56 protein-coding genes (1 of these 56 only partly in view) are annotated in these 55,794 nt (G+C 59.5%); 21 read left to right on the top strand and 35 right to left on the bottom strand.

Annotated features, from left to right (window positions below):
• Window positions 1-10 precede the first annotated feature (10 nt).
• The 5 genes from CUJ86_RS09355 to CUJ86_RS09335 all read right to left on the bottom strand — a co-directional run bounded on the left by CUJ86_RS09355 (window position 11) and on the right by CUJ86_RS09335 (window position 5,013).
• Window positions 11-532, bottom strand: a complete 522-nt coding sequence (locus CUJ86_RS09355; protein ID WP_130647297.1) for a hypothetical protein — start codon at window positions 530-532, stop codon at window positions 11-13.
• A 221-nt stretch (window positions 533-753) separates the two neighbouring features.
• Complete coding sequence (locus CUJ86_RS09350; RefSeq protein ID WP_130647296.1) at window positions 754-2,289, bottom strand: beta-ribofuranosylaminobenzene 5'-phosphate synthase; 1,536 nt, start codon at window positions 2,287-2,289, stop codon at window positions 754-756.
• 141 nt (window positions 2,290-2,430) lie between these two features.
• Window positions 2,431-3,603, bottom strand: a complete 1,173-nt coding sequence (locus CUJ86_RS09345; RefSeq protein ID WP_130647295.1) for a cofactor-independent phosphoglycerate mutase — start codon at window positions 3,601-3,603, stop codon at window positions 2,431-2,433.
• A complete protein-coding gene (locus CUJ86_RS09340) occupies window positions 3,600-4,079 on the bottom strand; it encodes a COG2426 family protein (protein WP_130647294.1) in 480 nt (159 codons plus the stop codon). The genes CUJ86_RS09345 and CUJ86_RS09340 overlap by 4 nt, the downstream gene beginning before the upstream one ends.
• A 1-nt stretch (window position 4,080) precedes the next feature.
• On the bottom strand, window positions 4,081-5,013 hold the full coding sequence (locus tag CUJ86_RS09335) for an NAD-dependent epimerase/dehydratase family protein (protein ID WP_130647371.1): 933 nt from the start codon (window positions 5,011-5,013) through the stop codon (window positions 4,081-4,083).
• Window positions 5,014-5,052: 39 nt separating this feature from the next.
• Between CUJ86_RS09335 and CUJ86_RS09330 the strand changes: the two genes are divergently transcribed.
• The 5 genes from CUJ86_RS09330 (at window position 5,053) to CUJ86_RS09310 (ending at window position 8,948) form a co-directional block, all read left to right on the top strand.
• Entirely contained in the window at window positions 5,053-5,925 is an 873-nt protein-coding gene (locus tag CUJ86_RS09330) for a methanogenesis marker 12 protein (RefSeq protein WP_130647293.1), read from the top strand.
• A 164-nt stretch (window positions 5,926-6,089) separates the two neighbouring features.
• The gene (locus tag CUJ86_RS09325; RefSeq protein WP_130647292.1) at window positions 6,090-6,632 is read left to right on the top strand and encodes a pyruvate ferredoxin oxidoreductase subunit gamma; all 543 of its coding nucleotides are present in this window, start codon (window positions 6,090-6,092) and stop codon (window positions 6,630-6,632) included.
• A complete protein-coding gene (locus CUJ86_RS09320; protein ID WP_130647291.1) occupies window positions 6,633-6,893 on the top strand; it encodes a 4Fe-4S binding protein in 261 nt (86 codons plus the stop codon). It abuts the gene before it with no gap.
• 2 nt (window positions 6,894-6,895) lie between these two features.
• Window positions 6,896-8,050, top strand: coding sequence for a pyruvate ferredoxin oxidoreductase (gene porA / locus CUJ86_RS09315; RefSeq protein ID WP_130647290.1), 1,155 nt, complete (start codon window positions 6,896-6,898; stop codon window positions 8,048-8,050).
• Window position 8,051: 1 nt separating this feature from the next.
• Window positions 8,052-8,948 carry a thiamine pyrophosphate-dependent enzyme gene (locus CUJ86_RS09310; RefSeq protein WP_130647289.1) on the top strand — a complete coding sequence of 299 codons (897 nt, stop codon included), beginning with the start codon at window positions 8,052-8,054 and terminating at the stop codon, window positions 8,946-8,948.
• 57 nt (window positions 8,949-9,005) lie between these two features.
• Here CUJ86_RS09310 and CUJ86_RS09305 read toward each other — a convergent pair whose 3' ends face one another.
• The 6 genes from CUJ86_RS09305 to CUJ86_RS09280 all read right to left on the bottom strand — a co-directional run bounded on the left by CUJ86_RS09305 (window position 9,006) and on the right by CUJ86_RS09280 (window position 15,055).
• Window positions 9,006-10,766 (bottom strand): sensor histidine kinase, encoded by a 1,761-nt coding sequence (locus CUJ86_RS09305; RefSeq protein WP_165394852.1) that lies wholly within the window; start codon window positions 10,764-10,766, stop codon window positions 9,006-9,008.
• Window positions 10,767-11,150: 384 nt separating this feature from the next.
• The gene (locus CUJ86_RS09300) at window positions 11,151-11,765 is read right to left on the bottom strand and encodes a DUF5803 family protein (RefSeq protein WP_130647287.1); all 615 of its coding nucleotides are present in this window, start codon (window positions 11,763-11,765) and stop codon (window positions 11,151-11,153) included.
• On the bottom strand, window positions 11,696-12,907 hold the full coding sequence (gene thrC, locus CUJ86_RS09295; protein ID WP_130647286.1) for a threonine synthase: 1,212 nt from the start codon (window positions 12,905-12,907) through the stop codon (window positions 11,696-11,698). The genes CUJ86_RS09300 and thrC overlap by 70 nt, the downstream gene beginning before the upstream one ends.
• A gap of 41 nt (window positions 12,908-12,948) precedes the next feature.
• Window positions 12,949-13,665, bottom strand: coding sequence for a metal-dependent hydrolase (locus CUJ86_RS09290; protein WP_130647285.1), 717 nt, complete (start codon window positions 13,663-13,665; stop codon window positions 12,949-12,951).
• Complete coding sequence (locus CUJ86_RS09285; protein WP_235855630.1) at window positions 13,662-14,402, bottom strand: carbon-nitrogen hydrolase family protein; 741 nt, start codon at window positions 14,400-14,402, stop codon at window positions 13,662-13,664. The genes CUJ86_RS09290 and CUJ86_RS09285 overlap by 4 nt, the downstream gene beginning before the upstream one ends.
• Entirely contained in the window at window positions 14,399-15,055 is a 657-nt protein-coding gene (locus CUJ86_RS09280) for a MarC family protein (RefSeq protein WP_130647284.1), read from the bottom strand. Before CUJ86_RS09280 ends, CUJ86_RS09285 begins: the two co-directional genes overlap by 4 nt.
• 95 nt (window positions 15,056-15,150) lie before the next feature.
• Here CUJ86_RS09280 and CUJ86_RS09275 point away from each other — a divergent pair, with 95 nt between their 5' ends.
• A complete protein-coding gene (locus CUJ86_RS09275; RefSeq protein ID WP_130647283.1) occupies window positions 15,151-16,854 on the top strand; it encodes a uracil-xanthine permease family protein in 1,704 nt (567 codons plus the stop codon).
• Between the two features lie 92 nt (window positions 16,855-16,946).
• On the opposite strand, the gene ndk is transcribed toward CUJ86_RS09275, so the two are convergent.
• The 8 genes from ndk to CUJ86_RS09235 form a co-directional block, all read right to left on the bottom strand.
• Entirely contained in the window at window positions 16,947-17,396 is a 450-nt protein-coding gene (gene ndk, locus CUJ86_RS09270) for a nucleoside-diphosphate kinase (RefSeq protein ID WP_130647282.1), read from the bottom strand.
• Window positions 17,397-17,401: 5 nt separating this feature from the next.
• The gene (locus CUJ86_RS09265) at window positions 17,402-17,593 is read right to left on the bottom strand and encodes a 50S ribosomal protein L24e (protein WP_130647281.1); all 192 of its coding nucleotides are present in this window, start codon (window positions 17,591-17,593) and stop codon (window positions 17,402-17,404) included.
• A gap of 5 nt (window positions 17,594-17,598) precedes the next feature.
• Entirely contained in the window at window positions 17,599-17,805 is a 207-nt protein-coding gene (locus CUJ86_RS09260) for a 30S ribosomal protein S28e (protein WP_130647280.1), read from the bottom strand.
• Window positions 17,806-17,819: 14 nt separating this feature from the next.
• Entirely contained in the window at window positions 17,820-18,188 is a 369-nt protein-coding gene (gene rpl7ae, locus CUJ86_RS09255; RefSeq protein ID WP_130647279.1) for a 50S ribosomal protein L7Ae, read from the bottom strand.
• Window positions 18,189-18,284: 96 nt separating this feature from the next.
• Complete coding sequence (locus CUJ86_RS09250; RefSeq protein ID WP_130647278.1) at window positions 18,285-20,261, bottom strand: DUF2298 domain-containing protein; 1,977 nt, start codon at window positions 20,259-20,261, stop codon at window positions 18,285-18,287.
• The gene (locus CUJ86_RS09245) at window positions 20,251-21,222 is read right to left on the bottom strand and encodes a lysylphosphatidylglycerol synthase transmembrane domain-containing protein (RefSeq protein WP_130647277.1); all 972 of its coding nucleotides are present in this window, start codon (window positions 21,220-21,222) and stop codon (window positions 20,251-20,253) included. The genes CUJ86_RS09250 and CUJ86_RS09245 overlap by 11 nt, the downstream gene beginning before the upstream one ends.
• Window positions 21,206-21,922, bottom strand: a complete 717-nt coding sequence (locus CUJ86_RS09240) for a dolichyl-phosphate beta-glucosyltransferase (RefSeq protein WP_130647276.1) — start codon at window positions 21,920-21,922, stop codon at window positions 21,206-21,208. The genes CUJ86_RS09245 and CUJ86_RS09240 overlap by 17 nt, the downstream gene beginning before the upstream one ends.
• A complete protein-coding gene (locus tag CUJ86_RS09235) occupies window positions 21,915-23,147 on the bottom strand; it encodes an NAD(P)/FAD-dependent oxidoreductase (RefSeq protein WP_130647275.1) in 1,233 nt (410 codons plus the stop codon). Before CUJ86_RS09235 ends, CUJ86_RS09240 begins: the two co-directional genes overlap by 8 nt.
• Before the next feature lie 138 nt (window positions 23,148-23,285).
• Here CUJ86_RS09235 and CUJ86_RS09230 point away from each other — a divergent pair, with 138 nt between their 5' ends.
• Both CUJ86_RS09230 and CUJ86_RS09225 read left to right on the top strand, forming a co-directional pair.
• Window positions 23,286-24,464, top strand: a complete 1,179-nt coding sequence (locus tag CUJ86_RS09230) for a tubulin/FtsZ family protein (protein ID WP_130647274.1) — start codon at window positions 23,286-23,288, stop codon at window positions 24,462-24,464.
• A 4-nt stretch (window positions 24,465-24,468) separates the two neighbouring features.
• Complete coding sequence (locus CUJ86_RS09225) at window positions 24,469-25,596, top strand: hypothetical protein (RefSeq protein ID WP_130647273.1); 1,128 nt, start codon at window positions 24,469-24,471, stop codon at window positions 25,594-25,596.
• 551 nt (window positions 25,597-26,147) lie between these two features.
• Here the strand turns inward: CUJ86_RS09225 and CUJ86_RS09220 are convergent.
• The 3 genes from CUJ86_RS09220 to tuf are packed head-to-tail and all read right to left on the bottom strand — an operon-like array spanning window position 26,148 to window position 29,364.
• Window positions 26,148-27,749, bottom strand: a complete 1,602-nt coding sequence (locus tag CUJ86_RS09220) for a flippase activity-associated protein Agl23 (protein ID WP_130647272.1) — start codon at window positions 27,747-27,749, stop codon at window positions 26,148-26,150.
• A gap of 4 nt (window positions 27,750-27,753) precedes the next feature.
• Window positions 27,754-28,062: a 30S ribosomal protein S10 gene (rpsJ, locus tag CUJ86_RS09215; RefSeq protein ID WP_130647271.1), complete on the bottom strand. Its 309-nt coding sequence runs from the start codon at window positions 28,060-28,062 to the stop codon at window positions 27,754-27,756.
• 24 nt (window positions 28,063-28,086) lie between these two features.
• A complete protein-coding gene (gene tuf / locus CUJ86_RS09210; protein WP_130647270.1) occupies window positions 28,087-29,364 on the bottom strand; it encodes a translation elongation factor EF-1 subunit alpha in 1,278 nt (425 codons plus the stop codon).
• A 251-nt stretch (window positions 29,365-29,615) separates the two neighbouring features.
• On the opposite strand from tuf, the gene CUJ86_RS09205 reads away from it, so the two are divergent.
• The gene (locus tag CUJ86_RS09205; protein WP_235855629.1) at window positions 29,616-29,855 is read left to right on the top strand and encodes a hypothetical protein; all 240 of its coding nucleotides are present in this window, start codon (window positions 29,616-29,618) and stop codon (window positions 29,853-29,855) included.
• Here CUJ86_RS09205 and CUJ86_RS09200 read toward each other — a convergent pair.
• From CUJ86_RS09200 to CUJ86_RS09190, 3 genes are read right to left on the bottom strand one after another with little or no spacing between them, the layout of a single operon-like run.
• Window positions 29,827-30,699 (bottom strand): 4Fe-4S binding protein, encoded by an 873-nt coding sequence (locus CUJ86_RS09200; protein WP_130647268.1) that lies wholly within the window; start codon window positions 30,697-30,699, stop codon window positions 29,827-29,829. The two genes, CUJ86_RS09205 and CUJ86_RS09200, sit on opposite strands and share 29 nt — an antisense overlap.
• Before the next feature lie 36 nt (window positions 30,700-30,735).
• Window positions 30,736-31,449, bottom strand: a complete 714-nt coding sequence (cobS, locus tag CUJ86_RS09195) for an adenosylcobinamide-GDP ribazoletransferase (RefSeq protein ID WP_130647267.1) — start codon at window positions 31,447-31,449, stop codon at window positions 30,736-30,738.
• Entirely contained in the window at window positions 31,431-31,874 is a 444-nt protein-coding gene (locus tag CUJ86_RS09190) for a phosphatidylglycerophosphatase A (protein WP_130647266.1), read from the bottom strand. The genes cobS and CUJ86_RS09190 overlap by 19 nt, the downstream gene beginning before the upstream one ends.
• Window positions 31,875-31,912: 38 nt before the next feature.
• Between CUJ86_RS09190 and cobT the strand changes: the two genes are divergently transcribed.
• The 5 genes from cobT (at window position 31,913) to CUJ86_RS09165 (ending at window position 35,864) form a co-directional block, all read left to right on the top strand.
• Window positions 31,913-32,923: a nicotinate mononucleotide-dependent phosphoribosyltransferase CobT gene (cobT, locus tag CUJ86_RS09185; protein ID WP_130647265.1), complete on the top strand. Its 1,011-nt coding sequence runs from the start codon at window positions 31,913-31,915 to the stop codon at window positions 32,921-32,923.
• A gap of 36 nt (window positions 32,924-32,959) precedes the next feature.
• A complete protein-coding gene (locus tag CUJ86_RS09180) occupies window positions 32,960-33,514 on the top strand; it encodes a GMP synthase subunit A (RefSeq protein ID WP_130647264.1) in 555 nt (184 codons plus the stop codon).
• A complete protein-coding gene (locus CUJ86_RS09175; RefSeq protein ID WP_130647263.1) occupies window positions 33,502-34,044 on the top strand; it encodes a YkgJ family cysteine cluster protein in 543 nt (180 codons plus the stop codon). Before CUJ86_RS09180 ends, CUJ86_RS09175 begins: the two co-directional genes overlap by 13 nt.
• Window positions 34,037-35,239: a TraB/GumN family protein gene (locus CUJ86_RS09170; RefSeq protein ID WP_130647262.1), complete on the top strand. Its 1,203-nt coding sequence runs from the start codon at window positions 34,037-34,039 to the stop codon at window positions 35,237-35,239. Before CUJ86_RS09175 ends, CUJ86_RS09170 begins: the two co-directional genes overlap by 8 nt.
• Window positions 35,240-35,345: 106 nt before the next feature.
• Window positions 35,346-35,864, top strand: coding sequence for a nitroreductase family protein (locus CUJ86_RS09165; protein WP_130647261.1), 519 nt, complete (start codon window positions 35,346-35,348; stop codon window positions 35,862-35,864).
• Window positions 35,865-35,871: 7 nt separating this feature from the next.
• Here CUJ86_RS09165 and CUJ86_RS09160 read toward each other — a convergent pair whose 3' ends face one another.
• The gene (locus CUJ86_RS09160) at window positions 35,872-36,699 is read right to left on the bottom strand and encodes a helix-turn-helix transcriptional regulator (RefSeq protein ID WP_130647260.1); all 828 of its coding nucleotides are present in this window, start codon (window positions 36,697-36,699) and stop codon (window positions 35,872-35,874) included.
• Window positions 36,700-37,039: 340 nt separating this feature from the next.
• Between CUJ86_RS09160 and CUJ86_RS09155 the strand changes: the two genes are divergently transcribed.
• Together CUJ86_RS09155 and CUJ86_RS09150 are read left to right on the top strand one after the other, a co-directional pair.
• Window positions 37,040-37,258 carry a hypothetical protein gene (locus tag CUJ86_RS09155; protein ID WP_130647259.1) on the top strand — a complete coding sequence of 73 codons (219 nt, stop codon included), beginning with the start codon at window positions 37,040-37,042 and terminating at the stop codon, window positions 37,256-37,258.
• Window position 37,259: 1 nt separating this feature from the next.
• Window positions 37,260-38,210 carry a nucleoside recognition domain-containing protein gene (locus CUJ86_RS09150; protein WP_130647258.1) on the top strand — a complete coding sequence of 317 codons (951 nt, stop codon included), beginning with the start codon at window positions 37,260-37,262 and terminating at the stop codon, window positions 38,208-38,210.
• A 146-nt stretch (window positions 38,211-38,356) separates the two neighbouring features.
• On the opposite strand, the gene gpmA is transcribed toward CUJ86_RS09150, so the two are convergent.
• Entirely contained in the window at window positions 38,357-39,106 is a 750-nt protein-coding gene (gpmA, locus tag CUJ86_RS09145; protein WP_130647257.1) for a 2,3-diphosphoglycerate-dependent phosphoglycerate mutase, read from the bottom strand.
• 86 nt (window positions 39,107-39,192) lie between these two features.
• On the opposite strand from gpmA, the gene hxlA reads away from it, so the two are divergent.
• Complete coding sequence (hxlA, locus tag CUJ86_RS09140) at window positions 39,193-40,479, top strand: 3-hexulose-6-phosphate synthase (RefSeq protein WP_130647256.1); 1,287 nt, start codon at window positions 39,193-39,195, stop codon at window positions 40,477-40,479.
• A gap of 471 nt (window positions 40,480-40,950) precedes the next feature.
• Here hxlA and CUJ86_RS09135 read toward each other — a convergent pair whose 3' ends face one another.
• From CUJ86_RS09135 to CUJ86_RS09115, 5 genes are all read right to left on the bottom strand, one after another.
• Window positions 40,951-41,385, bottom strand: coding sequence for an ACT domain-containing protein (locus CUJ86_RS09135; protein ID WP_130647255.1), 435 nt, complete (start codon window positions 41,383-41,385; stop codon window positions 40,951-40,953).
• A 1-nt stretch (window position 41,386) separates the two neighbouring features.
• The gene (locus CUJ86_RS09130; protein ID WP_165394859.1) at window positions 41,387-42,688 is read right to left on the bottom strand and encodes a phenylacetate--CoA ligase family protein; all 1,302 of its coding nucleotides are present in this window, start codon (window positions 42,686-42,688) and stop codon (window positions 41,387-41,389) included.
• On the bottom strand, window positions 42,688-43,980 hold the full coding sequence (locus CUJ86_RS09125; protein ID WP_130647254.1) for a phenylacetate--CoA ligase family protein: 1,293 nt from the start codon (window positions 43,978-43,980) through the stop codon (window positions 42,688-42,690). Before CUJ86_RS09125 ends, CUJ86_RS09130 begins: the two co-directional genes overlap by 1 nt.
• Before the next feature lie 111 nt (window positions 43,981-44,091).
• The gene (uvsE, locus tag CUJ86_RS09120; protein WP_130647253.1) at window positions 44,092-44,988 is read right to left on the bottom strand and encodes a UV DNA damage repair endonuclease UvsE; all 897 of its coding nucleotides are present in this window, start codon (window positions 44,986-44,988) and stop codon (window positions 44,092-44,094) included.
• Complete coding sequence (locus CUJ86_RS09115) at window positions 44,988-45,848, bottom strand: apurinic/apyrimidinic endonuclease family protein (protein ID WP_165394851.1); 861 nt, start codon at window positions 45,846-45,848, stop codon at window positions 44,988-44,990. The genes uvsE and CUJ86_RS09115 overlap by 1 nt, the downstream gene beginning before the upstream one ends.
• A gap of 297 nt (window positions 45,849-46,145) precedes the next feature.
• On the opposite strand from CUJ86_RS09115, the gene lysS reads away from it, so the two are divergent.
• The 3 genes from lysS (at window position 46,146) to arcC (ending at window position 51,148) form a co-directional block, all read left to right on the top strand.
• Window positions 46,146-47,654, top strand: a complete 1,509-nt coding sequence (gene lysS, locus CUJ86_RS09110; protein ID WP_130647251.1) for a lysine--tRNA ligase — start codon at window positions 46,146-46,148, stop codon at window positions 47,652-47,654.
• Window positions 47,655-47,871: 217 nt separating this feature from the next.
• Complete coding sequence (locus CUJ86_RS09105; RefSeq protein WP_130647250.1) at window positions 47,872-50,208, top strand: Orn/Lys/Arg family decarboxylase; 2,337 nt, start codon at window positions 47,872-47,874, stop codon at window positions 50,206-50,208.
• Window positions 50,209-50,212: 4 nt separating this feature from the next.
• On the top strand, window positions 50,213-51,148 hold the full coding sequence (arcC, locus tag CUJ86_RS09100) for a carbamate kinase (protein ID WP_130647249.1): 936 nt from the start codon (window positions 50,213-50,215) through the stop codon (window positions 51,146-51,148).
• Here arcC and CUJ86_RS09095 read toward each other — a convergent pair.
• Window positions 51,135-52,355 carry an arginine deiminase family protein gene (locus CUJ86_RS09095; protein WP_130647248.1) on the bottom strand — a complete coding sequence of 407 codons (1,221 nt, stop codon included), beginning with the start codon at window positions 52,353-52,355 and terminating at the stop codon, window positions 51,135-51,137. The genes arcC and CUJ86_RS09095 overlap by 14 nt on opposite strands.
• Window positions 52,356-52,490: 135 nt before the next feature.
• Between CUJ86_RS09095 and cas1 the strand changes: the two genes are divergently transcribed.
• Window positions 52,491-53,429, top strand: coding sequence for a CRISPR-associated endonuclease Cas1 (gene cas1 / locus CUJ86_RS09090; protein ID WP_130647247.1), 939 nt, complete (start codon window positions 52,491-52,493; stop codon window positions 53,427-53,429).
• Here the strand turns inward: cas1 and CUJ86_RS09085 are convergent.
• Together CUJ86_RS09085 and CUJ86_RS09080 are read right to left on the bottom strand one after the other, a co-directional pair.
• Window positions 53,423-53,701, bottom strand: coding sequence for an acylphosphatase (locus tag CUJ86_RS09085; protein ID WP_130647246.1), 279 nt, complete (start codon window positions 53,699-53,701; stop codon window positions 53,423-53,425). The two genes, cas1 and CUJ86_RS09085, sit on opposite strands and share 7 nt — an antisense overlap.
• Window positions 53,698-55,794, bottom strand: partial view of a hypothetical protein gene (locus CUJ86_RS09080; protein ID WP_130647245.1) — the 3' portion only. 1,434 nt of this gene lie beyond the right edge of the window; only the last 2,097 of its 3,531 coding nucleotides appear in the window; the start codon falls outside the window, past its right edge; the stop codon is at window positions 53,698-53,700. The genes CUJ86_RS09085 and CUJ86_RS09080 overlap by 4 nt, the downstream gene beginning before the upstream one ends.

Below are 55,794 nucleotides of genomic sequence, written 5' to 3'. Positions count from 1 at the left end.
TGCCCTGCATTCAGTGCGGATGGGTCATCCTGTCCATGCACGCCTTGCAGAGCGTCCGGTTCAGGAAGAGTCTGCTCATCTGTTTCTGGGTTTTCGGGACCTCGACACCGCACTCTTCACAGCAGTCTTCTGCTACGGGAGCGGGTTTCGGGGCCGCTGGCGCCTCCGCAGGGGCGGATGCCGGAGCAGGGATCACCGCCGGTTCGGCGGGCTGAACGGGGGGTTCGGGAGCGGGTGCCTCTGCGGGTTCGGCTGTGATTTCTGGCTGTATCTCCTCCAGGACCATCTGGGTTCCGGTTCCGCCGCCCATTTTTGCAGGTTTTGTGGAAAATACCCGTCTCCGGTAGGAGTCCACCCGTTCGGCCGTGGCATCGTCGCCCCGTCCGAGACGGGACAGGATGGTGTCGAGGAAACCGGCGAGTTCCTCCGCCTCCTCCGGTGTCTCGACATCCCCGCTGACCTCAAGCCGGATGTTCTCGTAGTTTTCCAGATTGACGGTGATACCGAGGGTGAGTGACTTTTTTTCGGCCATTGCTTCTCACAGTAGAGTTGGTGCCGTATCTATATCAGTTTATATATCGGTGCGGATTCGGGGGTGATCCTGTTCCCATGGGGCGAACACTCAATATCCCCTGATGCCCAACACTACACCTGATAATCGATCCGTCATGCGGCAGATGATGAGAGTTACCCCCACTGATCGGTGATGATGCACGGGATCTGATGCCGCTTTTCGGATCGGATACGCTTTTCTCAGGTGGACGCCCTGATCTCCGCCCCGCGGTTTCTTGCCCGCGTGATGAATGCCGTCCCGCCAGTCTCTGCAATACTCTCCTCTGCCGCCCTGAGGGCGTCCTGCATGCCGGTGTCGCCGATCGCATAGACCGTCGGCCCGAAGGAGCTCAGGCCCACGCCGGCGGCGTCGGTGGTCCGGAGGGTGGCAATCAGGTCGCGGATGATGGAGGGCTGAAGGCGATGCTCCACCCCCTTGAGCCCGAGGGCCTGGATCGAGTTCACCGCCGTCCCGAAGAGGTCAAGGTCTTTTTCGATGATGCCGGGGAGCATTTGCATCAGCACGGCATGGCAGAAGGCCTGCACCTCGCCGATGGGTACCGGGCAGTGCCGTCTGAAGATGTCGATCTCCTCGGCCCCGCTTGCTCCTTCGGGGATGTCGGGGGTGGCGATCAGGACCTGCCAGTCCTCGGGGAAGGGGTGCCTGAAGAGCACGGGGGCGGGGTTCACCTCCGGTGAGGCCGCGGATGGCCTGAAGTCGGACTTCACACCCGAAGGCCCGAAACGATGCCCGCCGTCCAGGATGAAGCCACCTGATTCGAATGCCGCGGTGCCGATCCCCGACGTCCCGCCCCTCCCGGTGATCGCCGCCATCTCCCTGACGGCCATGGGGCGGTAGAGCTCGCAGAGGGCGCGGGCGGTGGCCAGGGAGAGCTGGGTGCCGCTGCCAAGCCCGATGTGGGCGGAATAGGTGCGGTGCAGCGTGATCTCTGCCCCTCCCCGGATCCCGAGGGCGGCGAGCACCTGCTCGGCGGTCCTCTGCACCCGCTCGGTGCTTCCCGGTTCGCCCCTGATTGAGAGTTCGCTGCTGCGTTTCGCCTCGACCACGATCGCCGGGTCCTCGACCGAGAGTCCAATCCCGCCATCCACACGCCCGGAAGATCCGTTCATGTCGATGAGCCCCATATGGATCCGCGATGGCGTCTCCACGATCACCCGCGCCTCGTCGGTGAAGTTGCAGTAGGGGAAGGTCTCCCTGATGCTGATCAGGGGTTGTCCGCCGGTGATGATCCGGTAGCGGCGGGAGAGCAGGGGTTCATGCCGGAAGATGCCGAAGACGCCGCTGATGCCGGTGCCTGCCCGGCACATCCGCACGTCGTCGAGTTCACGCCGCCCCTCGATCCGGTGCATCTGCATGATCCGCCCGATCGGGATGTCGGCGCGCATCAGGTCGTCCCTGAACGAGGGGTTCAGCCGTGAGAGCGGGCTGTCTGATACGGCGTAGAGGAGCGTCTTCCCGCTCTCGCTCTCGTTCAGGGTCACGATCCGGTGGTTGACCGCCTCTCCAGCATGGATCCCGAGGGATGCCGCCACGCCCTCGTCGGCCGGCACCACCTGCTGGGAGATGGTGTGCACCGTCACCTCGCAGCCGAGTGCGTTCTCGAGCAGGGTGGTCACCGAACCGTCGGTGCCGAGCAGGATCCGTTGCATCGGCGAGAGGGTGCCGACCTCCTTCTCCAGTTCCCGGAGTTTTCCGGTGATTTTAAACGATGTCATGGGTCTTCGTCAATCGTCTGTCCCGGCGTTCAGGGCCGGGATGTTCTGGAGATGTTCTATTCCGGGATAATTATACCGCAGGCTCCTGCTGTATGACGCTGAAGGGAGGTGCCAGAAGCGTTCGTGAAAAAAGGGTATTGGTTATTGCCGTACCGCAGGTTCCCGACCGAAGAGGAGGGAAAGAAACGCCGGACCTTCCAGGAGGCCGAAAGCGCCCTTTGCCGCCTCCTGTTCGGAATATACAACGGTGTTGTCCCGAATCCCGCCGCGGATGGCAAAGGGGACGGGATCGCGGGTATGCGTCTTCAGATGGATCGGGGTCGGGTGGTCGGGGAGGATTGCCACCGTTCCGTCGAAATGATCGAGGATGGTGCCGACGACACCGTCGACCCCTTCGATTGCCCGCACCTTCTCCGTCGCGCTCCCCATGTGTCCGGCCTCGTCCGGTGCCTCGATGTGCACATACACAAAGTCGAGGCGTTCGATCGCCTCGAGGGCCGAGCGTGCCTTTGCTGCATAGTCGGTGTCCAGGAAACCGGTGGCGCCGGCGACAGAGATCACCTCCATGCCGGCATAGCGGGCGATGCCGTTGAGCAGGTCGACCGCCGAGATCATCCCGCCCGACAGCCCCCAGCGCTCCCTGAAGAGGGGGAGGGACGGGCGTTTGCCGCCGCTCCACGGCCAGATCGTCGTGGCCGGGAGTTTGCCGGCGGCAAGCCGTGCCCGGTTCACCGGGTGATCGGCGAACGCCGCCTCGGCCGCCGCCATGCACTGCCGCAGGAGGGGGGCGTCCGGGCCGGTGGGGAGATGGGGGTCTGCCGTCTGCCCGGTGATGTCGTGGGGGGGCGTGGTCTCCGCTCCCCTCCCCCCCTTCACGACCATCAGGTTCCGGTACGAGATGCCGGGGTGGAACTCGACTCCCTCGACGCTGCCCTCGAGGGACCTGATGAGGGCGGCGCCCTCCTCGCTTGTGATATGACCGGCATTGAAGTCCTCGAGCACCCCGCCTCTGAGGGTGACCAGGTTGAAGCGGTAGGCGACGTCCTCAGGACCCATGTCGATCCCCATGCTGGCCGCCTCGAGGGGGCCCCGTCCGGTATAGCAGGTGCCGGGATCGTATCCCAGCACCGAGAGGTTGGCCACGTCGCTGCCTGGATCGTATTCGTCCCTGACGGTCCTGAGCATGCCGCATGCACCCTCGCGTGCGACCCGGTCCATATTCGGTGTATCCGCATATTCGAGGGGGGTCAGGCCGCCGAGTTCGTCGAGGGGTTCGTCGGCCATGCCGTCCCCGAGCACCACGATATACTTCATGGATTTCCTCCGAACATTCCTGATACAGATGTGATCCCGAGCATGGTAATGGTAGTGATGGCGATCGCAACGATCATGCCGGCTGCAATCGTCGGCAGGGCGTAACGGAACCGGATCCCGAAGACGAACGCCGCCGCGCAGGCCGTCCAGGACCCGGTCACCGGCAGCGGCACGGCAACAAAGGGGATGAGGGCGAGCGCCCCCCAGCGTTCGAAACGCTCAGTGTGCCGTCGCGTTCGTGCAAACAGCCACTCGAAGAACCGGGCGAAGATCCGGGAATGCGCCATCAGGAACTCGGAGACCGGTTCGAGGAGGAGGAGGAGCACGATGACCACGGCAAGGTTGCTCCCGAAACCGACCACAAAGGCGGCAAGGGGAGGATACCCTCCCTGTATGGCGAGAGGTATCGCATACCGCGACTCCCAGAGGGGGAGGGCGCTCTGGAGGGCGAGCAGGATCGTGGCGGTCAGGTCCATTTCATCCCTGCAGTATGGCGCGGACAGTCGTTCGCACGCTCTCCTCTGAACCGAGCGCCGGCGTCCACCCGAGGCCCTTCATCGCATCGACGGAGAGCTGCATCCGCGGCACGTCCCCCACCCAGCCGCGCGCCCCGCCGGTGAAGCGGTAGGCGACGTCTGAGAGCCCCATCTCCTCGACGATGATGTCGGCGATGGATACGACGTCGATCCAGTCCTCCGAACCGATATTAAAGGTGTTGACCGTCTCATCAGCATGGGCGACGGCGTACTCGAAACCGCCGACACACTCGCGGACGTCGAGGTAGGACTTCGTCTGCCGTCCGTCCCCCAGGATCTCCAGTTCTTTCGGGTTCTCCCGGAGTTTCCTGATGAAATCGGTGATCACCCCATGACCGCTCCGTTCGCCGATGATGTTGGCGAACCTGAAGATCCACGCCTGCATCGAGAATGAGTGGGCATAGGCGGAGATCAGGGCCTCGCAGGCGAGTTTGGACGCCCCATAGACTGAGATGGGGTACATGGGGGTGTAGTGCTCAGGGGTCGGGATCGTTTTCGCCTCGCCATAGACGGTGGAGGTGGAGGTAAAGACGAGTTCCGGGACGCTGTGCTCTCGCATGGCGTCCAGCACCCGCTGGGTCGCCACGATATTGTTCTGCACCTGTCCGCCCGGCGCCTGTGCGCTCCCCCGGACGTCCGGGTCGGCGGCGATGTGATAGACACGGTCGGCACCGTCAAGGATCGCCTGCCATCCGTCATCGAGCAAATCGGCCTGGACCAGCCGTACTGTCCCTGATTTCAGGTGTTCTGCGATATTGTCGGTCGATCCCGCACTCAGGTTGTCGATGACCACGACCTCGTCGCCGCGCCCTGCCAGGACGTCGACGGTGTGCGACCCGATGAAACCGGCACCGCCGGTGACTATGCTGAACATTACCATTGAATAGCCCTCCAATGCTATAGGAGTACTGGTATGTTCATCGGGATCGATCATGGCACGACGGCCATGCGTTTTGCGTCTGAGGGCGATCACTTCAAGATATCGCGGGAAGAGGCCCGTAGTTTCTCGTTCACCGACCTGTCACGACTCTGCCCGCTCGACCGGATCGACGGGGTTGCGGTCTGCTACTCGATGGGGGACGGCATTGCGGCGATCACGGATATCCGCCGGGTCGAGAATCGCGGCGTCATCTCGCGGGAGGGTGCGGGCAAGCACATCGGCGGGGGCACCCGCGTCTTTGACGAGATTGAAAGGAGCGGTCTTCCGGCCGTGGTGATCCCGGGGATTCACCGGGGTTCGCCGACCGATCCCAGGTTCAAGGCATACTCCCACCAGACCAGTCCGGAGAAGATAGGCATCGCCTATGAGGTCTGCCATGACCTGGGTCCGGACGTGGTGGTCTGCGACACCTCCTCGAACACGGTGACGACCCTGGTCACTGATGGAAAAATCGTCGGCGCCTTCGACGCCTGCATCTTTGCCCCCGGCACCCGGCACGGGGCGCTGGACGTGGATGCGATCCGCCGGATCGATGCCGGGATCGAAACGGCAAACGACGCCTTTCTCCATGCCGGCGTCGCCCACACCCTCCCGCCTGCGGAGCAGGACAGGACGATCGCGATGTTTGCGGCGATGGAGTGCGCCGCCATGCTCCTGCTGAATCCCGATGCCAGGATCGCACTTGCTGGATCGAAGGCGCCGGTTGTCGCCGGAGAGGTGACAGACCTCCTCGGGCGGGAGGTTGCCGTGTATGACGAGTGGTGTGCGGCACAGGGGCTTGCCCGGATCGCACGGGACGTGTTTACAACTGGTTCACCTGTTCTTGGTCTTCCTATTGACCTCTGACACCCACAACACTAAAGATAGATCAGGGCAATTTAGAGGATCGGCAATCCTGTTTCCAGCGTAATTGGGGTTTAAAATCCGTTTTATTCATGGAATCTCGAAGGATTGTTTCCGGCACAACTTTCTTAACGATTCATCATGATAAATTAAGTGGGGTATTCTGATTGAGAGAGTTACGCATCCATGGCAGGGGTGGACAGGGTTCTGTCACTGCTGCCGAACTGATTGCCGTCGCGGCATTTGAGGGCGGCGTCTATTCGCAGGCTTTTCCTGCATTTGGAGTCGAACGGCGCGGTGCCCCTGTGCAGGCGTTCGTCCGGTTCAGCGACGAGAAGATCCGCCTGCGGAGTCAGGTCTACGAACCCGATTACATCATCGTCCAGGACAGCACCCTGATCAAGGATGTCGATGTCTTTGGCGGGATGAAGGAGGGTGGCATCGCCATTGTCAATACCGAACACGACCTCCCCGGCAATGTTCCCGCGGGGGTGAACCTGATCAAAATCGACGCCACCGGCATCGCTCTTGAGATCCTGGGCGTCCCGATCACAAATACGACACTGATGGGAGCATTTGCAGCGGCAACCGGCGAGATCGAGCTGCCGGCACTGGAGAAAGCCCTGATGGCCCGTTTCCCCGGAAAACTCGGTGAGAAAAACGTGGCGGCGGCCTCGCATGCCTACAAACTCGTGAAGGGGGAGGCCTGAATGGCGCTCAATGTCGGCTGCGCCGCACGACCCGGACGGGCACGGGACAATAAGACCGGTTCGTGGCGGGTGTTCAAACCTGTCTTCAAGCATCAGACCTGCACGAAATGCGGTCTCTGTGAGATCGTCTGTCCGGAAGGGTGCGTGAAAGAAGATGAGGACGGATTTTTCATACCCGATCTGGACTACTGCAAGGGCTGCGGCCTCTGTGCCGAGGAATGCCCGGCTGATGACATCGAGATGGTGCAGGAGGAGAAATAACCATGATGAAGATTATCGAGGGGTCCCATGCCGTCGCCGAAGCGGTGAAACTCTGTCGCCCGCAGGTGGTCTCGGCCTACCCGATCACCCCCCAGACCCATATTGTCGAGGCGCTCGCCAGCATGGTCGCCGACTGTGAACTGGATGCCGATTATATCTGTGTGGAAAGTGAATTCTCAGCCCTTTCCGGTTGTGTCGGTGCAAGTGCCGCCGGTTCGAGGACCTATTCGGCGACCACCTCCCAGGGTCTTGCCCTGATGTTCGAGGTCTGCTTCAATGCGGCGGGCATGCGCCTGCCCATCGTCATGACGATCGCCAACCGTTCGCTGGGTGCCCCGCTGAGCATCTGGAACGATCAGCAGGACTCGATCTCGCTGCGTGACTCAGGATGGCTGCAGTATTATGCCGAGGACATACAGGAGGTCTCCGACCTTCACTTCATCACCTACCGGGTTGCCGAGGATCACGGCGTGCTTCTGCCGGCCTTCGTCTGCTTCGACGGCTTCATCCTGACCCACACCTACGAACCCGTCGATATGCCGACACAGGAGGAGGTGGACGCCTATCTCCCGCCCTTCACGCCCTACCAGCGTCTGGACGCAAAGGACCCGATCAGCATGGGGATGTACGCCACTCCAGATTATTATATGGAGTTCAGGTACGAGGTGGACCGTGCGATGCAGCGGGCTCGCGGGGTGTACACCGACGCCGCCCGTGCATTTGCCGAACAGTTCGGCAGGGACTACACCAGCCCGGTCGAGGGCTACCGGCTTGAGGATGCCGACACCGCCCTCGTCGCCATGGGTTCGATCTGCGGGACTGTGAAGGACGCCGTCGACGAGATGCGTGCCGACGGAAAGCGCGTCGGGCTCCTGAAGATCCGTTCCTACCGCCCATTCCCGGTCGAAGAGGTCGCCGCCGCTCTGGGCGGGGTGAGCACGGTCGCTGTGCTGGACAAGAACATCTCCCTCGGCTCCAAGGGTGCCGTGGCCCTTGAGGTGAAGGACGCCCTCTATGGCAGCGGCATTCCGGTGCTCGACTATATCGTCGCCCTCGGCGGGCGCGACATCAGGAAGAAGGATATCGCACAGATCGTCACTCTTGCCGAAGCCGGGAAGGGCGACATGTTTTACGGTCTGAGAACGGAGGTGCTCTAAAATGGCGGACAAATCTCTCGAACTCTTCGATGCCGGCCACCGCGCCTGCGGCGGATGCGGCCCTGCACTTGCCGGGCGGCTGATCCTCAAGGGTTCAGGTGAAAATACGATCGTTGTGGCTTCGACAGGATGCATGGAGGTTTTCTCCACGCCCTATCCGGAGACCGCATGGAAGGTGCCCTGGATTCACTCTCTGTTCGAGAATGCCGCCGCCGTTGCCTCGGGTGTCGAGTCCTCGCTGAAGATGCAGGGGCGAGACGAGCACGTCATCTGCATCTGCGGTGACGGTGCAACCTTCGATATCGGGATGCTCTGCATCTCCGGCGCCTTCGAGCGCGGCCACGACATCACCTACATCTGCTACGACAATGAGGCCTACATGAACACCGGCATCCAGCGCTCGGGTGCGACACCCTATGATGCCGATACCACGACGAGTCCGGCCGGGAAGTGCTCCACCGGGAACGCCCGTCCCAAGAAGGACCTGCCGGCGATCCTGGCGGCCCATGGTGCCCCCTATGTCGCCACCACCTCCATTGCCTACCCGAATGACGTGATCCGGAAGGTCGAGCGTGCGGTGAACACCGAAGGCCCCTGTTATATCCAGATCCATACCCCGTGCTGCACGGGCTGGGGCTTTGACGGAGCGAAGACGATCGACATCGGGAAACTCGCCATTGATACCGGTCTCTGGGTGAACTTCGAGATGGTGGACGGCCAGATCGAGAAGGCGAAGAAGATCGTGAACAGAAAACCGGTCGAGGAGTATCTTTCGGTGCAGAAGCGTTTCCGCCACCTCTTCAGGCCGGAGAAAAATGTTGATGAGATCGCAAAGATCCAGGCGATCGCAGACCGGAACGCTGAAAAATACGGGATCGACGTTACAGTGAAGAAATAATCTCTTCACTCTATTTTTCCGGGAGTTCTCGGCCTTTTTTATCGTGACGTTTCAGGGTCACGGCGGTAAATCGTTAAGGGTGAACCGGATAGAGGCGCCCCCCTCCGGGTGCCCTGCGAGGCGGTCCTCCGCCCGGATCGCGCCGCCGTACCAGGTCACCAGAGAACGGCAGATGTGGAGCCCGAGGCCGGTGCCCGGCGATCTGCTCTGCCCACGAGTGAAACGCTCAAAGACTTTTGGTTTGAGGGTGTCGGGGATGCCGGGTCCGTTGTCCTCCACAATGACCTCGATCCCATCCTCCTCTTTCCGGACCCTGATCCAGACCTCTGTCTCCGCTCCTCCGTGGTTCCGGCTGTTGATGATGAGGTTCGCAAACACCTCGCCCAGGAGATCGTCGGCGAGCACCACCGCCCCGGTCCCCTCATAGTGGATGGTGATGTCGGGTCTGCGGGCGATCTCTTCCCGGATCACCGGATCGAGCCTGATCGGCCTGAGGGCGGTTTCATTCTCATAGGTCTTCCTGATCGTGCCCACGTTTTTAATGATGGCGACGCTCTTCTTTGCGCCTTGAAGGGCATGCTCGGCGTACTGCCGCTGTTCTCCAGAGAGATCCTCCTTCAGGAGCTCCAGGTAGGCGAGCGTCATGGTGTTTGCGTTGTTGATATCATGGAGCAGGATATCGATGTAGAGGTTTACCTCCTCATTGGCAAGCTGGAGCTGTTCGGTCCTCTTCTCCACCATCCCCTCAAGATTCCCGCTGTAGATCCGTACGGTCTCTTCGGACTCCTTCAATCTTTCAATGGTTTCTTTCAGGTGCCTGACCATCAGGTTGATGCTCTGCTCGAGACGGGAGAACTCAAGCCCGTCGGTCTCCCTGATCCGGTGATCGAGATCGCCCCGTGCGATGATCTCGACATCATCGACGATTGCGTTGATCGGGCGTCCGATATACCTGAGCAGACCGAGGATGACAAAGGCGCCGAAGAAGATGCCGAGGAGGCATGTCGCAAGGTTCAGCATCAGGACTGCGTTGATCTCCTCATACTGCTTCTGGAGATTGTAGGTGACGGCGACGATCCAGGGTTCTCGGGACTCTGGACCGGCATCGATCATCAGATACCGGGTGGTCGTATGGGTTGCAGGATCAGCGGTCCCGGTATCTGAACCGGTGATGAGGATCTCTTCGAGAACGGTGGGAGGGATGGTCTCGTCGCTACTGTTCCTCGGTTCGGTGAAGTCCATGACAAAATGACCGTCGCTGTCGAACACCCTGACCGACTCCAGCATGGGGTTGATCTCCTGCGCCCTCCTGACCGTATAGTACTGGTAGAGTGCCGGGATCTTCTCATCCTCCGGGAGCCTGATCTGGATCGATAGGAGATACATGCCGCCGGGCATCAGGATATATGCAGAACGGCTGATTTCACCGTCGTTCGTGCTGGATTCCTGCCATTCCGGCCAGACTCTCCCGAATTTGGCGGCATCAGGGAGGTCGATGACATCCACCACATCGACCGATATCTCCGCACTGCTGCCATAGAGTTCCCCCAGCTGTTGTTCGAGTGTGCGGGTATCAGGTTTGCTGCTGCCGCTCGCATTGATGATGTGACGCTCGATGATGGCGGTCGGATCGGCGTACATCTCTTCGTCGATGGATGGCCAGCCCCCCATCACCAGCACCATCGCCTCCCTGATCATCCCGTCGGTCTGGTCCATGACGTCGGTGTATGCCCCGGAGATCTCATCCTTCACCTGGAGGTACGAGAGGGCGGAAAGGCTGCCGATGGTGATGCTGATGATCAGAAATGCACTGATCATTGCTGTGTGGAGAAAAGGCCTGTATTTCCGGGTATTGTGGGGTGCTGAAGGCATGGTCCTGGAGGCGGTTGCTGATGCCTGCGGTCGTCAGGTCGGTCGGCGCTTGTACATATTGAAATTCATTGATATTATAGTTTGTCTATTTTTTTGATCTCCAGATTATCAAGTATTTTAAAAAATAATTGAAATATCTGGATTTATATGGATTTTTCATACCTCCAGGAGTCTGACCTCCCGGTCCTCCCTCTGTCGCTATCGTGCGCGTGCCGGGGAGGAATGCATGAACACGCGGACCCCCCCATGAAAAATGTGTGGGGCACGGAAAAATGCGCGCCTCATTCATGCGCTATCCGGGTTCCCTCCGGTTTTTGCGAGAAAAAAAATTCAGCCTTGCCTGCGTCGCATCAGGAGATAGGGGACCAGGAGCACGACCGCCACCGTGAGCCAGATGGACCCGAAGATCAGGAGGAGACGCTCCTGCCCGGGATCGTAGAACCTCACCTCGGCGAACCGGGTGTCTTCATAATGGATGATGGTTGTTCCGTTCTCCTCTGCGATCTCCCCACCGTCGCTCACCCGCCCGAGGAGCGGGTTGCTAACATCAAATTCCCCTGGAAGGTTGATAGTGATGGATGACGGTTCTTCAAAGAGGAGCTGCAGGTTCTTCTGACGGATCGGTGCCTCGTACCTGATGCTGACATTGCCCTCTGAAAAGGCGATGGTGTTTCTGTCCTGCCAGGAAAAACTGCAATTTTCCCCACAATCGCCGGAAACAGAGACATTTGTCGTCTGCAGCGGAATTTTTTCACCGAGTACCCCGGGCTCCCAGAAGGTGTAGGTATCCGCATCGCTGAGGTTGACCTCGCCGGCATATGCATCGCCTGCCGGGAGGACCGTCACGGTTGCATTATAGGCCGTCGCCTGGGCCGTCAGAAGGACGAGCGCACAACAGAGAGCAATGCCTGCTCGGTTGCGTCGATCTCGACTGGAGATGGACATTGTTTGATCACCGTTTCCGGATCCTTGAGGAGATGCCCGGTGACGACGCAGACGATACGCTCGTCCCGGTCGATGGCGCCTTCCTCGATAAGTTTCTTGATGCCGGCGACTGAGGCGGCCGATGCAGGTTCCACACCGATGCCCTCCTTCTGTGCCAGTTCCCGCTGCATACTCAGTATTTCCTCATCGGTTACGGACCCGGCGGTTCCTCCGGTTTCCCTGATGGCGATGAGCGCCTTCTCCCCGTTGACCGGGGCGCCGATACGGATGGCGGTGGCGACGGTCTCGGGGTGCATCTCGGGCCGGACCTCCGGGAGACCGCCGGAGATTGCCTCCACGACCGGTTGGGAACCGGCGGCCTGGATGCCGGTCATCATCGGCAGGCGGTCGATGAAACCGAGATGTTCGAGTTCACGCAGCCCCTTATAGACGGCGGAGATGTTGCCGGCGTTTCCGACCGGCAGCACCATGCGATCCGGAACCTCACCGAGCTGGTCGATGGCCTCGAACCCGATGGTCTTCTGACCCTCAAGGCGGTAGGGGTTGACCGAGTTGAGGAGATAGATCCCCTGCTCGATGCAGAGGTTCCGCACCATTGCAAGGGCGACATCGAAGTTGTCCCTGATGGCGATCACCCGTGCACCGTGCATCAGTGCCTGGGCCACCTTGCCGAGGGCGACCTTGCCCGCCGGCAGGAGGACGATCGCCGGAATCCCGGCCTTCGCCGCATAGGCGGCGAGACTGGCCGAGGTGTTGCCGGTGCTGGCGCAGGCCACGCTCTTCATGCCGAGCTGGATGGCCATCGAGACCCCGACCGTCATACCGCGGTCCTTGAACGACCCGGTCGGATTCATTCCCTCGTGCTTGGCATAGAGGTGCGGCAGCCCGAGCTCCCGACCGATCCGCTCCAGGTGGTAGAGGGGCGTCCCCCCCTCCTGGAGGGTGACGGGCGGGATGGTGACCGGGAGCAGTTCCCGGTAGCGCCAGACCGAGATCGGGCGCCTGTTCCAGTCTTCCCTCGTCACGCTGATGGCATCAAGATCATGGTCGACGGTAAGCAGGTGCCCGCATTTCGGGCAGGTATAGATGATCTCGCCGGGCGCGTATTCGGCACCGCAGTGGATGCACGAGAGACGGTACATATGAAATTGTTGGTTGTCGGGGTAGATTAAAATGCGGGAACCTATCGTCCTATGCGGGCTGCAAACAGGAAGATCACCCAGAGACCGGCGGCACAGAGTGCACCGGACCATGGGGGGAGCGGTGCCTGAATCGGGCCTTCATGTCCTGCCAGCAGCAATATGGCCGCAGCTGCTGCCAGGATCCCTGCAAAGAGTCCGGGGCGCAGGTCCCTGCTGCCGGTGACGATGCCGCCGCGCACTCTCCACCCGCTGAGGGGAAAAAGCCACGCCACTCCGCTCCGCGTGCAGGAGTCCTCGAGAAGGTGACAGACGGCACCGCCGAAGAACCCGAGCAGGAACATGCCGGCGATGGGTGACCACGGGATCTGCAAGACGATCCTGCCGGCGATATATGCATAGACGCCAAGGAGGAAGGTCATCAGGATGACGCCGATGGCAGAGTGGAGGATGCCGCGGTGTTTTGGCATCGCCTTTTTCCCGAAGATCGCAATGAACGGGACGGAGATCGGGTAATAGATCAGATAGCGGATGGTGTAGCCGAAGAGCGGGAGCACGATGCATCTCCGTCTCCTCTTCCCGCCGGGGAGGCGGGTGTGGAAGATCGCCGAGTCGTTTGCGTCTGCATCGGGTGCGAGAGCGCCGATAAACACGCCGAAAAGGGCAAACACAATCCATGCCGGTGGGAAGGATGCGATGAGGGGGACGAGCACCACGCCTGCAGTTGCGATGCTGATGGTGATGTGCTGTTCGCCGTTCATTGTCCTGTATTCCAGCGTCGATAGAGGTCGGGCCGCCGGTCCCGGACCACCGGGAGGGCGGAACGGGCGGCGTCCACCGCCATTGGATCGATCTCTGCCATGGCAGATCCCCCCTCTCCGGCGGCGATCAGGTTTCCGTCCGGTCCGGCAATACAGGACCCGCCGGCGGCATTGGCGCCGGCGGCATACCCCTGCATCTCGACGGCGCGCCCGCGTATCAGGGCTTCCCACTGCGAGAGGCGCGCCTCCGGCCATGCCGCTGGAACGAGGAGGCAGTGGACGCCTGCGGAGCGGTAGTGGGTGAACAGTTCAGGGAAGCGGAGGTCGTAACAGATCGCAAGCCCGAACACGACACCTCCAGCGGTGAATGCTGCCGGTTCGTCGCCCGGCGTGCAAGTCGCCTCCTCGCCTGCAGGTGAGAAGAGGTGGACCTTCGCATACTCCGCCCTGACCTCGCCTTCTGGATCGATGACTATGGCACGGTTCTGCGGGGTTTTTGTCCCCCCGTAGCAGGATCCGGCGATCCAGAGGGCGTGCTCCATCGCCATGCCTCTGATTGCGGGAATGACGGCGGGATCGACACGGGGGCGGTCCGGGTTCCATCCGGTTAAGAACTGTTCCGGGAAGAGGACGAGGTCGGCACCCTCCGATGCTGCCTGTGCCGCCATCTCGTCTGCACGCTGGATATTTGCCTCCATGGAACTGCTGGAGGTCATGCCGGCGCACCAGACCTTCACAGCCCGGCACCCCCCAGGAGCGGAAACGCCGTCTTGACCCCGGTGATCACGAACTGGACGGCGATGGCGATGAGCAGCATGCCCATCAACCTGTTCACGGCCCTATATTCACGCTGCCCGATCCGCTCCACGATTATCTCGGAGCGGGAGAACATCAGGTAGATGATCCCGATCGTCAGGAGGATGGCGGCAATCACTATCGCCACCGCCAGCGGATGGACCGCGGTCGCCTCATTGGTGAGCACGATTGTCGTCGTGATTGCGCCGGGCCCGGCGATCATTGGGATGGCGAGGGGCATCACCGCCACATCGTCGGCATCCTGGCTCTCATACTTCTCGGTCGCCGAGATCTTTGTCCGGGAGGTCTTCGCATAGACCATCTCCATGCCGATGCCGAAGAGGAGCAGTCCGCCGGCAATCCTGAAGGCTTCGAGGGTGATCCCGAAGAGGTTCAGGATCAACCCGCCGGCGATGGCAAAGGTGAGCAGAATGGCCAGTGCATAGCGGCAGGCGATAGCGGCGACCGTCATCTTCTCCACCTCGTCCATCGCCTCGGTCAGCGACACAAACAGCAATGTCGCCGCAAGCGGGTTGACAACGATGATGATGGATGAGAGGGTCAGCAGAACAAAACTCAGCATGTCGCCGCTCATGCAGGAATGTGTGTGTTCCGCCCCTTAATTCCTTTCGAGGGCCCGGAGGATTTCGGCAGGCTTGTATTGTTGGAACCAGCACCTTAAAGCCAGATATGAACCAGAAACCCCCGGACCTCATCTATGGCCTCGATGACCGCCCTTCCCTGCCTGTGCTCGCCGTCCTCGGCCTCCAGCACGTGTTCATCATCTCAATCAGTCTCATTTTTCCGATCGTGATTGTCAGGGCGATGGGGGGAAGTGACGAGATGGCCGGGTTCATGGTCTCGATGACGATGCTTGCAGCCGGCATTGCCACCGTCATCCAGGCCCTCGGGCGCCGCGGCGTCGGTTCGGGATATCTCTGCCCGTCGGTGGCGGGTCCGTCCTATCTTTCCGCCTCGATCCTCGCCGCCCAGACAGGGGGTCTCCATCTGGTGTTCGGGATGACCGCGCTTGCAGGAATGTTCGAGGGCCTATTCTCCAGAATCCTGCCGAAATTGCGTTTCCTGTTCCCTGCCGAGGTCACCGGCGTTGTGGTGATGATGGTCGGCGTCGCCGTCATCCCGCTTGCGGTCCCGCTCTTCTTCGGCTGGGAAGGTGACGTGGGGAATCCCGCCGCGCTCGCCGTCGCCCTGATCACCCTCGCTACGATGGTCGGGATGAATGTCTGGGGGAGGGGGTCGCTGAAGCTCTACTCGGTGCTGATCGGGATGATCGTCGGGTATATCGCGGCCTATGCCCTCGGGCTCATCGGCAGTGCGGAGATCGGTTTGGTCATGGCGCGGCCCCTCTTTGAGGCCCCGGACCTCTCCTATTTTGGCTGGGCCTTCGATCCCGTTCTCATCGTTCCGTTTTTTGTTGCCATCATCTGCTCGTCCCTGAAGAGTGTCGGAGACCTGACCTCGTGCCAGAAAATCAATGATCCCGAATGGAAACGGCCCGACATGACCAATATCAGCGGCGGCATCCTCGCGGACGGTGCGGGGGCGGTCGTCGCCGGTATCGTGGGGGGGATGGGGCAGTCGACCTCGTCCTCGAATATCGGGCTTTCCATTGCCACCAGTGCCGCAAGCAGGGTGATCGCCTTTTCGATCGGGGCGATCCTGGTCGCCCTCGCTTTTTTCCCGAAACTGGCGGGAGTGTTTGTGATCATGCCGGCGCCGGTGATGGGTGCCGCCCTCATCTTTGCCGTCTCCTTCATGATCATCACCGGTCTCTCGATCATCACCTCGCGGATGCTCGATGCACGGAAGACCTTTGTTGTCGGGATCTCCCTGATATTCGGTCTTTCGGTGGATATCTTCCCTGAGATCTATGCGGGGATGCACCCCTCGATCCAGCCCGTCTTCTCCTCCTCCCTCTCGCTTGCGACCGTCTGCGTGATTCTCCTGAACCTGGTGATGCGGATCGGGCTCAGGCAGGAGCAGGAGATGACCCTCGAACCTGGGGAGCGATATGCAGGGAGCGTCCATGCATTCATGGAGCGGCAGGGTGCCGCCTGGGGTGCGCCCAGGGACGTGATCGTCCGCGCCACATCGGCCCTCACCGAATGCGTTGAGATGCTCGCCGTCCTCGGACGGATCGACCGTCCGCTGCAGGTGACGGCAGCATATGACGAGTTCAACCTTGATATCCAGGTCACCGTCCCCGGCGGACCGGTGGACCTTTCGTCGTCGCCCCCCACAGAGGACGATCTTCTCGAGGACGAATCGGCGATCGCCCGCCTTTCGGCCGTGATGATCCGGCGGTTCGCCGACCGTGTGTCGAGTGCGTGCGATGGTCGGGAGTGCCGGATCAGCATGCATTTTGACAATTGAGGGTCCGGTGAACGGTGTGGAGCACCAGAACGGCATCCCTCTCTTCAAGAGGGAAAAATACACAAAAAAAGTAACCGGGAAATTCCGGTGATTTACTCGTAGAGAACCGGTTCGTCGATACGGGTGTAGTCGACGAGTTCGTCTGCCGAGAAGTGGATCGCAATCTCGCGTGCAGCGCTCTCATCCGAGTCGGAGGCATGGATCACGTTTTTGCCGGTTTCCATGCCCATGTCGCCCCTGATGGTGCCGGGCGCCGCTTCGGCCGGGTTGGTGGCACCGACGATCCTGCGGACGATGGCGACCGAGCCCCGTCCCTCCCAGACCATGGTGAGGACGGGTCCGGACATCACATAGGCCTTCAGCGACGGGAAGAACGGCTTCTCGACGTGCTCGGCATAGTGCTCCATCACCTTCTCCTCGGGCAGCATGGTGAGCTTTGCCGCCACCAGCTTGAGGCCCTTCGCCTCAAGCCGGGAGATGATCGCTCCGATGATGCCGCGCTGGACTCCATCGGGCTTGATCATCACAAAGGTGCGGTCCATCCGTTTCACTCCTTCCCGAGCGCCTTCCTGCCGGCTTCAGTCCAGGTGACACGGCGGGGGACGCGCTTGAGTTCATAGTTCTTGCGGCACTTCGTTGAACAGAAGTAGAAGAGTGCGCCGTCCTTGCGGACAAAGAGCCTCCCGGTGCCGGGTTCGATGCTCTCGCCGCAGAAGCTGCACTTGTAGGTCTCGACCATCCTCTTCACCGCCTCGACAGTTTCTTTGCTTCGCGCTCGGTCTCGAGGAGCATCAGAACATCGCCCTCGCGGATGGGGCCGACAGTATTGCGGGTGATGATCCGGCCCTTATTGTTGCCCTCGAGGATGCGGCACTTCACCTGCATGGCCTCGCCATGCATGCCCGTGCTGCCGATGACCTCGATGACCTCTGCGGGTGTTCCGTCTGCCATTCAGAACTCCCCCTTCAGGCCCTCAGTTCGCCGACCTGCTTTGCAACCTCTTCAACGAGTTCCTTTGCCTTGCCGGGCTTTACGATGGCCGCCGCAGCGGAACCGACACTGAGGCCGCTTGCCGCACCGATCTCGTTCTGTTTCCCGATGAAGACGTACGGGATCTGCTTCTCCTCACACAGGGGGGCGAGGTGCATCACGATCTCTTCGGGCTCGACATCGGAACCGATGAGCACCAGCTGGGCGGTGCCGCGCTCGATGCACTTGGTGGCCTCGTTGGACCCCTTCTTGATCTTGCCGGTATCACGGGCGATCTCGAGTGATTCGAGCGCCTTATTCTGAATATCTTCAGAAACTTCGAATGTAACGTATGACTTTGCCATGGTTCACCTCATTCAGGAGCGTAGTCTCTCCTTCATCAATCATCAGGTGTGATTGAATAGCCAAACAAGTTCGACAGGAAAACTGATAAAACTTCCTCACGTCCGCCTGTAGACCGTGACGCCGTCCCCCTCCCACGCCGTTTCGAGCCCCTCCGAAGGGAGTCGTATCTGGTAGGTCTGGCGTTCGAGGTCGCCGACATACAGCAGGTCGGCACCGTAGCGATCCATCAGCGCGATCGACCTGGTGGGCTCCTCGTATATCGCCTGAACGTCATTTTTTCGTCCGGATATACTCTCCCAATCATCCCGCCACATCTGTTCATGGAAGGGTTGCCCCAGGATCGCCGGGATGCCGGTGAACGCCGACACACGCCCGGCATACGAGTAATCGCTCCCCACCGCCTCCACCAGCACATGCTCGCCCGAATGCCCGCGCAGCCATGCCACGGCGTCTGCATCGCCGGGGTGCTGATCATTCACCCAGGCAATGCCGTCGAGAGTATATCCATCATAACCGAAGGTGAGGTTCAGCGCAAAGGGGGTGATGAGGAGTGCGACAGCGGCAGCGACGGCGAGCAGCCGCCATTGTGACCGGTTGAACCGTCCGGTCCATCCCTGCCCTGTGATCCACTCCCCGAGCGTTACCATCACGCCGGTGCCGATCAGGATCCATGCAACAGAATAACACTTGAACACGGTGTTCAGTCGTTCGTTCGCACCGCCCATATTGTCCTTCAGGAATACGAATTCACAGGCGATGAGGATCAGTAGCCCGAAGGAGAGGAGGAGATCGGTGGGTGTCCACCGACGCCGCAGGACGATGGCGGTGAGAGGGAAGGCGGCGATTGCTGCCGATATATAGCCGCCAACGGTGAGCAGGGCGGGGGGGATGAGAACCCATGGGGCATGCCGGACCGCCCCCAACTCCCTGATAAAGAGCACCGCCAGGAAGAACCCGAAGACCAGCAGAAACCTGATCGGGTCAGAGACGACCGTCACCATGCCCGCCCCCTCGACACCCGCACTGTTGAGCATCAGATAATAGGGGGCATACACGAGGACGGCGAGGGGCGGAACGGCGAGAAGCAGACTGAAGTCCCCGTACCGTCGCCAGATCAGGATGCCCGTCGCCACCACCAGGGGGGCGTAGAGCAGGACATCCCAGGAGTTGATCGGCGGCATCGAACCGAGGGCGAGGGCCATCGCCCCGATGAGCAGGATGCGTGCGTTCCGGTCGCATTTCTCCCAGTGGGTGAGGGAATAGGCGATGAGGAAGATGAGCAGGAACTGCACGAAGATGCCGACGACATGGGGATGGAGATCCCCCCAGAGGAATGAGAATGCCGTGTACTCGTTGATGGTGCCGTCGATCACGCGCGTACTGTTCCAGAGCAGCGTCTGCATCCCGGATCCGAGGAGGATCTCATGGAAGAATGCCGGGTCAGGGAGGAAAAACAGGATCAGGGTGATCCATGCGACCTTCGGCACAAGCAGGCGCCCGATGGCATAGGCCGTCACCGCAGAGGCGCCGAGCACTGTCGGGAGACCGAGGTTGAAGGCGACCGTCGAAGGGACGGCGGCGACCGTCCCGAGGGCGCCGACGATCCAGTAGCCCAGGTAATAATAGACATCGAGGTAGCCACCTGCAAACCAGGGGTCAAGGGGCGGGACGGCGGGATCGCGCATGATCGAGGCGAGAAAGGCGTGGTCCATGAACTTCTCGGCAAAGGAGATGGACGGGTTCACAAACCGGAACCCCAGCATCATACAGAAGAATACGATAAACACGGCGTCCCAGTGGAGTGAGGGCCGAAATTTTTCGGGTGTATACTCCCCCTTCCGCACCGCATATCCGGCGAGGATGAGAAAGGGGAGGAGGGCGCTCCAGACCGGGAGACCGATCAGGGCCGCATACCATGATACGGCGCCAAAAACAAGGATTGAGAGGGGATATGCCGCCGGATAGGCGTATTCATGGAGGGTGGGGGCCAGACGGGGCCAGAGGGCAACCTGGAGAAATTTTAGCAGAATGAGCCATGAGACGACCATGAGGGCCTGCATCTCAGGACTCACGCAGTTCCTCCCTGCTGATCCCTTCGGAGAACGAGCGTTTCATCAGGGACACCGCCCAGTCGCCGAAGTAATAGAGGGAGACGATCCCGCCGCCGAGGGTGACCAGGTTTTTGATCAGGTGATCGACGACGGCGATCACCGTGGCGGTTGCCGGGGCGGTGCCGGCGAGTTCGAAGGTGACGGCGAGGGCGAACTCATAGGTGCCAACACCGCCGGGCGTGATCGGGACGGCCTTCACCAGGTTGCCGATGACCACCGCCAGTATAACCACGCTGATCGGGACCATCTCGCCGAACATCAGGATGACGATGGCACACACGGCGATGTCCACGAGCCAGATCGCCACCGAGGAGAGACCCAGAATGATCAGGGCCGACGGGTTCAGGGACGCCGCCCTGATCTCGGCGAGCATGTCGTAGATGATCCTGAGGTAACGGTTGTCGGAGGTGCGCTCCCCGAAGAGCATCAGGAACACCGCGAAGAGGGCGCCGCCGACGATAGGGACGGCGATCAGCGGTAAAAACCATTCCGGCGTCCCGATGACGAAGGGCAGGGCGATCAGTCCGAGGAGCGCCACGGTGACGACGTCGAAGATCCGCTCGATGATCAGGGAGGATACACCCTGTGAATATCCTGCCATCCCCTCGTGCTTGAGGATGAAGATCCTGACCAGATCCCCGAGTCGGGCGGGGACGATGAGGTTGGCGGTCTGGGAGAGAAAGATGCAGGCCGTGGAGAAACCGAGAGTCGCACGCACCGAGAGTCCTGCAAGGATTGCCCTGTACCGCCAGCCGCGCATCACCCATGCAAGGGTGCAGACGATGACGGCGATGGCAAGGTAGAGGGGATCGGCGCTTGAAATGGTGACGACCAGGTCGTCCCAGACGCGCCAGAGCATGAATGCCAGGATCCCGGCGGCGATGCAGGTCGGGATCAGGACGGCGCTAACCTTTCGCCACATGCAATTGCCACCAGAGCCCGATGATCTGCGATCCCATCGAGAAAACGTCCTTGAACCGGACGGTCGTTCCCGGTCCCTCGTTCCAGACGACCGGGAACTCGGCGACCCGCCATCCCTTCCGCTGCCCCCGCACCAGCACCTCGGTGTCCCAGAACCAGTGGGGCGCCTGCACTTCAGGGATGAGGGTCAGGATCCGGTCCCTCCGGAATGCCTTGAAGCCGCACTGGTGGTCGTAGAGTCGACTGCGGAGGATCGTGCGGACCAGGAGGTTGTACCCGCGGCTTGCGATCTCACGCCCGCCGCTCCTGACGATACTGGAGTCGGGCATCAGGCGGGATCCGGTTGCGATATCCGCCCCGTCCCGGATCGCCCCGACAAGGTCAGGGAGGTGTGCGATGTCGGTGGCAAGGTCGACATCATAGTAGCAAACGATCCCGTAGCTGGCACTCTTGATCGCCCGGTTCAGGGCCCTCCCCCGCCCCAGACGCTCATCGGCATGGAGGAGGATGACGCGGGGATCAGTCTCATGCCAGTTCCGCACCAGGTCCGCACTCCCGTCCGTACTCCCGTCCTCGGCAACCAGGATCTCGAAGGCTCCGGTAATCCCGGAAAGGGCATCGATCGATTCCGGGATCGCACGCTCAAGTGCTTCCCGGTCGTTGAAGACCGGGATGATCACCGAGACGCCGTTGTCAGGCATCCGTGCCCTCCAGGATCCGTGCGGCGACCTCCTGTCCGGCGGCGATCGAACCCTCCATCGAACGCTCCGGATAGTTGGGGGGAGAGTACATGCCTGCAAGGTAGACCCCGTGCTCCTCGTACGCCGGGATCAGGTGCCGGAATCCGGTGGTGTAGACCGGGCCGGCGAGACGCTCGACGGCGAGCTCCGCCCAGTGGATAGACTCCTTTGGTACAGAGAAACGGCGACAGAAATCGGTGAGCATGGTTTCCTTCAGACCCGTTGCCGGCTGTTCCCCGAAATAGGAGGCGAGGTAGACGATGTCCTCTCCATAACGCTCACGCGGGGCGAAGTTGGTATGGGTGACCACCGCCCCGTAGGGTGCGGGATCCTTCATATTCACCCAGTATATGCCCTGTGAGACCTCGCGGTCGAGTCCGATCGTCAGGCAGGCGGCACCCTGGTACGGGATGGCGGCGAAATGGTCGGTGCCGATGAGTCGCCCGATCTCCTGCGGGGGGACGGTGGCGAGCACGGCGTCGAATACCTGCCCGTTCACCTCCCAGCAATCGCCCTTCCTGCTGATGGCGGTGACGGGGGTGTCGGTCTCGATCCGGCAGCCGCGGCTTTGTGCACGCTCCGCCATGGCATCGATCAGCTCATGCCACCCCCCCCGGATATAACCGAGGCGCTCCCCCTCAACACCGCGGTCCGACCTGATGGCGATCCGGGAGATCAGCCATGCTGCCGAGACCTCGTCTCTCCGGTCGCCGAACTTGCTCCTGAGCAATGGTTCAAAGAATGAGGCATAGATACCCTCGCCGAGGTGTTCGAGTATGAACTCCCGGGCCGGCACATCATCGAGGGGGCCGAGATCAAAATTTTTTGCCCGCAGGGTGAGGAGTGCAAGGCGTGCCTTTTCGACGATCGTCAGGTGCGGATAGCGGAGGATCTCGATGGGGCTGGTGAGGGGATGGATCGTCCCGTCCACGCAGTATCCTGTCGAACCCTTCAGCCACTCCAGTCTGTCGCTGAGGCCGAGATCGGTGAGGAGGGAAAAAAGCCTGCGGTCCCCGGCAAAGCAGTGGTGGTAATACTCTTCTATCTGATAGTTGCCCCGGTCATAGGAAGCCAGGCAGCCGCCGACGATCGGTCTGCGTTCAAATATCGTGACGTCCTGTGTCTCTGATAGGGGGAGGGAGGCGGCAAGTCCTGAAAGACCCCCTCCGATGATACAAATATCCATAATCTGCAATAGTGAGTATCATCAGAAGCGCATAAGAAAGTTTTTGAACTCGTATGAGAACTCTACTATTAGCTAGATACCAGCTACTAGCAAACTTTGCATTTATCGATTTGTTGCCGACTGGATGGTGGAACATAAATGAGGGTATTTTTCATAGGATTCGGTCAGGCTGGCGGGAAAGTGGTGGACATGTTCATCGAGCAGGACAGAAAGTCCGGGATGAACAACTTCAGGGGAATTGCCGTCAACACCGCCCGCACCGACCTGATGGGGCTCAAGAACATCGAACTCAAGGACCGGATTCTGATCGGCCAGACCGTTGTCAAGGGTCATGGTGTGGGCACTGACAACGTCACCGGGGCCCGTATTGCCGCCGATGAGATCGATTCGATTGTGAATGCCATCGACACGCGTGGCACCCATGATGTCGATGCGTTCGTGATCGTGGCAGGTCTCGGTGGCGGGACCGGATCTGGCGGTTCACCGGTGCTGGCCCGCCATCTCAAACGGATTTACCGTGAACCGGTGTACGTTCTCGGTCTGCTTCCCGCCCCTGAGGAAGGGCGCCTGTATACCTATAATGCAGCCAGAAGTCTCTCGACGCTCGTTAAAGAGGCGGATAATGTATTTGTCTTCGACAACTCTGCCTGGAAAAACGAGGGTGAGAGCGTCAAGACCGCATATTCCCGGCTCAATGACGAAATTGTCCGGCGTTTCGGTGTGCTGTTCCGTGCCGGCGAGGTGAGCAAGGCCGGCGTCGGTGAGATGGTCGTCGATTCCTCCGAGATCATCAACACCCTCCGCGGCGGCGGCATCACGAGTGTCGGATATGCGGTCACCGAGATGGTGAGCGAGCGGACAAAGAAGAAGCGTGGACTCTTCGGCGGTCTCAAGGAGAGTTTATCCAAGAAGGAGAAGACCGAAGAGGTGCTGATGGGCGAGGACAAGTCGGCAAAGGTCATCGCACTCGTCCGCCGCGCCATGCTCGGGCGCCTCACGCTCCCCTGCGACTATTCCACTGCCGAACGCGCCCTTGTTCTGGTCGCCGGCAACCCGAATGAGATGGACAGAAAGGGTGTCGAGAAGGCAAAGAGCTGGGTCGAGGAGAACATCGCCGGTGTGGAGGTCCGCGGTGGCGACTATCCGGTGGAGAGTACCTTTGTCGCCGCAGTGGTCGTGCTTGCGACAATCGGCGAGGCGCCGCGGGTACGTGAACTGTTTGAGATTGCAAGGGAAACAAAGGAGGATGTCATCAAGTCGAAGGAAAAGCGGTCCTCGATGTTTGATGATCCCGAGATTGATCCATTGTTTGAGTGATAGAATGAAAAATGGTTTTAAATTTTTAATTGGATGTGTCTTCGCCCTCTGCCTGATCGGAGCGGCGTCGGCATCGGTGAATTATGGGCTCGCGAAGACCCCGGATGTCAATCCTGCCTCCGGGGATCTCTCCCCCGGACAGCATGTGACCGTTGGTCTGGTCCTTGATCTCAAGGAGAGCGGCGATCTCTCTTTCCCCGATGACCATTACCTTGAATTCTTCTCCGAACTGGATGCTATCCGCTGGAGTTACAATATCGAGGTGGATGGTATCGGCATCTTCTCGCAGCCGCGTTCATCGTCAAGTCGCTACCTCTATCTCGATGGATGGGATCTTGCATACAAGTCGGATTCCGATGTGAGCGTGAAGGTGACCGTTGAAGGGAATGCCCCGACGGTGACCTCCACGCAGCAGAAGGTGCTTGTCAGGATCCATCAGCTCGACAAAGATGACGATGTCGTTGAAGACAGTGAGTATATCCTGAAGCGGACCGTCGTCAATCCGGCCGATGTCCAGACCAACATTGGTACCGCCGCAAACCGGCTGAATGCCCTGAAGGCCGATATCGACGGGAAGACGGCGATGGGTGTCGACACGACCGAGGCCACGGCGAAGTACGAAGAGGCAAAGGCGGCGATCAACAGTGCTTCGGCAACTTCAGATTATGCTGCGGCCCAGAACTACCTGACGACTGCCAATGCCGCCATGGACGCATCGGAGACCGCCCTCTCGCGGTCATGGGCGCAGAAGGAGATCAACGATGCCCAGACTGCCATCAATGAGATTGACGGCATCATCTCGTATTTCCAGGTCAACCGGAGCATGTCGACCGACCAGCGGGTGATGAGTCTTGTATCACAGCGCGACATCGCCGCCCAGGAGCTCTCGGGCGCTAACGACAAGATGAATGCGCAGGACTATGACGCCGCCAGGATCAAGGCCGAGGAGGCGGATCAGAAGGCGAATGCAACGCTGAACACGGCAAAGGCCCTCAAGGAGGAAATCGGTGAGGGCTTCTCCCTGAACCTTGGATCCCTCCCCATCTATATCGGTGCCGGCATCCTGATCGTCCTGGTCATCGGTGGCGTGCTGTATCTCCGCAATAAACGAAAATGGGACGAACTTGGATAACGTTCCCGATCCCCTCATTTTTCTGCTTTTGTCCCTCAGGTCATCTCCGCTTCCCGTTCCTTCGTAATGATCGAGCATATTTAGAGCCATTCCGCGCTTCGATCAATCACCTGGTTTGAGACGCTTCCCGTCCATTTCTCTGTCTTCATAGTGGGGGTCGATCGATCAGACCTGCCGCCCACAGTGAGAATAAAGCGTGTTTCCTTGCTCTCTCCTGGCGGGTGGAGACTCCCGGATACCCACCGAACGTAGGGGCAGGGCGGCAGCATGCTCTTGAACGATGCCGTACTTCAGGAACTTCTCCCAACTCACCCGTCGGGTCTGTCGCGCTCCCTCATGATGCCGCAGGGTGGGGCCTGTTTGGTGCGTTATTATCCTGAGACTGCCAGATCTCCAGCCCGCATTTCCTGACCGCCACGTGATTGCCATGACCTCCGGATCGGCACAACCTTGCAGGATGGAGGTGATATGCCGTTCAGCGGCCGCAAAAAAGAGTATTCCGGTGTTCCCGGTCGATGCAGTGATTCTCCTCCCGAGAAAAAATGGGGATATTATACCGTTGCATTCCTGACAAAGACTTCAAGCTTCATATTTCCCATTTTCCCGTCCCTGAAGAAGTAATACTGGGCGATCCGGTCCTTGTTGTCGTACCACGAGAACCAGTAGTTGAGGTTGTATTGCCGCTTCTCGAAGCCCGGCAGGGAGGCATAGGAATCTTCGTCAGAGGTGATCACCAGGTCGTAGGCATCGCCTGCAAAATTTCCCTCGTCAATCCGTTTTCCGAAATAATTCAGGTTTTCGGAGCGGTCCCCGCGGTAATACCATGGCAGCGGCCAATAACGGTCCGATGCCACGGCAACGGACTCCGAGGCATCGATCAGTGCCATCACCTCTCTCAGATCCTCGGAGTTCTGCACCTGCACGATCGGTTCGTTCACATCGGCCGGCACATAGGCGACGTGCCAGAGGGCAAACACGAGAAAGATGCTTGATAAAACGGCAATGATCGCTTTTTTGCGGGTCATCGCATAGGTCGCCACCAGGACGGTCGGGAGCAGCTGGTGGATCAGGAGCCAGGGCACCTTCTCCCCGATATAGGCGTATGCCACAATTGAAAGGAGCCACCACACGATGCAGAACCGGAAAAACTCCTCTTTCTTATCGAACGACCGGGGTGCCTCGGGCAGATGCCCCCTGATCTGCTCGAGGGCAATCCCGACGATCTCATGCATCGTCCGTTTCGCCGTCTCTCTGGATTGCTTGTGCCGTCCGTGCTGGATGAACTGCACCGTCCCTGCAATGGCCAGAAGGAATATCGGGACCTCGTAGAGCAGGAACAGGAGAATATAGAAGAAAAACGGTCCGCCGAGACGCTGCTGCTCGTGCATATCCCACCAGTGGAGGAAGGCGTCGGGAATGAAGGTGATCAGACGCTCGGGATGGACGCCGAAGGATGAATACATGACCGCCACTATCCCGATGGTGATCAGTGCGCCAAGGGCGAGATCGCGTATCCACCGTCGCGGCAGGGTAACCTTCCCTGACCAGACGAGATAGATCAGGTAGGCCCCGAATATCCCGAGCACGATCGGCATATTTTCCTTGCATGAAAGTCCCAGTCCGGTTGCGACCGCCGCCAGGGCCGCATATTGCATCTGCCCTCGCTCCAGATAGAGGATCAGGGAGAGCAGGAGGACGAAGGTCAGAAAGAGGATGAAGATGTCGTTTCTCAGGAACCGGGAAAAATACACCATGTTCGGGGAGATTGCAAGGAACAGGGCTGCAACCAGTGTCTGCCGCTGGTCAAGGTAACCGAGGCGGTAGAGTGGATAGAGCAGCACCACGATCAGGGTGCCGAGGAGTGCGGGTATGATCCGTCCCACGAGGTCTGAGTCGCCGAAGGCCGAGAACATCCCTGACGTTACATAGTAGAGCAGGGGTCCGTGGAATGAGGGATCGTAGAGGTAGACGCCGGTGGTCAGGAGTTTGTAGGAAAACCAGGCATGGATTGCCTCGTCATGGTGGAAGAGTTTGAGATCCAGGAATGCGAACCGCAGGATCGCCGCAAGGATAATGAAACAAAAAAAAAGTCTCTCAAAAGAGAGAAAATTCTGGATTCGAATGGCAAATCCGGCGGCTTTAATGCCGCTCACAGCATCAGCTCTCCAGCACAATCTCGATGCCGATGTCCTTTGGCACCTGAATGCGCATCAGCTGCCTCAGGGCCCGCTCGTCGGCATCGATGTCGATGAGACGCTTGTGCACGCGCATCTGCCAACGATCCCAGGTCGCAGTTCCCTCTCCGTCCGGGCTTTTCCTGATCGGCACGACGAGTCTCTTCGTGGGGAGGGGGATAGGCCCTGCCAGATTCACGCCCGTCCGCTCTGCAATTTCCCGTATTCTGTCACAGACCATCTCGATTTTGTCGTAATCGGTCCCTGATAGGCGTATTCTGGCTTTTTGCATAGACCTTCACCACTGAACGAAGACTTATCTCATCTGTTTGGCCTGGATGTCGATACACATGCCGGCTGCGATCGTCGATCCCATGTCACGGATGGCAAAGCGACCGAGCTGCGGGATCTCCTTGATCTTCTCGATGACCATCGGGCGGGTCGGGCGGATCTTGACGATCGCCGCATCGCCGGTCTTCAGGAAGGTCGGGTTCTGCTCCTTGACCTGACCGGTGCGCGGGTCGAGTTTGGTCATGAGCTCGGTGAAGGTGCAGGCGATCTGCGAGGTGTGGCAGTGGAAGACCGGGGTGTAGCCGACCGTGATGGCGCTCGGGTGGTGGAGCACGACGATCTGGGCGGTGAACTCCTCGGCAACCGTTGGGGGCTCATCGACAGGCCCACAGACATCGCCGCGGCGGACATCATTCTTGCCGACACCACGGACGTTGAAGCCGACGTTGTCGCCGGGCAGTGCCTCGGGCACTTCCTCGTGGTGCATCTCAATGGACTTCACTTCGCCGTTGACGTTTGCCGGCATGAAGGAGACCTTCATACCCTTCTTCATGACGCCGGTCTCGATACGGCCGACAGGCACGGTGCCGACGCCGGAGATCGAGTAGACGTCCTGAATCGGGAGACGGAACGGAAGGCTCGTCGGCTTCTCGGGCTCCTTGAGCAGGTCGAGGGATTCAAGGACCGTCGGACCGTTGTACCAGGGAGTCTTGTCGGACTTCTTGGAGATGTTGACACCCTCAAAGGAGGACATCGGGATGAACGGGACGTCGGCGGGCTTGAAGCCGACCATCTTCAGGAGCTGCGAGAGCTGCTCCTTGACCTCGTTGTAGCGCTTCTCCGAGTAGTCGGCGGCGTCCATCTTGTTGATGCCGACGATGAGCTGCGTGATGCCGAGTGTCCTGGAGAGGAAGACGTGCTCCTTGGTCTGCTCCATGACACCGTCCGGAGCGGCGACGACGAGAAGGGCGGCGTCGGCCTGCGATGCACCGGTGATCATGTTCTTGATGAAGTCACGGTGACCCGGGCAGTCCACAACGGTGAAGTAGTACTTGTCGGTGTCGAACCGCTTGTGAGCGATGTCGATGGTGATACCGCGCTCGCGCTCTTCCTTGAGACTGTCCATAACCCATGCGAACTCGAAGGAGCCCTTACCTTTGGACTCAGCTTCCTTTCTGTAGTTCTCGATAATATGGGGCGGTACAGCTCCTGTCTCAAACATCAGGCGGCCGACGGTGGTCGACTTTCCGTGGTCGATGTGCCCGATGACAGCAAGGTTCATGTGTGGTTTTTCGGTTGCCATTGGTTATCCTCCACTCAAATATGAGACTGTTTGCACAGTCGGATTGAAGCGAGTATCATATATTGGGCATCGATCTATATAAATCATTTCGATATGCCCCTGCTCCGTTCAAAGGGGGGCGTATAGAGGAGTACCGACACACTCAAATGCCTGATCCGACAAATACTCACTGCCCTATGAAAACTCTGGAATTTCACCGTGATACGGAAAAAAACCGCGTCACCGTCACCTGCGCTGGTAAGGAGGTTTCGGTGCATAGCCATTGCGCCTATTGCCGGCATTGTGCCGGGGTCCGGGTGGGCAAACGGGTACTCCCGCCGCCCCAGCAGCAGGCGATGAAGGGTGCCCGCGGTGGAATGGGGATTGATGAAGAACTGCTCAATGCAGCGATGATGTTCAACTCGCTTGTCCGTGATGGAGATGCGATTGAGTGCTCGGACGATGCCGGAACCGGTTTTTCCTCTATGTACCGCCGCCGAACTCGGTCCTGATTGTTTCACGGAAGGCATCATAGCCAATTTCATCGAGCTGGTCAGCAAGATGCCTTCCGCTCCATGCATTCCTGTAGATCCAGTAGACCGTCCGGTCGATCACCTCGAGCACGTCATCCTCCGTCTCGACTGTGACCAGTTCCCGTCCTGAGGCCGGGTGGCGGCCGCGGCGCCCTCCGATGGTGATCAGGTAGTGCCGATATTCAGACTTCAGCAGGTCGAACGGACAGGACTGGATGCAGATGCCGCACTGCACGCAGCGTTCCGGGATGATCTCGGAGATCCCATTTTTTATGGTGATCGCTTTCTCCTTGCAGTACTCTGCGCAGGTGCCGCAACCGGTGCACATGCCTTCCACTCGCAGGGGCCTGATCCGGCCGACGACTCCGATCTCATTGAGTACCGGGCTGGTGCAGGCATTCGGACAGCCTGAGAGTGAGATTCTGACCCGGATTGGCATTTCCTTTCCGAATACGCGTTCGTCGATCCGCCGTGCCAGCCCGAATGTCTCGATATTGGAATATTTGCACTGCGACGTTCCCGGGCAGGCGATGATATTGACGACCTCATCATGCTCTGAACCGACGGGAGTGCCGTTTTCCTCGAGTTCTTGTGCGATCTCCTCCAGGTGCTGAGGATCTACATGCGGGATCTCCATGGTCTGGCGGGTGGTGAGATGGACCTCGCCGCTACCGTATTTTTTTGCGATTTCTGCGATTCCGGCCATTTTATCGACCGGGAGGATCCCCGCCGGCAGGCGGAGGCGGATGGCGCAGAGATCGGGATCGATCTCGGTGATCACGCCGCCGCGCGTATGGATGGGTCTTCCGTGCATCATCAGCATACACTACGGTCTGATGAATAAAAAGGTGTATGCGCCCTAGAGCGCAAGGGCGATGATGACCGCTGCCCTGACAATCTCATTTGACGCCCCGGCAACGTCGCCGTTCACGCCGCCGAAGAGGCGACGGGCGGTTCCCATCAGGATCAGGACCACGATGCCGGTGGCAAGGATGGCCTTTCCCAGTGAGAGCGGAGAGACCAGCAGGAGAAGCGGCAGTACCGGGAGGATTGCGAGAGGGACAAAGAACGGTCGGGCAAACCCGTGGAGGTAGGCGTGGATGCCGTCGTGGAAGGGGGCCCCGAGAGCGGTGATCCATGCCATGGCAAGTTTTGCGCAGACCTCGGCGGTGAGGATGACGAGGGGGATGCTCCATACCTCGACGAGACCGGCGATTGCGCATATGGTGATGAGGATCCCTGCCGCCACCCCCCCCGCACCGATCTGCCGATCGGTCAGGGCGGCGATCCGTTTTTCCCTGCTCCCGTGGGCCATCAGCCCGTCGCCGAGGTCGAGGAGACCATCGAAATGGTTGGCTCCTGAGATGACCACGGCGGCAGTAACCGCTGCTGCTGCCGCCAGCAGGGTGTGTCCCCCAAGAAGGAATGCGATGATCGCCGCCCCGCCCCCTGTAATCCATCCTGCTGCTGGATAGAGCCATGAATGTCGTGCAAAGGCATCGAACTCTGCATGCCGCCCGAGGGGCAGGACGGTGGTGAACTGGAGCAGGGCCCTTACTGGTTCGAGAAGCATTCTGAGTAGAGGCGGGAGGTGTTTCCGGCAATCAGGCCTGCAACGGCATCATCGAGGAAGGGGCCGAGTTCGGAGAGGATGCCCGGTTTTTTCTGATCATATCGGGTGAACTCGAACCTGGCATAGATGCCGCCGATGATCTCGGCGATGGACATGCCGATAATCTCGTCTGAGAGCAGAAAAACGGGATCATCGGCGATTTCTGAATTGGCCCTTCGTTCGAAGAGCTCTTCTTCAAGCAGAATGGCGCCGAGTAGCAGGGAGGAGATGTTGGGATCATTATATGAGGCGGTGATGCGCGTATGGAGGCGGCGGCGCGCCTCCTCGGCATCCATGCCATGGGGGACATAGAGGGCCATCCCGGCGTCTACGATGGCCTCTGTTGTGATCCCCTTTGAGGAGAGTCGCTCTTCGATCTCAAACATACGCAAATTTCTTGATGTTACCCCATATATACATTCATATGGCATTTCTCTCCTCATTTCCTGAGATTGAGTTTTCTCGTCCCCTGTTCGCAGGTATTCTGGGAAACACCGCCCTTTCGATGGTGCCCGGCATCTCAGGTGCCGGTTCCACACCTGAAAGGACGGTGTTCACCCCGATCCTGGATGCCGAACTGATCGTGAAGGGCGAGATCCACTCGATGGGCTACAAACCCAACACCCCGACAAACTGCCCGACACCGGCGGTGATCACACGCTCCATGCTCCAGCTCTGCGGGATCGAACCGGTGTTTGTGAATGCCGGGATGTTCAACCGCCCGACGGTCCCCTGTCTGGATGTGTATGGTGATGCAGGGGCCGATCCGCGTCAGGGCGATGCTGTGCCGCGGGCGCATGCCATCTTCGAGGCCGGAAAACGGGCCGGACGACTGCTCTCCGGCTGCGCTGATCTCCTCGTCCTCGGGGAGAGTGTGCCGGGCGGGACGACAACGGCGCTGTGTGTGCTGCGCGCCCTTGGCTACGACGCACGCGTATCGAGCAGCTTCGTGAACAATCCGGTGGAGCAGAAGGAGGAGGTCTGCCGGGCGGTGGTGGCACGGGTCCGGGAGAGTGGAGTGACCGATCCCCTGGATGTGGTCAGGATCGGCGGTGATCCGATGATGGCGGTCGCCGCCGGCATCGTCTGCGGTTTTTCAGGTGAGGTGGTGCTGGCAGGCGGCACCCAGATGCTCTCGGTGAATGCGGTGCTGAAGGGACTTGGTGAGCGGATGGCCCCCCTCGCAACGACCGAGTACGTGCGTGCTGATGCCTCGGCGAACTTCGAGGCGGTTGCGGCATCGGTCGGTGCCGGGGCATGGTATGTCGATCCCGGTTTTGACACCATCGGTGATGCCGGACTCGCCCGCTACTGCGAGGGCGAGGTGAAGGAGGGAATGGGTGCAGGCGGTGCGATCCTCCTCGCCCGCATCATGGGGTATTCAGAGGAGGAGATCAGATCGGCGATCCTCTCGACGGTCCTCTCCTTCCGCTGACAAAAGGCTATACCCTCACCATACCATACATCTTTGATGCTTCCCATTTTTGTCGTGAACAACCATGGGCAATTCAATCACCTCATCCACCGCAAACTCCGCGATATGGATATCGAGGTGCGGATGATCCCGAACACTACCGCTCCTTCGGATGTAGAGGCCGGGTGCAGCGGCATCGTCCTGGGAGGTGGTCCGTCCCTTGAGCGCGCCGGCAACTGTGCCGAATATCTTGACCTCGGCCTCCCGGTGCTCGGCATCTGCCTCGGGCTGCATGTCATTGCCACGGCCCGCGGCGGTCAGGTCGGGCCCGGATCGCACGGCGGATACGGCGGGGTCACCGTCGAGATCACCGGCGAGAGCGAGATCCTTGCCGGATATGAGGGGCCGATCCATGTCTGGGCCTCACATGCCGATGAGGTGAAGCAGGTGCCCGACGGCTTTGTGGTCCATGCCCGTTCCGATATCTGCCCGGTGGAGGCAATGGGATCGGCAGATGAGCGGATCTATGGCGTCCAGTGGCACCCTGAAGTGAGCCACACGGAAAACGGGGATCTGCTCTTCCGGAATTTTGAACGAATATGCGGCGAATAGACGACCTTATTGATGAAATTCAGCGGATCGGGTTTTCGTGCCGCCGCTGTGGCGCCTGCTGCACCGGTGATGGTGCCGGTTCAGATCTGGTCCTCCTCTCTCCGGCCGAGGTGCGGGCCGCATGCAATGCCGCCGCTCTCCCGAGGGATGAGGTTGCAGAACCCTATCCAGAGAGCATTGACGGCCCGGACGGCACCTCCTGCACCTTCGGGTGGTCGTACAGGCGACAGGAGGGCCACTGCCGGTTCCTCGACGGCACCAGGTGCACGATCTATGATGCGCGTTCGTGGATCTGCCGGACCTATCCGTTCATGCTCGACGGTGACCGCCTCTGCGTCTCAGAGTGTCCGGGACTCGGTGCGCCCATGACCCGGGACGAGGCCGCCGTGCTGGCGTGTGATCTCCTGGCGCGTCAGGCGGCTGAGAGAGAGGAGGAGGATGGAGTCGGGCAGGTCTATGCCTGCAGCCGTATACCTCCCGGTGCATCGGTCGTGATCGATTCAGAGGGGGTGTGGACGGTCCATGGGTGAGGTCAGGATCGTCGGCACTGCCCATGTCTCAGAGCGGAGCATTGAGGCGGTCAGGGATGCTATAGAGGAATTTTCCCCGGATGTCGTCGGTGTCGAACTCGACCGTGGCCGGTATGCCGCCCTGAAAAAGGAGCAGGCGCCCCCGAAGGTCGAAGATGTGCTGAAGGCCGGGAACTTCTCGCAACTCCTGTTCCAGTGGACCCTTGGTTATATCCAGCGGAAGATCGGGATGGACGTCGGGGTGGAGCCCGGTGCCGAGATGGTCGCCGCCATCGGTGAGGTGGAGCGGCGCGGCCTGCGTCTTGCCCTTATCGACCGCGATATCAGGATCACTCTGGCGCGGTTCTGGCAGGGGATGAGCCTCTGGGAGAAGATGAAGATGATCTACGCCCTTGCCGCCTCGCTCAGCGGGCCCGGCGAGGACGGGATCGATGTGGACGCCCTGACCGAGCAGGATGTCGTCACCGCTGCCCTCGAGGAGTTCAGGCGTTTCTCCCCGAATGGGGCGAGAGCGCTCATCGATGAGCGCGACGCCTATATTGCCCGCCGGATCATCGATCTCTCCGGCCGCTATGAGCGGGTGCTGGCCGTCGTCGGTGCCGGTCATGTGCGGGGCGTGGAGCGCTATCTCTCCTCGCCCGAGCTCCTCCCTGCAGAGGAAGACCTCGTGGCGCCGCCGCGGCACTACCCCTGGGGTAAGATCATCGGCGGGGTGTTTGTGGTGCTCTTCGCCCTGCTGATCATCTCCCTGGCCTTCTCAGGCGTCGGGTTCGAGGTTCTTGTCTGGGCGATCCTCTACTGGGTGCTGATCAATGGCGTGCTGGCCGCCGCCTTCACCATCGCCGCCGGGGGGCACCCCCTCTCTGCGGTCACGGCATTTGGCGTTGCCTGGATGACCTCCCTCAACCCGCTCATGGCGGCGGGCTGGTTCGCCGCTGCCGTCGAGGCGAAGATCCGAAAACCTTCGACCGCGGATTTCCAGCGGATAATGGATGCGGAGAACTTTTCAGAGATGCGGAAGGTCCCGATCTTCCGGGTTGTGCTGGTTGCGGCGCTTGCCAACGTTGGTTCCACACTGGGCACGATCGCCTATTTCGCCTTTATATCACCGATCCTCGGGATCGATCCGACGGTGATCATACCGCAGGGATTCGCCAATTTTGTCGGGTGGCTCGGGGGTCTGTTTTCCCCCTGATCCCCTTTGCTCACGCCTCATCCTGGTGCCGGTCACATCCCCCGCTCACCTGTCTGGCATTTCCCTCTACGCAACCCTTATCCGGTATCCCTCCCCAGAGAGGAGCATGTATCTTGGTCCGAATCTTGGGCTTACCATTCTGAGGACGCGTCACTCCATCAGGAAATACAAGGATGACACCGTCGACGAGAAGATCATTCAGGATGCCCTCGACTGCGCCAGGCTTGCTCCTACGGCCAGGAATGAGCAGCCATGGCTCTTTGGTGTCGTAAAGGAGAAGGAGGTCCTGCGTGCAATCGCCGATCTCACCGATCATGGCAGGTTTATCGCAGGTGCTCAGGTCTGCTTTGCAGTCTTCGGGAAAAAGGATGAGAAATATTATCTTGAAGACTGTTCGGCGGCAACGACTCAGTTGATCCTTGGGCTCTGGGCCTATGGCGTCGGTTCGTGCTGGGTTGCCGGCGACAAGAAGGAGTATGCGGGCGCCGTCGGCGAACTGCTGAATGTGCCTGATGACTACACCCTGGTCTCCCTCGTGTCGGCGGGATACCCTGCGGACGTGAGCGTCGCCGGGAAAAAGGATCTTGCGGAGATCACATTCTCTGAGAAATACTCCAAAAATTGACCCTTTTTTAATGTGTTTCGGGCTGCGGACGGCAGAATATCAGTGAAAATTCACGATAATTGACACTCATCACGTCGAAGTGGGTATCGAGCTCGCGCAAGAAGTCCACCTGTCGCCAGATCTGCATATCCGGGTAGTGGGCTGCGATTTCCCTGAGGATGAACCCGCCAATAAGGGACGAATCCGCCATCTCTTCGGCAAAGGGAAGGAATGTTACCAGCTGTGCCGAAGGGGCGAGAACACGCCTCAGTTCGGGGAGCGTGGCTTCAAGGTCCCAGTTCGGGAGTGCGGGGGCGATGATCAGGTCGAAGACGCCATCCCTGCATGGGAGGTTCTCCGCCCCTGCAGAGAGGCGCTCAAACCCTTCAGCATTCTGTGCCCCTTTTGCAATCAGCCACCGTTCGGGTATTGATCCGGTCAGATCAGCTGTTGCCGCCACAAAGAGATCGGCGAGTTCACCGCTGTAGGGATCGGTGAAGAGGGCGACCCGTTGAAGGGGGCGGTCGCTCTCGAACTCAGAGACCATCAGGTCCTGAAAGGTCCCTGCCACCACCCGGAAATAATCGGAGAGCAGCAGGTGTATGCCGCTCCTGCGGGCGGCGATCAATCTCTCCTTGCCGGTGTCCGTGATGGAGAAAACCTTTCGTTCGGGCCCTTTTTCGCTTGGCACGCGGGTGAAGGTGACCAGCCCGCGGCGTTCCAGCGAGTTCATCATCTTATAGAGGTCGCTGTGACTCTTCTGCAGCCCCCGCTCCTCAAGTTTAAACTTTAACTCGTAGACGTGGGAGGGCGTGCCGGCAAGTGCGGTGAGCACCTCCAGCTCCGGGTCTCGCATGAAGTATGGTGATACAGGAGAGTAGTAATATCTTCCCAAATGATCCGGAACCAGAGGGGGGTTCGGTTGCCTGTATGGATGTCAGCGATAGCCCTCTGGCCTCTCAATCTCCTGGATGTGTATATTCTGATGTCGGCCGTATTCGGGTCGATCCCGTTTCGGCGGCACGGGCGTGATGCTCTCCCACCAGGATAGGGTGTGCGGGGGACACCACAATACACGCTGGAGTATGCTCCATATCCAGATATGGTTATGTCGTTATTTCCATTCTGATCGCAGGCCCCTGTCGCCTACCAGCCATAAGGAATCTTCATCCCGTCTTCAGATCCATATTCGACCGATGATCACCGGTTATCGAGGGCATGAATTCCCATATTTCTCCCTGTATCCGGCCCCTGACGCCCGGTTCGGCCTCAACCTCCGGATGGGGAAGGGGATCGCGGATGGTAAGGACGGTCTCTGCGAATATGCCGTCCTTGGCGATAGCCACGCCTGTTTCAGCCCGGCGGCCGCGGATGCCATCGTGGCCGTCGCGGAGAGATGCCGGCAGGGGAGATGAGATGGCGACCCTCGGTCTTGCGGACGCTGTGCTCTATCTCCTGAGGGCGAGCGTTCTCATCACCATCGGCATCCTGATCGGGAGCATCATCACCGAGACCGGGATCGCAGGGAGACTCCGGTTTCTATCGCGCCCGATCTCCCGGCTTTCCGGGCTTTCGTCCCCGTCCTCCCTCTCCCTTGTCGCCATGGTCGCAAACCCCACGGCCGGAAAATCCATGCTTGCCGGGTTCTATCGGGAGGGACAGATCAGGCGGGAGGAGGTGGTGCCAACCCTCCTGATGGGCACATTTCCAACAGTGCTGGGTGAGACCCTGTTTCGCGTCCATTTTCCCACGGCAGTGGTCCTCCTGGGTCCGGTGATCGGTGGGCTCTATACCCTTTTCAACCTCTTTTCAACCCTGATCCAGACGGCGGGTGCGATCATCTGGCTCCGTTTCGTGGTCGGCAGCAGCGAAGGAGGGATTACTGATGAAACAAACCCTGCAGAGCGCATACGGATCGACCGCCCGACCGTTCGGGCAGGTGTCATGAAGGCGATCCCCCATCTCAAACGCATCATACCGGTGAGTGTGGTTGCGACGACGGTGTTCTTCCTCCTCTATGCCGCCGGCGTGGTCGAGGCGATCGCTCTTGTTTTTTCTCCCCTCCTTGGTCTCATTGGTCTGCCGGGTGAGAGCATCACGGCGATCGTCGCCCAGGCGATGCATTTTTCGGCCGGATATGCAGTGGTCGGGACGATGGTCACCGGTGGAATCCTCACGCTGGAGCAGGCGCTTGTCACCCTCATCGTCGGATCGATGATGGTGATCACGATGATCTATCTCAAATATTCCCTGCCCCTGTATCTCTCTCTGTTCGGTGTGGAAGGGACGGGAATCGCCATAAAAACGTATTGTGCAAGTATGGGGGCGAAGGTGCTGACGATCATGGTGGTGATCGCCGTATTTTAACCGATTGTGTCCACGCCATCAGGTGGTGAACACCAGCAGCCTGTGGACACACGAACACCGCCAGAACTGCGGGGATCGAGGAATGGGACGACACCCCGTTTCCTCCTCCGGTGCTGTCCGCAAAAAAAGAGGGTGAGTGGGAAAAGTTATTTTTCTGCCTTTCCCTGCTTTTTCACGCCCTCGATCGCCGCCCGCACCGTCTCCTCGTCCGCAAGATAATAGTGGCGGATCGGTTTCAGGTCGTCGTCGAGTTCGTAGACGAGGGGGATGCCGGTCGGGATGTTCACCTGTGCGATCTCGTCGTCCGGGATGTTGTCGAGGTGTTTCACGAGCGCCCTGATGCTGTTGCCGTGCGCGGCGATGAGCACCCTCTTCCCCTCCGTGAGGGCCGGAACGATCGTACCCTCCCAGTAGGGCACGAAGCGGGCGACGGTGTCCTTCAGGCACTCGGTGGCCGGAAGTTCGGCAGGTGAAAGCCCGGCATACCGGCGATCCCTGCCCGGATGCCGCTCGTCGTCGGCGTCGAGGGGCGGAGGCGGCACGGCATAGCTCCGCCGCCAGACGAACACCTGCTCGTCACCGTACTGTTCGGCCGTCTCTGCCTTGTTCAGGCCCTGCAGGGCGCCGTAGTGGCGCTCGTTCAATCGCCAGCAGCGCTCCACCGGTATCCACATCAGGTCCATCTCGTCGAGGGTGATCCAGAGGGTGCGGATCGCCCGTTTCAGCACCGAGGTGAAGGCGCAGTCGAAGGTGTAGCCCTCCCGCAGGAGAGTTTTTCCGGCTTCGTGCGCTTCTTCGATTCCCTTTTCCGAGAGATCGACATCGGTCCATCCGGTGAAGCGGTTCTCCTTATTCCATATGCTCTCGCCGTGGCGGAGGAGGACGAGTTTGATCATGGTATCAGAAGGAACATGGGCGTGCACACCACTTATGCATGACGACCGGCGGTAATCTTAACACCTATCTGCTCCCATTTTCTCGCATGACTCGCCCTACGCTCCAGGTTGCGCTCGATATCCTCGAACTGCACCGCGCCCGGCAGATCGCGCGGGAAGCGATGGCGGGCGGTGCCGACTGGATCGAGGTGGGCACGCCCCTCATCAAGAGCGAGGGGATGGCGGCGGTGCGGGACCTGCGGGAGGCCTTTCCGCGCACCGAGGTCGTGGCCGATATGAAGATCGCCGATACCGGGACGATGGAGGTGGAGATGGCGGCGAAGGCCGGGGCTTCAATCGTCTGCGTCCTGGGTGACGCCGACGATACGGTCATCGCCGAGTGCGTCCGGGCGGCGCGGCTCTATGGTGTGCGGATCATGGCCGACCTGATCAATGTGGCCGATCCGGTTGGTCGGGCCCGGGAGCTCGAGTCCCTCGGCGTCGACATCATCAACGCCCACGTGGGCATCGACCAGCAGATGATCGGAAAATCCTCGGTGGACCTCCTCCGCTCTCTTGCCGGCGAGGTTTCGCTCCCCCTGGCGGTGGCCGGCGGCCTCGATGCGGAAACGGCAGCGCAGGCGGTGGCGGCGGGCGCCGATATCGTGATCGTGGGGGGCTGGATCGTGCGCTCCGGTGATGTCGAGGGTTCGGCCGCTCGTATCAGGGCGGCGATCGATGCTCCGGCCATTGCGCCGGCGAAGAAGAAGAGTCTGGAGGAGGAGATCAGGTCCCTGTTTCTGCAGGTCTCGGCCCCGAATGTCACCGATGCGATGCACCGCAAGGGAGCGATGTCCGGGCTGATCCCCCTCACCTTCGGGGTGAAGGCGGTGGGCCCGGCGGTGACGGTCCAGACATTCGCGGGCGACTGGGCGAAACCGGTGGAGGCGATCGACCTCTGCCGCCCCGGAGACGTCCTGGTAATCTATAACAGCGCCGCCACGCATGTCGCCCCCTGGGGTGAACTGGCGACCCGGAGCGCGATAAACCGCGGTATCGCCGGCGTGATCATCGACGGCGCCACCCGCGATGTCGACGATATCAGGGCCCTGAAGTATCCCCTGTTCGCGCGCGCCTGTGTCCCGAACGCCGGTGAACCGAAGGGCTTTGGGGAGATCAATGCCGAGATCCCCTGCTGTGGTCAGCAGGTCCGCCCCGGCGACTGGATCGTCGCCGACGAGAGCGGCGTTGTCGTCGTCCCGAAGGAGCGCGCCTACGAGGTCGCCCGCCGCGCCCTCGAGGTGAAGAAGAACGAAGAACGGGTGCGGGCAGAGATTGAACGGGGGAGTACCCTCTCCGCGGTCTCGGAACTCTACAAGTGGGAGAAGAAATAGGCCCGTCCGTTATTGCATGAGTGGGGTCTGCTCCCCCGGAAACGGCTGATAATTCTTTGCTTTTTAAATGAACGAAGGATATTCATCCCCTCTCCCTCCCCTCCCGTCCGGTTTTCCGGGAGGGTGTTTCCCGGGATATCTCTCCCACTCATATCGGGCTCAGGGGGACAGGAGAGGGCCCGGATATTCTTCTATTTTGAAGGAAAACTCCATATCTGCGCTTGATTGAAATTCGGGCGATATGGGGCCGGATCGGTCGGCCCGAATGCCGATCCGGGGGCGGTATGGCGGTATCTGACTCACTTTCATGTCACTCTGGATGGAAGGGGACGGGGCACATTACCCTATGTTGATCTTATGAAAACCGGCTATTTGAGCATTTAAATTCTGAAAATGGCATTAATGGGGATGTATTGCTCCATCCTTTATATGGTGTCCGAAAGAACCAAAAATACAGAAAAAATGGAGTATTCACTGGAACAGGTCTGATATCAGAACCTCGCCGCCGGCCTGAAGGATCTGCCTGACCCCCTCCTCGACGCGGTCGATCCGCAGGATCAGGACAGCCCCCTCCTTTCCGGAATAGGCGTAGCTGTACTCGATGTTGATCCCTGCCTCACCCAGAATCCGGGCGATCTCAAAGAGTCCGCCGGGTTCATCCCGCATCCGCACGGCGATGACGTCGGTGAAAGAGACCATGAACCCCATGCTGGTGAGGGTTTCATGGGCGGCGTCCGGTCTGTTCACCAGCGCCCTTACCACGCCGAATCCGTTCGCCTCGGCGATCGAGAAGGCCAGAATATTGATGCCGGCCTCTTCAAGGGCATGGGCGATCGAGGCGAGGCGCCCGGGCTTGTTCTCCGAAAAGATCGAGATCTGTTTGATGATATACTTCTTCTCTGCCATATCAGTACACTCTCCGGTCAATCACTCTCTTCGCCTTCCCCTCAAAGCGGGGGAGGGTCCCGGGGGCGACGAGTTCTACGTCCGCCGCCACATTCAGGGAATTTCTCAGGTCATGGGTGACCTTCGCCTTCACCTTCATCAGATCGGTGATCTTGTCTGAGAAGGCGTCCTTGCTCATCTCCACCCTGACCAGCATCGAGTCCAGCGCCCCGCGGCGGTCGACCTCGATCTGGAAGGCCGAACCCACCACCTCGGGAATACCCATCAGGGTGTGCTCCACCTGCGATGGGAACACATTGATCCCGCGAACGATGAGCATATCGTCGACCCGGCCCTGGATGCGCATGATCCGGGGTGAGGTGCGCCCGCAGGCACAGACTGAATCGTCGATGGAGGTGATGTCGCCGATCCGGTAGCGGATCATCGGCAGCGCCTCTTTTTTCAGAACAGTCATCACCAGTTCGCCCTTCTCGCCCGGGGGCAGGTGTTCGCCGCTCTCCGGGTCGATGATCTCGGGGTAGGCGATATCGCCCCAGATATGGATCCCCTGCTGCTCGGTGCACTCGGTGAACATCGGTCCCGAGAGTTCGGATGTGCCGTAGATGTCGTACACCCGGATCCCGAGTTCGTTCTGCAGCGTTGTGCGGATCCCTTCGGACCAGGGTTCCGCACCCAGGATGCCGACCCGCAGGTCGGTGTCGTTTCTGATGGATATTCCCATCCTGTTCGCCGTCTCGCCGATATGGACGAGGTACGACGGGGTGCAGGCAATCGCCGTTACGTGGAGGTCCTGCATCAGTTCGATCTGCCGTTCGGTGTTGCCGGTGCCGATGGGGAGCACCGTGGCACCGATACGCTCTGCACCGTAGTGCAGGCCAAGCCCGCCTGTGAAGAGTCCGTAGCCGTAACTCACCTGCATCACGTCGCCGCGGCCAAGTCCGCAGGCGGTGAGTGAGCGGGCGAGGGACGTTGTCCAGCTCTCGAGGTCATTGGCCGTATACCCGACGACCGTCGGTTTCCCGGTCGTCCCCGATGAGACATGATAGCGGACGAGTTCGTCCTGTGAGGCGGTGAAGATGCGGTCCGGGTAATTGTCCCGCAGATCGCTCTTGTACATGAACGGGAGTTTTGTGATGTCCTCAAGGCTTCTGATGTCATCCGGGTGGGTGCCCGCCTCTTTCATCCTGTCGTGATAGAAGGGGCTGAACGAATACAGGCGGTAAACGAGTGTCTTGAGCAGGCGATACTGGAGACGTTTCAGATCCCCGGCGGGCATCCCCTCCATACGCGGGTCCCACATCATCACCAGATCGCCCCCCGCCGGTCGATCACCCGTTTCGCCTTCCCCTCAAAGCGCGGGAGGCTTCCGGGCTCGACCAGTTTCACCGTCGTCCGCAGGTTCAGCGCCTCTCTGATCGCCCCGGCGACCTTCTGCTGGATCCGCTGCAGATCAGCCAGTTCCCCGGAGAAATACCTCCTGTTCAACTCCACCTCTATCGTCATCTCGTCCAGATGGTTGATCCTGTCCACATATACCATGAACTGATCCCCGACCTCCGGGAGGGCGAGGAGGGTGTGCTCGATCTGCGAGGGGAAGACATTGATCCCCCGGATGACAAGCATGTCGTCGGCCCGACCGGAGAGTCGGTCGATCCGCCCATTCCTGCCGCACGGGCAGTCTTCGGTGAGGATGCGCGTGATGTCCCCCGTCCGGTAGCGGATCAGGGGCATCGCCTCCTTCACCAGCGGGGTGACCACCAGTTCGCCCCGCTCGCCGTCCGGCAGGCGTTCGCCGGTGGCGGGATCGATGATCTCGATCAAAAAGCAGTCGTGCCAGATATGGAGACCGTCGCGCTCCTCACACTCAAAACCGGCACCCGGACCATACATCTCGCTCATGCCGTAACTGTCGAATGCCCTGACGCCGAGGCGCCGTTCCAGTTCCGCCCGCATGCTCTCGGACCAGGGTTCGGCGCCGAAGACGGCGGTCTTCAGGGAGTCGAGGGACGATCCCATCTCCTCGGCGACCTCGGCAAGATGGAGACCATAACTCGGGGTGCAGTTGATGGCGGTGACCCCGAAGTCGTCGATCATCTCGATCTGCCGCTTTGTGTTCCCGGTGGCGCTTGGTATAACGGTCATCCCGATCCGCTCGGCACCATAGTGAAACCCGAGACCGCCGGTGAACATCCCGTAGCCGAGGGCGTTCTGAAATACATCGTCGGCGGTCAGACCGATCATCATGAGGTTCCGGGCGATCAGTTCTGTCCAGTTCTCGATGTCCTGCCGGGTATAACAGACGACGGTGGGTTTCCCTGTCGTCCCTGATGTGGTGTGGATCCTGACGACGTCGTGCATGGGGACGGCAAGAAAACCAAATGGATACCCCTCTCTCAGGTCCGCCTTCCTGGTGAAGGGCAGTTTCTCGATGTCATCGAGGCATTCGATATCGCCGGGTGCAACCCCTGCCCGTGAAAAGGCTTTCTGGTAAAATTCAATGTTCCGGGCCTGTGCCACCGTCCATTTCAGCCGGGAAAGCTGCAATTCCTCCAGATCTGCCTCCCCTATTGTTTCCATCTCCCTGTTCCAGAACATGCGCACACAATCCTGCCATCCGGACGGCGCGGTTGCCGTCCATGGGTTCAGTATATGTGGGGCGTGTCCGCCAAATAACCTTGCCATGCTCTGACATGGCGCGCACAGCCGTCACCCCTGCACAAGTCTCGTGTCCCCTCTCGCCGCCTCAAGGGCCCGACGGGCGCTCTGCTCCTTATCCTTGATCTCGAGCATGATATCGATGTCATGGGGGCGTGATTCGGTGAGAAAGGCGGAAAAAAGGGAGATATCAATACTCTGGGCGTGCGTGCCCTTCCTGGCCCCGTTCTCCTGCGACGAGTAATCGGTCATCAGGATTCCGTCGGATTTCCCCCATGTGGCGGCACACCGCCCGAGGGCATCGGCCGTATCCGAACCGTCCGGATTGCATTCATGGTGGAAGGCGTCGAAGAGCACAGGGGTTCCGCATTCACGGTGCAGGAGCAGGCAGTCGGTCACCGTGAACAGGCGGTCGTCATTCTCCACGACGAGTCGCCGGCGCACCGGTGCAGGGAGATCCCGGTAACGGTCGACAAATCGACCGAGTGCAGACTCTGCATCACCGTAACGCCCGCCGACATGGATCTGGACCTTTGCCGTGCTGTCCAGTCCCATCGCATCCAGAACAGTTGAATGGTATTCAAGTTCGGCGATGCTCCGCATCAGCACGCCCTCGTCCGGGGAGTTGATCAGGGTGAACTGGTCGGGGTGCATCGATATGCGCATCCCATTCTCCCTGAGCATGCGGCCAATGCCTGAAAAATCCTCTGCAAACGCCGATTCCCAGTCGAGGGTGTTCACCGGATGGGAGGCGAAGGGGACGAGGTCTGAGGTGATCCGGAAAAAGAGAAGGCCATGTGTACGGTTGAACTCAAGGGTGCGGGAGAGGCATTCGAGGTTCTCCCTCATGGTCGCATAAAAGCGCTCTTCGCTCCAGGACTTCAGCCTGAAGGTGCGGGCGGAGGTGCACCCGATGCCGCGGTTCACGCAGGGGTATCCGATGCGCATCAGACTGCTCCGGGCCGGAGTTTTTTCCGTCCTGGGAGGAGTCTGGGGTCTTCAAAGGCGGCGATCATCGCTACAAGGGCGCTCTGCTCCCTGTCGGGAAAGTCGATCAGGAGGTCGAAGTCAAGGGGGTGTGAACGCTCGAGAAATGTCAGGAAGCGGGGAGGATCCAGGGTATGGGCGGGTGTGGTCGCCCCCTCAGTTCTGGGGGAGAAGCGGACCAGAGGCAGACCGTCCTCCTCTTTCCATGTCCGGGCACAGGCCTCAAGCGCACCGGTTACCGAATCTTCGTCCTCCGAAAAATAGTGATTATACATGACCGGGATCCCGCACTCCCGGGCGACCTCGCAGCATCGTGCGACGGTGCAGAGATCATCGTTCATCAGGGCGAGACGCCTCTTCACCTCCGGGGTTGCTTTATCGAACTGCTCCCCGAACAATGCCGGGTCGCCCGCCCGTGCCGGGATCCGTGCATCCCCGCCGAGCCCCATTGCTCTGAGCACCATTGCCGAATATTCGTAATAGCCTGGATAGGACCCCGGACCCGAGAACGGCACCGGCGGCTGCATGGCGATACGGATCCCGCTTTCCCTGATAAATGCCCCGAGAGCGGCAAAGTCTGCCGCAAACTCCTCCGCCCAGTCCAGCGTATTCACCGGGTGTGCGGCATATGGCACAAGCCTGGTATCCAGGACAAAGAGGTGGAGCCCGGCCTTTCTATTGAACTCGAGAATGCGTGCCAGACAGGATAGATTTTCTGCAGTCGCCCAGATCTGTGTGCCCTCGGAATATGCAGTGATATCAAAACTGTTTCCAGTAGAACACCCGATGGAATGGTTGGCACTGGAATAGCCCACTTTCATCTGCAAACCCAGACTCGGTCGTCCGCTCACTATAAAAATCATCGTATTTGGGAGGCCGGATACGTCCGGGTCGGTCTCCCCTTCAGGGAGGTGGCGCTATCGCCGACCCTGCCGGGAATATACCATCATGATACGAGCGGTTTTTACCTCATATTGACTCTTCACCTTTGTTTCTGTCCTGATGGGGTTTTTCGAGGGACCGGTGATATCCTTAATACCCCTGAATAAAAAGTATTGAGAGCATCATTTCACCCGTTGGGCCCCCGGCGGGTGGACATCTGCACCCGGGAGAACACCATGAGCGACAGCAGCCAGATCAGTTTTGACGAGGCAAAACTCAGTAAATATCGCGACCTCTCTGAGACCGGAACCGATTTCTATCCGGCCCATTTTGAGAGAACAAGCACTCTTGCCGAGATCAGGGAGCATTTCTCAGAGATCGGCCACGATCCCTCGGATGAGGAGGTCACCACCGCCGGCAGGATCTATGTGATCCGCAGGCACGGCAAGACGATATTCATCGATATCGGTGATGAATCGGCAAGGATGCAATTGTATATCCGCAAAAATGATATCGGCGATGAACCGTTTGAGTTCATTAAAAAATATCTCGACGCCGGGGACATCATCGGGGTGACGGGCAGGGTGTTCAGGACGAAAATGGGTGAGATCACCGTCTGGGTCAGCACCTATTCCCTGCTTGCAAAGTCGGTCTGTGCCATGCCTGAGAAGTTCCATGGTCTGAAGAACACCGAGACCAGGTACAGGCAGCGTTACCTCGACCTGATCATGAACGAGGAGGCGCGGGAGACCTTCCGCCTGCGCAGTCGCACCATTGCAGAACTGCGGAACTTCCTGAATGAAAAGGACTTCCTCGAATTCGAGACCCCGACCCTCCAGCCGGTTTATGGCGGGGCCAATGCGCGTCCCTTCACCACCTATCACAACTATCTGGAGCAGCAGCTCTTCCTCCGCATCGCACCCGAACTCTACCTCAAGAGGCTTGTTGTCGGTGGTTTTGAGAAGGTCTATGAGATCTCCAAGAACTTCAGGAACGAGGATATCGACACCCACCACAACCCCGAATTCTCCATGGTGGAGATCTATGCCGCCTACCATGACTACAACGACATGATGGACCTCACCGAGGAGATCATCTCGCATCTCGCCGAATCTGCCCTGGGGAAGACGACGGTCACCTTTGAAGGGACCGAGATCTCCTTTGAGAGGCCCTGGCGGCGCCTTTCGATGGAGGACGCCGTGCGGGAGTATGCCGGCATTTCGGTGATGGACACGCCGGTCGAAGAACTCCGCCGTATTGCCGAAAGCGAACGTATGGAGAAATATGAGGGGGCGGAGACAAAGGGCGACTTCCTCGTGCTCTTCTTCGAGCATTACTGCGAGGATAAACTGATTCAGCCGACCTTCATCCATGATTTCCCGGTGGAAAATTCCCCGCTTGCGAAGCGCCATCGCTCAAAGCCAGGTTTCACCGAGCGGTTCGAGCTCTTCGTCTTTGGTATGGAGCTGGCAAATGGGTTCTCTGAGCTGAACGATCCGATCGACCAGAAGGAGCGCTTTGAGGAACAGGATAAAAAGCGCCGTCTCGGGGATCTCGAGGCGCAGATGATCGATTATGACTTCATCAATGCCATCGGCTACGGCATGCCGCCGACCGGCGGTGTCGGTATCGGCATCGACCGTCTGATCATGCTCATCACCGGCAACAATTCGATCAAGGAAGTGATCCTCTTCCCCTCGATGCGGAGCATCTCCTTGGTTGAGGAAGAGAAGACCGAAGAATAATCTGCTGTGCTACACGGCACATGCGCGAACCCCTGTGTTCGGGATACAGCCTGATCAGGGGGTTCGGACCTTTTTTTTCAGTTTATGGTGGCAGCGTTGAGGTGCACTTCCCGGATCTCTTCGGGCCACAAGACATAATTGATCGCTATTCCAGTTCAGTGATAACGGTCCGGGCAGACGCTCTGCAGGGGATGTCCGTTCACGCCGGAGTGATGGTATGGAGTGGTATAGCAGCCTTGATCTCTCAATCCTGATCATTGATTCAGACCTCCACACAGAAAGTGCGGGCGGTCTTGCACTGCGCGAGATCATCAAGCACCTCAAAGACCTTGATTTCAGGGTGATGGAGGCCCTGACGGTCGAAGATGGTCTTTCGATCTATCGTTCCACCTATCCCGAGATTGCCGGTGTGCTGCTCGATTGGGACCTCCAGCCCCCCTCGACGGCGTCTCCAGGCCCTGTTGAGATGGTCCGGACAATCCGCAGGAGAAATCGTGACCTCCCGATCTTCCTGTTCACCAGAAAACCGTCGATCAGTGAGATTCCCCTTGAAGTGATCCGTTCAATAGACGGTTATTTCTGGAAACTGGACAACACCCCCCGTTTCATTGCAGGGCGCATCGAGGATGTCACCGGTGATTATCTCGACCGTCTTCTCCCCTCGTTTTTCGGAGAACTGGTCAGGTACACGCAGGAATACAACTACGCCTGGCACACGCCGGGCCATACCGGCGGGGCCGCATTCCTCAAATCGCCGGTGGGGAAACTCTTCTTCCAGTTCTATGGAGAAAACACCCTCCGGTCGGATCTCTCGGTCTCGGTGCCCGAACTCGGTTCCCTCCTTGAGCACACCGGTGTCGTCGGCGAGGCCGAGGCGAATGCCGCCAGGATCTTCGGAGCGGATCGCACGTATTTTGTCACCAACGGAACCTCCACATCAAACAAGATCGTCTTCTCGTCCTGTGTCCGTCCGGGCGACATTGTGCTGGTGGACAGGAATTGCCATAAATCGGTGATGCATGCGATCATCCTGACGCAGGCCGTACCGGTGTACCTGACGCCGACACGCAACAGTTATGGAATCATCGGCCCGATCCGTTCATCTGAGTTCGATCCGGAGAACCTCCGACAGAAATGTGCCTCCCATCCTCTTGTTGGCGATGCCGGACGCCTGCCGCGCCTTGCAGTCGTCACGAACTCCACCTATGACGGTCTCTGCTATGACACCGGGGTGATCGGTCACTGCCTCTCCGGTCTGACCGACTGCCTGCACTTTGATGAGGCCTGGTACGGCTATGCCCGGTTTCATCCCCTGTATGAGGGGCGGTATGCGATGGCGGAAGGGGAGAAGGGTCCGGGTTACCCGGCGGTCTTTGCCACGCAGTCCACGCACAAGGTGCTTGCGGCCTTCTCACAGGGTTCGATGATCCATATCGGCGACGCCCACTCGCCGGAAGAGCGGCGGATCGATCCCGGTGTCTTCAATGAGGCGTTCATGATGCACACCTCGACCTCGCCGCAGTACAGCATCGTCGCCTCCCTCGATGTCGCTGCAAAGATGATGGAAGGAGACTCGGGGACGGTTCTGATCGCCGACACCATCGAGGAGGCGGTGATCTTCAGGCAGAAGATGGTGCAGCTCTCCCGGCAGGTGGCAGAGGACGAGGTGGAGGCGGAGCGGCGGTGGTGGTTCTCCCTCTGGCAGCCCGGTCACGGCGAGCTCCATGGTTCCGATGAGATCCTCTCCCTGAAACCCCGGATGCTCGATGGTGATAACGGTGCTCTTCTGGCTCAGCGGGAATTCTGGACCCTGCGTTCCGGCGAGCGCTGGCATGGTTTTTCAGGTATTGATGATGGCTACTGCATGCTCGACCCTGCCAAGGTGACCATCCTCACGCCCGGGATCGATGTCGACGGCGGTATGGAGAAATTCGGGATACCCGCCGTGATCGTCGCACGGTTTCTTCAGGAGCGGGGTATTGTGGTGGAAAAAATCGGATTTTACTCCTTCCTTGTTCTCTTCACAATGGGAATATCGAAGGGAAAGTCCGGGACACTGATTGCACAACTCTTTGAGTTCAAGGACGCCTATGATGACAATGCACCGCTTGATTCGGTGTTCCCCGGTCTGGATCGAGCATATCCACACAGGTATGCAGGGATGGGGCTTGCAGATCTCTGCAATGAGATGCATGCCTATCTCTGTGAACAGAGGATCTCATCCCTCCTGAAAAATGTCATTGCGCGGATTCCTGAACCCTCGATGACACCTGCGGAGGCATACCGGCGTATGATCGCCGGAGAGGCTGAAAAAGTGCCTGTCGGAGAGGTTGCAGGGCGAACGGCGGCGGTGATGGTGGTCCCCTATCCGCCGGGCATCCCGATCTGGATGCCCGGTGAGGGACTCGGTCCGAAAGATGGCGAGATCATCACATTTTTGAAGGTATATGAGGACTTTGATGCTACGTTTCCAGGATTTGAGACAGAGATTCATGGTGTGGTCCGTGATGAGGGGGACAATCGGCAGGTGTATTCGGTGCTCTGCCTGAGGTGATGGGATGAAGATTGTTGCAGCACTCGGTGGAAACGCGATCATTCGTTATCGGGAGGAGGGTACGGCGGAGGAACAACTTGGCCATATCGACACCGCCGTCGCTCCGCTGGCCCGGATGGCGGCGGCGGGTCATCGTATCCTGATCACCCACGGCAACGGCCCACAGGTCGGGGATATCCTGCTCCAGAACGAGTGCGCCAGAGAAGCGGTTCCGAGGATGCCTCTTGATGTCTGCGGGGCTGAATCGCAGGGGATGATCGGCTACATGATCCAGCAGCGTATGGAGGAGCGTCTCTCGATGCGGTCTGTCAGGACGCCGGTCGTAACCCTGCTCACCCGGACCCTCGTCGATCCCGACGATCCCGCCTTTCATGATCCGACGAAGGGGATCGGTCCCTATTATACCGATGCCGAGGCGCGCCGGATCATCGAGGACGAGGGCTGGCAGATGAGAAAAACAGAGGGCAGGGGGTGGCGACGGATCGTGCCGTCTCCTTCTCCGGTAACAATCCTGGAGATCGATGCCATCAGAACGCTCTTTGATGCGGGGGCCGTGGTGATCGCGGGCGGCGGTGGAGGGGTGCCGGTGATCTGGCGGGAGGGGCATCTTGCCGGTGTGGAGGCGGTGGTGGACAAGGATCGTGCCGCCGCATATATCGCCGAGGGGATCGGCGCCGATCTCCTGATGATGCTCACCGATGTTCCTGGCGTCTATACCGGTTTTGGCACCGCTGATCAGCTCCTGATCCGGTCGATGGATCTCAAAGGCGCCGGAGATCTTCTGGCCGCTGGTGAATGCGAAGAGGGATCGATGGCGCCGAAGGTGGCCGCGGCCGTCAGGTTTGTGGAGCGCACTGACACGTGTGCGGTGATCGCCCATCTCGACGACGCCGAATCGGCGCTTGCAGGTGAGTCGGGAACGCGCATCACCCCCGCCTGATCGGGCAGGTCATGCAATGGGCGCCGCCATACCCGCCGGTGGCGTTTTTCAGCCCGAGCGGTGTCATCTCCAGACCTTCGGCATAGACCTCGCGTTTATACGGGAAAAATTCCGCCTCCCCGCGAAGGCGACGGTAATCCCTCTCCGCCTGCGCACACAGGTGCCCCCAGGTCTCCGGCGCTGTATTCGCCCGTTGCCTGAGCCGTTCCAGCATGAGGGGGGCGATCTGTCCGGTATCCACGGCAACACACTCCCGGTCCCTGACGCAGAGAAAATTGGAGGCATAGCAGACCTGTTCGAGGGTCGTGATCGGCACGATCGAGAAGTCTTTTTCCGCAAAAAATTCCTTCAAGCTCTTTTTTTCACCGGTAAACCGATAACCGGCTCCTTCCCTGACATGGAGATCGACGGTGGCGGCATTGAGGAGCGCAGGGTTACCGACGACGATGCCGTCGCCGCAGATGTTGCAGTAGGTGTCGAGGTGCATATTCACCATATAATCCCTCCCTCCGATCAGGGGATGGACGGGTTCGTGCACGACGGCGACCTCATCGAAACCGATCCCCTCCTGCAACAGGCAGGAGATACCTGCAGAGGTGGTCCTGCCTCCGCACCCGATCATGGCAAACTCCCCTGCCGGTATGAAGTCCCCGCCTTCCAGGTGCCCCTCAGTGACCGACGCAACCGGCCCGGCACCGAGGGCGGTCAGTGCAAGTTTCGTGACGCGGGTTTCGTGTCGGCGTTCTGTCGTCGCCATTCTGCCGGATACCATGCCGAGATCGGTGCATATCTGCTGGTCACGCATGAAGTAGAGGTTGTGCATCGTTCCGTGGAGAGCGGTATCCTGCCCTTCCGGGCGGGATCCGAGGATTGCGGCCAGAAGAAGATGATGGGGGTCCCGTTCCTGGACCGGGGGACGTGTATCCTCCAGCAGGTGAGAGGTACAGCCGAGGAGTCCCTCTCTGACACCGGGCACTGCCGTTGCCCCGTCCAGGATTGATGTGCAGAGGCGACGGATCCTGACCCCGAAGTCCTCCTGAAGGATCTCACAGAGTCTGCGGTGTTCCCGCTGCGCCGCATCGAGATTGAAGAACCGTTCGTAGAGGTGATGGTCCGGGTTCAGGAGGGCGAAAAAGACCTCTGGTCCCGGTTCATGCACCAGCACCTCCTGGAGGCGGTGCCACTCCGCTCCCGCTCCTGCACTCATGAACTGATGTTGATCCCTGTTCTGTCATCAATCTTGTGAGATCTGTTCCGGCAGACGTACCGATCCCTTCATGTAGGGGAAAATGCCAGAGTAAATAGATGGATCACCCGCTACGGGGAGAGATGGTGCGGTTTTATGGCGACTGATAAGGGGGGTGCATGGTTCACGGTCGCCGGACACGGGGCGCATATACGGGCGACGAGAGACTATCTCACCATTCGGCGGGGAGGACGGGAGGAGCAGATCAGGGTCAACACCCTTGATCACCTCATCGTCATCGGAGGACACACCCTGCACACCTCTGCTGTCATCTCCCTTTCACGTGCCGGGATACCGATCTCTTTTTTTGACGCGGACGGGAAGGCGGCAGGGAGGATTGCTCTCCGTGGTGACTGCTATCAGGAGCGCCTGAGGGAGGCGCAACGGCGCGCTTCAAAACACAACTATGCCCTTGTCTTTGCGAAAGCCGGTGTTGATTCCCGGATTCTTGCGATAGAGCGATACGGCCATTCTCATGGATGGAGCCTGCTGTACGAGGGCGAACTCGATCTTCTTCAGAGTTCACGTGAGGAAATTCAGTATCTTGTCCGGATGGAGGAGATCAGACGTCTCCATAAATATCTGAGGGATATGTACTATGAGATCATGGCCCGGACGCTTCCGCCTGAACTGGGGTTCAGGAGGAGAACAGAGCGCCCTCACCGTGATCCCGTCAATGCAATGCTTTCATTTGGGTATGCCGTGCTGTTCGGTGTCGCCGGAACGATGGTTGCCGCTGCGGGGCTTGACCCCTGTGCCGGTGTGCTGCATGATGGGGACGACGGACTGATCCGGGACATTATCGATGGTTTCCAGCCGGTGATGGTGGATGAGACGGTGTTTTCAATGGCCAGAGAAGGGATTGCCGAAACGGCATATGAGATCGGAGAGCGGCGCTGCTATCTCTCTGATGATCTGATTGGAGAATTGCTGCCGCGGCTGCACCGTTCGATCCGTGAGGAGGCGGTGGCGGCGGTTGTGCGGGATTACTGCGACGCACTGCTGAAAGGGAATGTATTCTCCCCGGTTTATTGAATTGTGTTTCTGAGGACAAAAAAGCCATCCTGATGGAGGAGAGGAATTTCTTTGACTTCAATATCCCTGATCACGGCCCGGGGGCAGCCATAAAGCATCCCAATAAATTTTTCAAGAACCGCCATATCGCCGGTGGCGAGGATCTCCACGGCGCCGTCATCGAGGTTCCTGACCGAACCTCCAAGTCTAAGGTTGACGGCGATCTTCCTGGTACACGCCCGAAATCCAACATGCTGAACACGACCCGAGATCCTGATCCGGATCGAATTCACATTCTTTCCTCCTGGATGATCCGCATGGCGACATCGAGTTCATTGAACACCTCGTCCCTGAGATCGTCCTGTCTGATATTGGTGGCGGCGTTCACCGCCATGCCGATGATGTCCCTGCTCTTTTTCCTCTCTCCTGCCTCATGGAGGGAGAGCGCAAGGTCGCAGAGGACATATACACGTCTGGACAGCGGGCGAATGATGCTCGCTTCGTCAAGGCCGAAGAGGAGAATGGCATCTGCAGCACGCTCCCGTTCGGCTTCATGAAGCAGAAGGAACAGTTCAAAACAGTATCTGGCTCTCTGAGCGCGGTCGGATAGGCTTTCGATGAGGTACTCGATCGAAGAGAGATCCGGGTGATTGGGAGTTGCAGCGAGCATCTCCTGGGTCGCCTCCATCAGACGTTTATAGGCGGGATCGGTGATCCCCTTCTCATCCTTTAACCCGAGCTGCTGGAAGATCCGGTGCCTGATGATCTCTTCTTCAATTGTCTCGATGACCCGAATCCCTTCGTTCCGATAATCTTCGTTGTGTTCGGCCGTCGAGAGCATGAGATACATCTGGCAGATCCCTTTTCTCACCATGGCGGCGACAAGAGGGATCATGATCTCGTCTGTCAGGTTGGTCGCCTCTCTGAGCAGACGCTCCGCATCGCCGTTTTCACCATATTTCTGGGCGATCGGGACCACGGAAAGTAGCATTGACGCACGGTCATAGGCAAGAGGAATTTCGTCGATTCCGGCATAGATGCTCTCCATCACATCCTGTGTCTGCCCTCCCTGGATCACAATCCCGAAGGCCGCCACAAGCGAGTTCACGAAATCCACCGGTTCCTCAATTGCATTGATCAGCCTGATCGCAATGGCCGTATTGGTTTCATCCGCTCTCAGGGCATGGAGACTCACAAGGGAGAACACGAGATGTTTCCTGACAATCCCGCCCATTTCCGGATCGATTTCTGGAAGAAGGGTGAAGGCCTCCTCAAAAGACTCGTAGCCTGCATCGATGTCGATCCTGGCGATCAGTCCCGCACTATCTGAGAGGATCAGTGCCCGTTCATGGGGGATCCCCATATCCGCCGTCCCCCTCCTGACATCGCCCAGTATCTCGGCGGCGCGTTCGGTGTCATGCAACCTCAGATAACCTTCTGCGAGGGTGCACATTCCTGAAAATCGTGTGTAGAGGTTTCCGATCCGCATGAGCAGGGATCTGGTCAGCTCCATCACCTCGGGCAGACCCTTCGCATGCTCCAGACGCTGGAGGAGGAAGGCCATCATCTCATAGGGATCGGTTGAGGCAACATCATCGATATAGGGTTCGAACTCGGTTGCCACCCTCGTGATCATGGCATCCCGCTCAACCGCGCTCTTGATCTCAAGAACGAACATCACGAGCGGTATGGAATAATAGGGGTTTTTTGTCTGATGCACATATTCGGTGATGATATCGATGCCGCGTGCAATCCGGATCGAATACCGGCGTTCGGTAACCGTAACCCGCAGGATGTCGGTCGCCCGCCTGAACACTGAAATCCGCGTCTCAAGGAGGTCCCTGTTCTCGGCGCTGATGGCCTCTCTCATCATCAGACAACCGACCCGAATATACCCCTCGATGATCTGTTCATACAGCTGCTGCCTCAGTGAGGGATCATCGATCTCACCGGCGATATCATAGGCGTTTTCCAGCGCATGCGGTGCCTTCTTATCGATCCCGTATTTTACCATCCCGAGGACGATATTTCCGGTGGTGTAGAGGCCGTACTCCTTTTCGAGCAGGGGGTCTGTCCAGCTGCGCATCCGTTTCAGAAGGGTGAGATCGCCCTGATTGACGGCCAGATCGGCGGCGCGGTCGATCACGCTGCAGAGCGCCTCTGAACGGGTCTTCTGTCCCCTGATCTCACAGGTCAGTCCGACTGCCCGCTGGAGATAGTCCCTGTTTCGATGGCTGACGCCGAAATCCGCAATATTGGTAACGATTCTGGAGACGGCTATCCCGGATATGCCGGTGTTTGAGATCTGACGGGCAATTTCTACGAGATAGGACGGATCGAGTGTTTCAATAAACCGGCGTTCGATCAGCAGGTCTATCGCCATCAG

The sequence above is a fragment of the Methanofollis fontis genome (assembly GCF_004297185.1).
GTDB classification, from domain to species: Archaea; Halobacteriota; Methanomicrobia; order Methanomicrobiales; family Methanofollaceae; genus Methanofollis; species Methanofollis fontis.
This window is presented reverse-complemented; position numbering and strand designations above follow the sequence as displayed.

Bases quoted from the DNA above. Each gene is read 5' to 3' on its own strand.
- CUJ86_RS09355 (WP_130647297.1), bottom strand. From the start codon at position 532: ATGGCCGAAAAAAAGTCACTCACCCTCGGTATCACCGTCAATCTGGAA.
- CUJ86_RS09350 (WP_130647296.1), bottom strand. From the start codon at position 2,289: ATGACATCGTTTAAAATCACCGGAAAACTCCGGGAACTGGAGAAGGAG.
- CUJ86_RS09345 (WP_130647295.1), bottom strand. From the start codon at position 3,603: ATGAAGTATATCGTGGTGCTCGGGGACGGCATGGCCGACGAACCCCTC.
- CUJ86_RS09340 (WP_130647294.1), bottom strand. From the start codon at position 4,079: ATGGACCTGACCGCCACGATCCTGCTCGCCCTCCAGAGCGCCCTCCCC.
- CUJ86_RS09335 (WP_130647371.1), bottom strand. From the start codon at position 5,013: ATGTTCAGCATAGTCACCGGCGGTGCCGGTTTCATCGGGTCGCACACC.
- CUJ86_RS09330 (WP_130647293.1), top strand. From the start codon at position 5,053: ATGTTCATCGGGATCGATCATGGCACGACGGCCATGCGTTTTGCGTCT.
- CUJ86_RS09320 (WP_130647291.1), top strand. From the start codon at position 6,633: ATGGCGCTCAATGTCGGCTGCGCCGCACGACCCGGACGGGCACGGGAC.
- porA (WP_130647290.1), top strand. From the start codon at position 6,896: ATGATGAAGATTATCGAGGGGTCCCATGCCGTCGCCGAAGCGGTGAAA.
- CUJ86_RS09310 (WP_130647289.1), top strand. From the start codon at position 8,052: ATGGCGGACAAATCTCTCGAACTCTTCGATGCCGGCCACCGCGCCTGC.
- CUJ86_RS09305 (WP_165394852.1), bottom strand. From the start codon at position 10,766: ATGATCAGTGCATTTCTGATCATCAGCATCACCATCGGCAGCCTTTCC.
- CUJ86_RS09300 (WP_130647287.1), bottom strand. From the start codon at position 11,765: ATGTCCATCTCCAGTCGAGATCGACGCAACCGAGCAGGCATTGCTCTC.
- thrC (WP_130647286.1), bottom strand. From the start codon at position 12,907: ATGTACCGTCTCTCGTGCATCCACTGCGGTGCCGAATACGCGCCCGGC.
- CUJ86_RS09290 (WP_130647285.1), bottom strand. From the start codon at position 13,665: ATGAACGGCGAACAGCACATCACCATCAGCATCGCAACTGCAGGCGTG.
- CUJ86_RS09280 (WP_130647284.1), bottom strand. From the start codon at position 15,055: ATGAGCGGCGACATGCTGAGTTTTGTTCTGCTGACCCTCTCATCCATC.
- CUJ86_RS09275 (WP_130647283.1), top strand. From the start codon at position 15,151: ATGAACCAGAAACCCCCGGACCTCATCTATGGCCTCGATGACCGCCCT.
- ndk (WP_130647282.1), bottom strand. From the start codon at position 17,396: ATGGACCGCACCTTTGTGATGATCAAGCCCGATGGAGTCCAGCGCGGC.
- CUJ86_RS09265 (WP_130647281.1), bottom strand. From the start codon at position 17,593: ATGGTCGAGACCTACAAGTGCAGCTTCTGCGGCGAGAGCATCGAACCC.
- CUJ86_RS09260 (WP_130647280.1), bottom strand. From the start codon at position 17,805: ATGGCAGACGGAACACCCGCAGAGGTCATCGAGGTCATCGGCAGCACG.
- rpl7ae (WP_130647279.1), bottom strand. From the start codon at position 18,188: ATGGCAAAGTCATACGTTACATTCGAAGTTTCTGAAGATATTCAGAAT.
- CUJ86_RS09245 (WP_130647277.1), bottom strand. From the start codon at position 21,222: ATGTGGCGAAAGGTTAGCGCCGTCCTGATCCCGACCTGCATCGCCGCC.
- CUJ86_RS09240 (WP_130647276.1), bottom strand. From the start codon at position 21,922: ATGCCTGACAACGGCGTCTCGGTGATCATCCCGGTCTTCAACGACCGG.
- CUJ86_RS09235 (WP_130647275.1), bottom strand. From the start codon at position 23,147: ATGGATATTTGTATCATCGGAGGGGGTCTTTCAGGACTTGCCGCCTCC.
- CUJ86_RS09230 (WP_130647274.1), top strand. From the start codon at position 23,286: ATGAGGGTATTTTTCATAGGATTCGGTCAGGCTGGCGGGAAAGTGGTG.
- CUJ86_RS09225 (WP_130647273.1), top strand. From the start codon at position 24,469: ATGAAAAATGGTTTTAAATTTTTAATTGGATGTGTCTTCGCCCTCTGC.
- rpsJ (WP_130647271.1), bottom strand. From the start codon at position 28,062: ATGCAAAAAGCCAGAATACGCCTATCAGGGACCGATTACGACAAAATC.
- tuf (WP_130647270.1), bottom strand. From the start codon at position 29,364: ATGGCAACCGAAAAACCACACATGAACCTTGCTGTCATCGGGCACATC.
- CUJ86_RS09200 (WP_130647268.1), bottom strand. From the start codon at position 30,699: ATGCTGATGATGCACGGAAGACCCATCCATACGCGCGGCGGCGTGATC.
- cobS (WP_130647267.1), bottom strand. From the start codon at position 31,449: ATGCTTCTCGAACCAGTAAGGGCCCTGCTCCAGTTCACCACCGTCCTG.
- CUJ86_RS09190 (WP_130647266.1), bottom strand. From the start codon at position 31,874: ATGTTTGAGATCGAAGAGCGACTCTCCTCAAAGGGGATCACAACAGAG.
- cobT (WP_130647265.1), top strand. From the start codon at position 31,913: ATGGCATTTCTCTCCTCATTTCCTGAGATTGAGTTTTCTCGTCCCCTG.
- CUJ86_RS09180 (WP_130647264.1), top strand. From the start codon at position 32,960: ATGCTTCCCATTTTTGTCGTGAACAACCATGGGCAATTCAATCACCTC.
- CUJ86_RS09175 (WP_130647263.1), top strand. From the start codon at position 33,502: ATGCGGCGAATAGACGACCTTATTGATGAAATTCAGCGGATCGGGTTT.
- CUJ86_RS09170 (WP_130647262.1), top strand. From the start codon at position 34,037: ATGGGTGAGGTCAGGATCGTCGGCACTGCCCATGTCTCAGAGCGGAGC.
- CUJ86_RS09165 (WP_130647261.1), top strand. From the start codon at position 35,346: ATGTATCTTGGTCCGAATCTTGGGCTTACCATTCTGAGGACGCGTCAC.
- CUJ86_RS09160 (WP_130647260.1), bottom strand. From the start codon at position 36,699: ATGCGAGACCCGGAGCTGGAGGTGCTCACCGCACTTGCCGGCACGCCC.
- CUJ86_RS09155 (WP_130647259.1), top strand. From the start codon at position 37,040: ATGATCACCGGTTATCGAGGGCATGAATTCCCATATTTCTCCCTGTAT.
- CUJ86_RS09150 (WP_130647258.1), top strand. From the start codon at position 37,260: ATGGCGACCCTCGGTCTTGCGGACGCTGTGCTCTATCTCCTGAGGGCG.
- gpmA (WP_130647257.1), bottom strand. From the start codon at position 39,106: ATGATCAAACTCGTCCTCCTCCGCCACGGCGAGAGCATATGGAATAAG.
- hxlA (WP_130647256.1), top strand. From the start codon at position 39,193: ATGACTCGCCCTACGCTCCAGGTTGCGCTCGATATCCTCGAACTGCAC.
- CUJ86_RS09135 (WP_130647255.1), bottom strand. From the start codon at position 41,385: ATGGCAGAGAAGAAGTATATCATCAAACAGATCTCGATCTTTTCGGAG.
- CUJ86_RS09130 (WP_165394859.1), bottom strand. From the start codon at position 42,688: ATGATGTGGGACCCGCGTATGGAGGGGATGCCCGCCGGGGATCTGAAA.
- CUJ86_RS09125 (WP_130647254.1), bottom strand. From the start codon at position 43,980: ATGTTCTGGAACAGGGAGATGGAAACAATAGGGGAGGCAGATCTGGAG.
- uvsE (WP_130647253.1), bottom strand. From the start codon at position 44,988: ATGCGCATCGGATACCCCTGCGTGAACCGCGGCATCGGGTGCACCTCC.
- CUJ86_RS09115 (WP_165394851.1), bottom strand. From the start codon at position 45,848: ATGAAAGTGGGCTATTCCAGTGCCAACCATTCCATCGGGTGTTCTACT.
- lysS (WP_130647251.1), top strand. From the start codon at position 46,146: ATGAGCGACAGCAGCCAGATCAGTTTTGACGAGGCAAAACTCAGTAAA.
- CUJ86_RS09105 (WP_130647250.1), top strand. From the start codon at position 47,872: ATGGAGTGGTATAGCAGCCTTGATCTCTCAATCCTGATCATTGATTCA.
- arcC (WP_130647249.1), top strand. From the start codon at position 50,213: ATGAAGATTGTTGCAGCACTCGGTGGAAACGCGATCATTCGTTATCGG.
- CUJ86_RS09095 (WP_130647248.1), bottom strand. From the start codon at position 52,355: ATGAGTGCAGGAGCGGGAGCGGAGTGGCACCGCCTCCAGGAGGTGCTG.
- cas1 (WP_130647247.1), top strand. From the start codon at position 52,491: ATGGCGACTGATAAGGGGGGTGCATGGTTCACGGTCGCCGGACACGGG.